Source organism: uncultured Salinibacterium sp., from assembly GCF_963974405.1.
Classification (GTDB): Bacteria; Actinomycetota; Actinomycetes; order Actinomycetales; family Microbacteriaceae; genus Rhodoglobus.
In genome coordinates, this window is the sequence record NZ_CAXBBH010000001.1 from 172,023 (window position 1) to 229,693 (window position 57,671).

General features: G+C 60.4%; 43 protein-coding genes (2 of these 43 cut by a window edge). 21 read left to right on the forward strand and 22 right to left on the reverse strand.

The genetic code is table 11. The annotated features are described in order from the left end of the window. The 3 genes from AACZ26_RS00805 to AACZ26_RS00815 form a co-directional block, all read right to left on the reverse strand. Nucleotides 1-627 carry the 5' portion of a carbohydrate ABC transporter permease gene (locus AACZ26_RS00805; protein ID WP_339618396.1) on the reverse strand. Its footprint begins 285 nt before the window's first position, so 627 of the gene's 912 nt are visible here — the first part of the coding sequence; it begins with the start codon at nt 625-627; the stop codon falls past the left edge of the window. Next, nucleotides 624-1,721 (reverse strand): sugar ABC transporter permease, encoded by a 1,098-nt coding sequence (locus AACZ26_RS00810; RefSeq protein WP_339618398.1) that lies wholly within the window; start codon nt 1,719-1,721, stop codon nt 624-626. Before AACZ26_RS00810 ends, AACZ26_RS00805 begins: the two co-directional genes overlap by 4 nt. 73 nt (nt 1,722-1,794) lie before the next feature. Next, nucleotides 1,795-3,108 (reverse strand): extracellular solute-binding protein, encoded by a 1,314-nt coding sequence (locus AACZ26_RS00815; protein ID WP_339618399.1) that lies wholly within the window; start codon nt 3,106-3,108, stop codon nt 1,795-1,797. Between the two features lie 255 nt (nt 3,109-3,363). Here AACZ26_RS00815 and AACZ26_RS00820 point away from each other — a divergent pair, with 255 nt between their 5' ends. Beyond that, nucleotides 3,364-3,744: a nuclear transport factor 2 family protein gene (locus AACZ26_RS00820; protein WP_339618400.1), complete on the forward strand. Its 381-nt coding sequence runs from the start codon at nt 3,364-3,366 to the stop codon at nt 3,742-3,744. A 54-nt stretch (nt 3,745-3,798) separates the two neighbouring features. On the opposite strand, the gene AACZ26_RS00825 is transcribed toward AACZ26_RS00820, so the two are convergent. Further along, nucleotides 3,799-4,347 carry a thioesterase family protein gene (locus tag AACZ26_RS00825; protein ID WP_339618402.1) on the reverse strand — a complete coding sequence of 183 codons (549 nt, stop codon included), beginning with the start codon at nt 4,345-4,347 and terminating at the stop codon, nt 3,799-3,801. A 67-nt stretch (nt 4,348-4,414) separates the two neighbouring features. Beyond that, nucleotides 4,415-5,323: an endonuclease/exonuclease/phosphatase family protein gene (locus tag AACZ26_RS00830; RefSeq protein WP_339618403.1), complete on the reverse strand. Its 909-nt coding sequence runs from the start codon at nt 5,321-5,323 to the stop codon at nt 4,415-4,417. Nucleotides 5,324-5,461: 138 nt separating this feature from the next. On the opposite strand from AACZ26_RS00830, the gene AACZ26_RS00835 reads away from it, so the two are divergent. After that, entirely contained in the window at nt 5,462-8,968 is a 3,507-nt protein-coding gene (locus AACZ26_RS00835; RefSeq protein ID WP_339618404.1) for a TM0106 family RecB-like putative nuclease, read from the forward strand. A 22-nt stretch (nt 8,969-8,990) separates the two neighbouring features. Here the strand turns inward: AACZ26_RS00835 and AACZ26_RS00840 are convergent, their stop codons facing one another. Genes AACZ26_RS00840 through AACZ26_RS00855 form a run of 4 tightly spaced genes read right to left on the reverse strand, consistent with a single transcriptional unit; the run spans nt 8,991 to nt 19,570 of the window. Then, on the reverse strand, nt 8,991-9,431 hold the full coding sequence (locus tag AACZ26_RS00840; RefSeq protein WP_339618405.1) for a hypothetical protein: 441 nt from the start codon (nt 9,429-9,431) through the stop codon (nt 8,991-8,993). 3 nt (nt 9,432-9,434) lie between these two features. Then, the gene (locus AACZ26_RS00845) at nt 9,435-11,255 is read right to left on the reverse strand and encodes a hypothetical protein (RefSeq protein ID WP_339618406.1); all 1,821 of its coding nucleotides are present in this window, start codon (nt 11,253-11,255) and stop codon (nt 9,435-9,437) included. 12 nt (nt 11,256-11,267) lie between these two features. After that, complete coding sequence (locus AACZ26_RS00850) at nt 11,268-16,271, reverse strand: DEAD/DEAH box helicase (protein ID WP_339618407.1); 5,004 nt, start codon at nt 16,269-16,271, stop codon at nt 11,268-11,270. Continuing rightward, nucleotides 16,259-19,570 (reverse strand): hypothetical protein, encoded by a 3,312-nt coding sequence (locus tag AACZ26_RS00855; protein ID WP_339618408.1) that lies wholly within the window; start codon nt 19,568-19,570, stop codon nt 16,259-16,261. The genes AACZ26_RS00850 and AACZ26_RS00855 overlap by 13 nt, the downstream gene beginning before the upstream one ends. Nucleotides 19,571-19,814: 244 nt before the next feature. Here AACZ26_RS00855 and AACZ26_RS00860 point away from each other — a divergent pair, with 244 nt between their 5' ends. The 7 genes from AACZ26_RS00860 to AACZ26_RS00890 all read left to right on the forward strand — a co-directional run bounded on the left by AACZ26_RS00860 (nt 19,815) and on the right by AACZ26_RS00890 (nt 30,292). Further along, the gene (locus AACZ26_RS00860; protein ID WP_339618410.1) at nt 19,815-20,297 is read left to right on the forward strand and encodes a hypothetical protein; all 483 of its coding nucleotides are present in this window, start codon (nt 19,815-19,817) and stop codon (nt 20,295-20,297) included. Continuing rightward, on the forward strand, nt 20,294-22,504 hold the full coding sequence (locus AACZ26_RS00865; RefSeq protein ID WP_339618411.1) for a UvrD-helicase domain-containing protein: 2,211 nt from the start codon (nt 20,294-20,296) through the stop codon (nt 22,502-22,504). Before AACZ26_RS00860 ends, AACZ26_RS00865 begins: the two co-directional genes overlap by 4 nt. Nucleotides 22,505-22,977: 473 nt before the next feature. Then, entirely contained in the window at nt 22,978-24,888 is a 1,911-nt protein-coding gene (locus AACZ26_RS00870; protein ID WP_339618412.1) for a DNA methyltransferase, read from the forward strand. Further along, nucleotides 24,885-27,494, forward strand: a complete 2,610-nt coding sequence (locus tag AACZ26_RS00875; RefSeq protein ID WP_339618413.1) for a DEAD/DEAH box helicase family protein — start codon at nt 24,885-24,887, stop codon at nt 27,492-27,494. Before AACZ26_RS00870 ends, AACZ26_RS00875 begins: the two co-directional genes overlap by 4 nt. Further along, nucleotides 27,491-27,865, forward strand: coding sequence for a UvrD-helicase domain-containing protein (locus AACZ26_RS00880; protein WP_339618415.1), 375 nt, complete (start codon nt 27,491-27,493; stop codon nt 27,863-27,865). Before AACZ26_RS00875 ends, AACZ26_RS00880 begins: the two co-directional genes overlap by 4 nt. A 187-nt stretch (nt 27,866-28,052) precedes the next feature. Next, a complete protein-coding gene (locus AACZ26_RS00885) occupies nt 28,053-29,876 on the forward strand; it encodes an ATP-dependent helicase (protein ID WP_339618416.1) in 1,824 nt (607 codons plus the stop codon). Continuing rightward, the gene (locus AACZ26_RS00890; RefSeq protein WP_339618417.1) at nt 29,873-30,292 is read left to right on the forward strand and encodes a PD-(D/E)XK nuclease family protein; all 420 of its coding nucleotides are present in this window, start codon (nt 29,873-29,875) and stop codon (nt 30,290-30,292) included. Before AACZ26_RS00885 ends, AACZ26_RS00890 begins: the two co-directional genes overlap by 4 nt. 34 nt (nt 30,293-30,326) lie before the next feature. On the opposite strand, the gene AACZ26_RS00895 is transcribed toward AACZ26_RS00890, so the two are convergent. Further along, entirely contained in the window at nt 30,327-30,821 is a 495-nt protein-coding gene (locus AACZ26_RS00895) for a DUF1643 domain-containing protein (protein ID WP_339618418.1), read from the reverse strand. A gap of 41 nt (nt 30,822-30,862) precedes the next feature. Continuing rightward, complete coding sequence (locus tag AACZ26_RS00900; RefSeq protein WP_339618420.1) at nt 30,863-31,525, reverse strand: NrtR DNA-binding winged helix domain-containing protein; 663 nt, start codon at nt 31,523-31,525, stop codon at nt 30,863-30,865. 87 nt (nt 31,526-31,612) lie between these two features. On the opposite strand from AACZ26_RS00900, the gene AACZ26_RS00905 reads away from it, so the two are divergent. The 5 genes from AACZ26_RS00905 (at nt 31,613) to AACZ26_RS00925 (ending at nt 36,023) form a co-directional block, all read left to right on the forward strand. Beyond that, nucleotides 31,613-32,521 (forward strand): ARPP-1 family domain-containing protein, encoded by a 909-nt coding sequence (locus AACZ26_RS00905; RefSeq protein ID WP_339618422.1) that lies wholly within the window; start codon nt 31,613-31,615, stop codon nt 32,519-32,521. Continuing rightward, nucleotides 32,518-33,351 (forward strand): hypothetical protein, encoded by an 834-nt coding sequence (locus AACZ26_RS00910; protein ID WP_339618423.1) that lies wholly within the window; start codon nt 32,518-32,520, stop codon nt 33,349-33,351. The genes AACZ26_RS00905 and AACZ26_RS00910 overlap by 4 nt, the downstream gene beginning before the upstream one ends. Beyond that, nucleotides 33,348-34,763: an ADP-ribosylglycohydrolase family protein gene (locus AACZ26_RS00915; RefSeq protein WP_339618425.1), complete on the forward strand. Its 1,416-nt coding sequence runs from the start codon at nt 33,348-33,350 to the stop codon at nt 34,761-34,763. Before AACZ26_RS00910 ends, AACZ26_RS00915 begins: the two co-directional genes overlap by 4 nt. A gap of 91 nt (nt 34,764-34,854) precedes the next feature. Beyond that, nucleotides 34,855-35,454: a helix-turn-helix transcriptional regulator gene (locus tag AACZ26_RS00920; protein WP_339618426.1), complete on the forward strand. Its 600-nt coding sequence runs from the start codon at nt 34,855-34,857 to the stop codon at nt 35,452-35,454. Further along, nucleotides 35,451-36,023, forward strand: a complete 573-nt coding sequence (locus AACZ26_RS00925; RefSeq protein ID WP_339618428.1) for a nucleotidyltransferase — start codon at nt 35,451-35,453, stop codon at nt 36,021-36,023. The genes AACZ26_RS00920 and AACZ26_RS00925 overlap by 4 nt, the downstream gene beginning before the upstream one ends. 52 nt (nt 36,024-36,075) lie before the next feature. Here AACZ26_RS00925 and AACZ26_RS00930 read toward each other — a convergent pair whose 3' ends face one another. Then, on the reverse strand, nt 36,076-36,678 hold the full coding sequence (locus AACZ26_RS00930; RefSeq protein ID WP_339618430.1) for a TetR/AcrR family transcriptional regulator: 603 nt from the start codon (nt 36,676-36,678) through the stop codon (nt 36,076-36,078). A gap of 91 nt (nt 36,679-36,769) precedes the next feature. On the opposite strand from AACZ26_RS00930, the gene AACZ26_RS00935 reads away from it, so the two are divergent. Then, a complete protein-coding gene (locus tag AACZ26_RS00935; RefSeq protein WP_339618432.1) occupies nt 36,770-37,399 on the forward strand; it encodes an NAD(P)H-dependent oxidoreductase in 630 nt (209 codons plus the stop codon). 14 nt (nt 37,400-37,413) lie between these two features. Here AACZ26_RS00935 and AACZ26_RS00940 read toward each other — a convergent pair whose 3' ends face one another. Next, nucleotides 37,414-38,349 carry a DNA-3-methyladenine glycosylase 2 family protein gene (locus tag AACZ26_RS00940; RefSeq protein ID WP_339618433.1) on the reverse strand — a complete coding sequence of 312 codons (936 nt, stop codon included), beginning with the start codon at nt 38,347-38,349 and terminating at the stop codon, nt 37,414-37,416. Nucleotides 38,350-38,453: 104 nt separating this feature from the next. Between AACZ26_RS00940 and AACZ26_RS00945 the strand changes: the two genes are divergently transcribed. From AACZ26_RS00945 to AACZ26_RS00960, 4 genes are all read left to right on the forward strand, one after another. Beyond that, nucleotides 38,454-39,341, forward strand: a complete 888-nt coding sequence (locus tag AACZ26_RS00945) for a rhodanese-related sulfurtransferase (protein WP_339618434.1) — start codon at nt 38,454-38,456, stop codon at nt 39,339-39,341. A 67-nt stretch (nt 39,342-39,408) separates the two neighbouring features. Continuing rightward, nucleotides 39,409-40,434, forward strand: a complete 1,026-nt coding sequence (locus AACZ26_RS00950) for a 6-phosphofructokinase (protein WP_339618435.1) — start codon at nt 39,409-39,411, stop codon at nt 40,432-40,434. An 83-nt stretch (nt 40,435-40,517) separates the two neighbouring features. Further along, a complete protein-coding gene (locus AACZ26_RS00955; RefSeq protein ID WP_339618436.1) occupies nt 40,518-41,507 on the forward strand; it encodes an MDR family oxidoreductase in 990 nt (329 codons plus the stop codon). Between the two features lie 28 nt (nt 41,508-41,535). Continuing rightward, complete coding sequence (locus tag AACZ26_RS00960; protein WP_339618437.1) at nt 41,536-41,943, forward strand: DUF1304 domain-containing protein; 408 nt, start codon at nt 41,536-41,538, stop codon at nt 41,941-41,943. On the opposite strand, the gene AACZ26_RS00965 is transcribed toward AACZ26_RS00960, so the two are convergent. Genes AACZ26_RS00965 through AACZ26_RS00980 form a run of 4 tightly spaced genes read right to left on the reverse strand, consistent with a single transcriptional unit; the run spans nt 41,930 to nt 46,963 of the window. Continuing rightward, nucleotides 41,930-43,552, reverse strand: coding sequence for an ABC transporter ATP-binding protein (locus AACZ26_RS00965; RefSeq protein ID WP_339618438.1), 1,623 nt, complete (start codon nt 43,550-43,552; stop codon nt 41,930-41,932). The two genes, AACZ26_RS00960 and AACZ26_RS00965, sit on opposite strands and share 14 nt — an antisense overlap. Then, entirely contained in the window at nt 43,549-44,463 is a 915-nt protein-coding gene (locus tag AACZ26_RS00970) for an ABC transporter permease (RefSeq protein WP_339618439.1), read from the reverse strand. Before AACZ26_RS00970 ends, AACZ26_RS00965 begins: the two co-directional genes overlap by 4 nt. Further along, the gene (locus AACZ26_RS00975; RefSeq protein WP_339618440.1) at nt 44,460-45,443 is read right to left on the reverse strand and encodes an ABC transporter permease; all 984 of its coding nucleotides are present in this window, start codon (nt 45,441-45,443) and stop codon (nt 44,460-44,462) included. Before AACZ26_RS00975 ends, AACZ26_RS00970 begins: the two co-directional genes overlap by 4 nt. Continuing rightward, entirely contained in the window at nt 45,440-46,963 is a 1,524-nt protein-coding gene (locus AACZ26_RS00980; protein WP_339618441.1) for an ABC transporter substrate-binding protein, read from the reverse strand. Before AACZ26_RS00980 ends, AACZ26_RS00975 begins: the two co-directional genes overlap by 4 nt. A gap of 117 nt (nt 46,964-47,080) precedes the next feature. Here AACZ26_RS00980 and AACZ26_RS00985 point away from each other — a divergent pair, with 117 nt between their 5' ends. Further along, nucleotides 47,081-47,749, forward strand: a complete 669-nt coding sequence (locus tag AACZ26_RS00985; RefSeq protein WP_339618443.1) for a DUF1028 domain-containing protein — start codon at nt 47,081-47,083, stop codon at nt 47,747-47,749. 29 nt (nt 47,750-47,778) lie between these two features. Here the strand turns inward: AACZ26_RS00985 and AACZ26_RS00990 are convergent, their stop codons facing one another. Then, the gene (locus AACZ26_RS00990; RefSeq protein WP_339618444.1) at nt 47,779-48,372 is read right to left on the reverse strand and encodes a cupin domain-containing protein; all 594 of its coding nucleotides are present in this window, start codon (nt 48,370-48,372) and stop codon (nt 47,779-47,781) included. Nucleotides 48,373-48,440: 68 nt separating this feature from the next. Between AACZ26_RS00990 and AACZ26_RS00995 the strand changes: the two genes are divergently transcribed. Beyond that, nucleotides 48,441-50,108, forward strand: coding sequence for a DUF885 domain-containing protein (locus AACZ26_RS00995; protein ID WP_339618445.1), 1,668 nt, complete (start codon nt 48,441-48,443; stop codon nt 50,106-50,108). Between the two features lie 57 nt (nt 50,109-50,165). Here AACZ26_RS00995 and AACZ26_RS01000 read toward each other — a convergent pair whose 3' ends face one another. The 4 genes from AACZ26_RS01000 to AACZ26_RS01015 form a co-directional block, all read right to left on the reverse strand. After that, nucleotides 50,166-56,345 (reverse strand): DUF5979 domain-containing protein, encoded by a 6,180-nt coding sequence (locus AACZ26_RS01000; RefSeq protein WP_339618446.1) that lies wholly within the window; start codon nt 56,343-56,345, stop codon nt 50,166-50,168. Nucleotides 56,346-56,616: 271 nt separating this feature from the next. Further along, entirely contained in the window at nt 56,617-57,369 is a 753-nt protein-coding gene (locus AACZ26_RS01005; RefSeq protein ID WP_339618447.1) for a uroporphyrinogen-III synthase, read from the reverse strand. 42 nt (nt 57,370-57,411) lie between these two features. Continuing rightward, complete coding sequence (locus AACZ26_RS01010; RefSeq protein WP_339618448.1) at nt 57,412-57,651, reverse strand: DUF3618 domain-containing protein; 240 nt, start codon at nt 57,649-57,651, stop codon at nt 57,412-57,414. Next, nucleotides 57,651-57,671: the 3' end of a phage holin family protein gene (locus AACZ26_RS01015; RefSeq protein ID WP_339618449.1), read on the reverse strand. 408 nt of this gene lie beyond the right edge of the window; 21 of the gene's 429 nt are visible here — the last part of the coding sequence; its start codon lies beyond the right edge, outside the window; its stop codon occupies nt 57,651-57,653. Before AACZ26_RS01015 ends, AACZ26_RS01010 begins: the two co-directional genes overlap by 1 nt.

A 57,671-nucleotide genomic window follows, 5' to 3' on the forward strand; every position in this document is an offset into this window, starting at 1 on the left:
GAACATGTTGGCGCCGTCGACACGGGCCGCTTCGATCAGCTCGTCGGGGATGACATCCACCAAGTATTGACGCATGAAGAACACGCCGAAGGCGGTCACGAGGGTGGGCACGACGACGGCACCGAGCGTGCCCGTCCAGCCGAGTTCTTTCATGAGCATGAACTGCGGGATGATGCCGAGCTGGGTCGGCACTGCGAGGGTCGCGATCACAAAGATCATGAGCCCCTCGCGACCTTTGAAACGAAGCTTCGCGAAGGCGTAGCCGGCGAGTGTGGAGAAGAACACGACCGATGTCGTGATGATGCTCGACACGATGATGCTGTTCAGCAGCGACTGCCAGAACGGCACGGTCGATAGCACTTCGCCGACGTTGATCCAGAAGCGGCCGCCGGGAAGCAACGGTGGCCACGTTTCGGTGATGGCAGTGTTATCGCTTGAGCCGACAACGTATGACCACCACAGCGGGTATGAGCCGCCGAGGAACAGAGCGAGAAGGATCCCGTAGACAAGGAACCCGGGGCGCTCGGCAAGCCCGCGGGCGCGACCACGACCGCGGCGGGGTGCCTCTGCCGTTGGCTTCTGTGAGGCAGCACTTTCCGGTGGGCGTGTGGGGCTCGTGGTGCTCATGAGCGCTTCTCCTCATCTACAGCGGTGACCCCGGGAACGCCAGTGGGGTTGGCCGCGGTGGTGGCGCGATATCGCGCAAGTTTCTTGGCTCGACGCTTGGAGATGACTTTCACTTCGGTGGAGGCGATCTTGCGCGAGATCGCGAAGTTGAGCAGTCCGAAAGCCACGATAATGATGAAGAGCAGCCAGGCGATCGCAGAAGCTTTGCCGAAGTCTCCGCGGTTGAAGGCCATGTCCCACAGGTAGAGCACGGTTGTTTGGTACTCCCGATGAGCACCGCCGAGGTTGGCGCTGGTGGGGTTGAAGAGCTTCGGTTCGGTGAAGATCTGCAGCCCTCCGATCGTGGCGGTGATGATCACGAAAATCATGGTGGGGCGGATGCTCGGCAACGTCATCGAGAAAAAGCGACGCACGGCGCCCGCTCCATCCAGGGCTGCCGATTCGTAGATGTCGCGAGGCACCGCCTGCATGGCGGCGAGGAGGATGAGCGCGTTGTAGCCGGTCCAGCGCCAGTTGACCATCGAGGCGATCGCGAAGTGGCTCGCGAAGACTTCGCTCTTCCACATCACGGGCTCGATGTTGAACGAGGTCAGGATGTTGTTGATGAGCCCATACTTCTCGCCGAAGGCGCTCGAGAAGATGATCGCAACCGCGACCGGGGTAACGATGTACGGGATGAGGATGCTCATGCGCCAGAACGTTTTGGCACGCAGGTTTTGGTCGAGCACTGCCGCGATGAAGACGGCGGCAACGAGCTGCGGGATGGCGCTCAGCAGGAAGATGCTCATGGTGTTGAAGAGCGAGTTCCAGAAGTATGGGTCGTTGAGCTCGGCGACGTAGTTCTCGAAGCCGATCCATTCGCCGGCTCCGCTCAGGATGTCCCAGTCGTTGAGAGACACGACGAAGGTATAGACGAGCGGGAAGAGGCCGATGAGTGCAAAGAGCACGAAGAACGGCGCTATATAGAGGTAGGGAGATGCTTTCACATCGAGACGACTGAGTCGCTGCCGTCGAGTGAGCTTGGTTTTGCTGGCCTCGGAGCGTGTCGGCGCCTGACCGGTTTCTGGTCGGGGCGGGCTCGTCATGGTCGTCATGTGGGGAGTCGCTTTCAAGAGATGAGGCCCCCGGGCTACGGGTGCACCGGGGGCCTCAGGTACCGCTAGGTGGTTAGTTGAGGTCGAGGTTCTTCAGAACCTCAATCGCGTTGTTCCACGCGGTGTTGCCGTCAACACCCGAGTCGAGTTCCTTGGTGGCGGGACCGAAGACCTGCTCCTGGATGACTGCGTCGTTCGGGCCCTTGAACTGAGCCTTCACGCCTTCTGCACGCGATCCGAGGATCGTGCCGATGGGGGCATCGTTGAAGAAGGTGCTGAGTTCGCTGCTGCCGGTTACACCGTCATCCGTCTGAGCGGCGATGACACTGGGGAACGCGCCTGCAGCCTGGAAGGCAGCAACTTCGGACTCAGCGGAGGTGAGGTAGGCGGCAAGCTTTGCTGCCTCAGCGGGGTGTTCTGACTGGGTCGGAACGGTCAGGAATGCGCCGCCCCAGTTTGCCGGCCCGCCGGGGAAGACATCTGCGAAGTCCCAGCCACTGGTGGCGTCTCCGCCTGCTGCTTCAACCTGTCCCTTGACGACACCGAGCATCCAGCCGGGGCACATGAACGTAGCGAAGGAGCCATCAACGAAGGCCTTTCCCCCGCCCCAATCCCAAGCGCTCTGCTGTGCCGAGAGGCCAGCCGATGCGCCATCGGCGAGCTTCTCCCACTGCGACTGGAGATCGGCGTTACCTTCAACGTTGAGCTCTCCACCTGCGGTGTAGTAGCCCTCGTCGAGCTGGTTGACCATGGCGTTCCAGACAAAGCCGGAGTGATCATAGAAGGCCTTGCCCGTTGCTGCGTTGTAGTCCTTGCCGACCTGGAAGAAGTCATCCCACGTTGCGCTATCTCCGCCGAAGAGTTCGGCAACAGCCTCGCGGTCGGAGGGCATTCCGGCGGCCTCGAGAAGGTCACCGTTGTAGCAGAGGCCCTCGGGCCCGATGTCTGTTCCGTAGCCGATGATGCGGCCGTCAGCGTCGGTGCCCTGAGCGAGCTTCCAGTCGACCCAGCGGTCCTTGATGTCGTCTGCGCCGTATTCGCTGAGGTCAACGAAGGTGTCGGAGACCTGCATGACTTGGCCGAGCCAGCCTTCTTCAACTGCCTGCACGTCGGGGAGACCGGCGCCTGCCGCTTGCTTGGTCTTCCAGTCGGTGAGGGCGTTTCCACCGGTGTCGATGTTGGTGGCCTTGATGGTGATGTTGGGGTTTTCGGCTTCGTACGCTGCGTACAGGTCGTCGAGTCCCATGGTGCCAAAGGTGGTCACGGTGAGGGTGATGGGCCCGTCACTTGATCCGCCGTCAGTTGCTGAACAACCGGTGGCGAGGAGGGCAATGGATGCTGCGCCTGCGACGGCTGCAACCATCTTGGTGCGTCGTAGAGATTTCACGGTCACTTCCTTGTGAATGAGGGTTATTGGTGTCCGAAAGAGACCCTCATCAGGAATGAGAGCGCTCTCACGATTGCAGGTTTGATCTTATGAGAGCGCTCTCTCGAATGTCAAGAGAGCGCTCTCACAAAGTTGAAAGTATGACAACTTCCGCAAGCGCTTGCTGTGGTGCGCCCTACGGCTACGACAGTTGCTCAGCGACACATCCGTTGCCTGGCCTGTTGCCCGCCAGAGTGCGCCCCTATGCTCGGCACTATGGAATTCGTCAACACCTATCTAGACGCGTTAGCAGCCGCCGACACTGAGAAGATTCTGTCACTGTTCGCCGACGATGCCGTTGTGGTCTCACCGCTGTACGGAGAGTTGCCCGCAGCCGAGTTCTATCCGGCACTTTTTGCCGATTCTGCGAGCGCCAAACTCACACTACGTTCGGTGATGCGTGGCGAAACAGCGACAGGAACGCCCACCGTCGCGTTTTGGTTTGATTTCGACTGGGTGTTGCGTGACGGGGCAGCAGCGCCGTTTGAGGTGGTCGACATCGCGGAGCTTGATGCGAGCGGACGCATTTCGCGGCTGCACATCATTTATGACACGGTCACCGTCAGGCCAGCTTTCGACAAAGCTACCGTCCGCTAGCCAAGCCGGGGCCTCCCGACGATACCGAAAGCGGCACGAAAACGTGCGCCGCGCTTACTTCCAGATGCTGGGCGCTTCGGCACGACTGACGGGCAGCGCAACATGATCGGCCCACTCCTGAACCCAGTCGGGAAGCACGGGCTGTTCGCCATCCCATCCGATCGTTTCGAGGAGTTCAGCGACAGTAACGGTGCCACCGGAACGCTTGAGGAAGCGGGCGCGGGTCATGGCCTGGGCGTAGATTTCGCCACCGACAACGAAACGCTGTTCGACGTAAACCGCTTTCGCGTCATACCCGACAACGCGGGTTTCAAGGTCGAACTTTTTCCACAGGTTGAGTGATTTGCGAAAGCTGATGGTTTCGTTGGCCATGACCGGGTAGTAGCCCTTGGCGCTGAGCTTCTGCCAGCCACCGGAACGGATCAGGAGATCCATGCGGCCAATGTCCATGATTGAGAAGTACACGCCATTGTTCATGTGGCGCAGTACATCGATGTCGGTCGGCAGCACCCGCAGCGACATGGTGCCAACGTCCCGCACTCCGAGCGGCGATCGACGCGTGCTGAGAATGCGGTGCAAGATCGTACGAAAGATCAGATTCACTCGCCCAGATTAGGTGAATCGTGATCGGGCTCGTAAATCGTTTGTAGGGATGCTCTAGCGGGTTGGTCTATTTTGCCGCGGCGAAACGCACAACGGCTTGCACTGGCGTGTGATCCGACGGCCAGCCGCCGTCATACCGCGTGACATTGATGCCGACGCTCTCGACGGTGACCCCGGGCGTTGCGAGAATCCAGTCAATTCGTTTGCGGTTGCGCTTCGGCGGTCCGTAGTTCGGGAATGTTCCCCACGCCTGAGTGAGACGCTGCTCGGCGGTGTGCCAGGTGTCGACGAGCAGACCGTTACCGGTGAGTTGACTATAGGGGTGAGTGTCAGCATCCGTATTGAAATCGCCGGTCATGATGGTTGGATGCGGCGTCGCCTGCACAATGTTTCTCAACGCTTCGGCCGAGCGAAGGCGCGAGGTGCGGGAACGGTGGTCGAGGTGAGTGTTCACTGCCTGAAAGTGGATGCCGGTGGCGAGGTCGCGGAAGATGGCTTCCACCACAACGCGAGGGGTGCGATTGCCCCACGAAACCGATCCCGCAACGTTCGGGGTATCGGAGAGCGCGGACTGCCGCCATTCGACCACCTGAAGTCGGCGGGAATCATAAAAGATGGGGCAGCCTTCGCCGCCGGTGTTCTTTTCACGACCGTGGCCGAGCGAACGATAGTGCTCGCCCAGCGCCCTGAGCACGAACTCTTTCTGCGTGAAGAGTGCTTCTTGCACGCCAATCAGTGCCGGTTGTTCGGCGGCGAGTAGGCGCTTCATCAACGGCTGGCGGTGGCGCCACAGATCAGGATTGCGCGGCATAAGTTTGGGTAGGCGCCGACGGATGTTGTAGCTCATCACATGCAGGCCGGGAGCGTCGACGGGCCCGATCAGCGAGCTACCGCGCGAAGGGAACGCCAATTGCGGCTCACGCTCCGGGCCGAGCGCAGAAAAATGCTTCGACCGTGGGGCGGTGATTCCCGTCATGGTTCAAGCCTAGGGCGTGGGGTGGTGTTTCGGCGGGGTCGGGCGCGTGAAACGCCTCGCCGCGATGACTCGTCGATCTGCGCGGTACCGGCACGGGTCAACAACGATGTCCCTCCCGGGCCATATTCTGATCGAGCCATGTACCTGCTCACCGATACCGCTCTCGTGACGAGCGCCAGCGATCTGACCCAAGCCTCGAACTGCGAGTTCGGGTTTCTGCGCGTGCTCGATAAGCGGTTGGGGTTCTCAACCGATCCGCTGCCCGCTGATGATGCGATGCTGGTGCGGGCGGCCGAGCTCGGAAACGTGCATGAGGCTCGGCTGTGCGATCGCTATCGCGCCGAGTTCGGTGATGCGATGGTCGAATTCGACAAGCCTCCGGGCCGCGACGCCGCTGTTCTCCGCGACTACGCCGCGCGCACGCGTGACGCTCTGCTCGCCGGTGCCCCGGTCATTTTCCAAGGTGTCTTCTTTGATGAAGCCGACCCCGAACTGCCCTTCATCGGCTACGCCGACTTTCTCGTCAAGCAGCCCGACGGCGGCTACCGCGTAGTCGACACGAAGCTGTCGCGTCATGTGCGCGTCACCGCTCTGCTTCAGTTGGCGGCGTATCACGAGCAACTTCAGAAGCTCGGTGTTCCGGCAGACGGCACCGTAGAACTCATTCTCGGCAATGACGAATCGGAGACCGCCGAGGTCAGCGATATCGCCCCCGTCTTTCGGCGCCGTCGGGCCCGCCTGCACGCGATCATCGCCGAACATCGAGCCGAAGGTACGCCGGTCGACTGGCACGATGAGCGGTACGCGCGGGATGGCCGGTGCAAGTTCTGCACGGAGCCCGCCATGCTAGCCGACGACCTGTTTACGGTGGCGGGGTTGCGTGTCGGGCAACGTACGAAATTGATGGCGGCGGGCATCCGCACCCTGACAGCCTTGGCCGAAACGCCCGAGCGGCCCGACGACTTAGCCATTCCGAAAGCCAGCTTTGCCAAGCGCCACCTGCAGGCCAAGCTGCAGCACACCGTCGATCCGGCCGACAGCCACGCCATCCCGCCTGTTGTCGTCGTTGACCCGCGGCCGATCGCGAGCCTGCCCGCGCCCAATCCTGGCGACCTCTTCTTCGACTTCGAGGGCGACCCGATGTACTCCGAGCCGGGGATCGGCGGCACGCCGCGCTGGGGCCTCGACTACCTCTTCGGCTGGGTCGATGCCGCGGGCGAGTTCGATTGCCTGTGGGCGCATTCCCATGCCGAGGAGCGGATCGCGCTGCGGTCGTTCCTGGACTTCGTCACGAAGCGGCGGCAGCAGCATCCGGGGCTCCACATTTATCACTACGCCGCCTATGAGAAGACGCATCTGCTGAGCATCGCCGCGCGGCACGGCGAGGGTGAGGATGTCGTCGACCAGTTGTTGCGCGATGGCGTGCTCGTTGACCTGTATCCGATCGTGCGGGGCGTGCTGCGCATCGGAACGCCGTCGTATTCGATCAAAAAGCTAGAGCCGCTCTACATGGGTGACGAGGAGCGCGCCGGGGTGACGAACGCCGCAGACTCCATCGGTGAGTACGTGGAGTCGAGTGTGGCGGCCGCGAACGGCAACGTGCAGCGCGCAACCGAAATTCGCGATGCGATCGCCCGCTACAACGAGTACGACTGCGTTTCGACGCTCAAGCTGCGCGATTGGCTGCGGGCGCTGCCCGAGGTGCAGGGCGTAACGGTCGAGCCGGTGGATGAGGAATTCGAGGGCAAGACCTTCGAGCCGAGCGCGCTCGATCTCCAGTTGCAGGCGCTGGGCGACACTGCCGAAGAGTCGGGCGATGACACCGCTGCGAGCGCCTATCGCATGGCCGCAGCCGCCATCGATTATCACCGACGCGAGGTCAAGAGCTTTTGGTGGGAGCACTACGACCGCCTCGAGCAACCGTCGGAGTTGTGGGAAGACACCCGCGGTATCGTCGTCGTTGACAGCGGCTCGCTGGATCGCGATTGGCACAAGGAGGGGCGGCAGCGCACCGAGCGTCGGCACCTTTATCTCCGCGGTCAATGGGCGCCGGGCAGCAGTGCCCCACGCCCCGGCGGCGATGTTTTTCTCGTCTACGGCGATCCTCTTCCTTACCTACCACCGGGCCACCGTGCCGGCGCGCGCCTCGCCCGCGGGGTTCGTTTCGCTGACCCCGCCGAGGATGAAGACGGTATCTTCGTCATCGAATCGCGACCCGATGAGATCCCCGCCTGGGACGAAATGCCCACGCACATCACCCCGGGGCCGCCGCCGCGCGCAGACAGTATCGTTGCCGCGATTGAGGCGTGGGGCGAGACCGTCGTGGCCGCCGCACCGGAGTGGCCCGCTGACGCGATGTCTGACCTGCTGCTGCGCACAGCGCCCGCCGAAGTCAGCGCCCTTGAGCCCATGACGAGCGCGGATGATGGTGTGCGCGCCGTGATCTCCTCGCTGCTGTCGCGGGAGAGTGGCTACCTCGCGGTGCAGGGTCCTCCCGGCACGGGCAAGACCTATCTCGCGGCGCACGTTATTCAGCGACTGGTCGAGAAGCATCACTGGAAGGTCGGCATCACGGCGCAGTCCCACAAGGTGGTCGAGAACGTTCTCGATGCTGTGGTTCTCGATGCGGGCCTTGACCGAGACCTTGTCGCGAAGGCGGTGCCGGGAGAGTTCGGCGTTGGCTATTACGCCGATGGCCCGTTCAGCGAGTTGCCGGCGAATGGTCACGCGGGCTTCGCACGCGAGCACGACTCGTCGGGCTACGTGATCGGTGGCACCGCGTGGGACATGACCAATCGCAAGCGGGTGCAGGCCGGCCAACTCGACCTGTTGGTGATCGACGAGGCTGGCCAGTTCTCTCTCGCGAACACGATCGGTGTCGCGGCGAGCGCGAAACGCATTCTGCTGCTGGGTGACCCGCAGCAACTCCCCCAGGTGAGCCAGGGCATCCACCCGGCGCCGGTTGATGGTTCGGCGCTCGGTCATGTGATCGGCGAGCTGGCGGTGCTTCCGGATGACTTCGGCTACTTCCTCGAAGAGAGTCGCCGCATGGATGAGGCCGTCACGCGCCCTGTCTCGCTGCTCTCCTACGACGGCCTGCTGCGGTCGCACGCGTCAACGGCGGGTCGGATGCTCGAGGGCTTCGCCCCCGGCCTGCACTCGGTTCCGACCGCTCACGTCGACAACTCCACGTTCTCCGCCGAAGAGGCCGACCGGGTGGTTGAGCTGGTACGCGAGCACCTGGGCGCACTGTGGACTCCAGAAGCCGGAGGCAAGGCAAAGCCGCTAGACGAGGACGGCATCATCGTGGTGACGCCGTACAACGCTCAGGTTGAGTTGATCCGGGGCCGTCTCGATGCTGCCGGCTATACCCGTGTCGTCGTTGGCACGGTGGACAAGTTCCAGGGCCGAGAAGCGGTCATCTCGATCGTCAGCCTCGCCGCCTCCAGCGCCGACGATGTTCCCCGCGGCCTCGACTTCCTGCTCTCCCGCAACCGTCTCAACGTCTCCATCTCCCGCGCCCAGTGGGCCGCGTATCTCGTGTACTCCCCTGCGCTGCTCGACTCGCTGCCGCAGTCGGCGGAGGGGGTGGCGACGCTGAGTCGGTTCATCTCGTTGGTTGAGGGTGTGGGAAACGCCTCATGACCGGCGTCGGAGCGCGAAAACTTCACAGACCGTGAGTTTTGCGCCACCACCAGTTCCTCCGAAGTGGGTCAGCGCCCTCGGTGCGCATAAGTTCACGCAACAGTCGGTAGTCATCGTGACGGAGCGTGGCTAGCTCCTTCGAATAAGCAGGTGCTGCAACTTGATCCAAGGTCGCTCCTGCCCAGAATCCCCAAGTGTTATCGGTCACTCTACCGAGCCGGCGAAGATCGATTTCGTCTTCGCACAGTTGAAGATAGCCACGTACGACCGGGCGGTCACGTTTACGAGTATGCCCTGTAATCGCGAAGTGAGCGGAACGTTGATCCATGAGCACCCAATACCGCGAGACATATAACTGCTCAAATTCCCGGTGCATTTGCCGACCGTGAAAAAGTAATTGCCATGCCGCAAAGATGATGGCTAGTGCCGTCACGCCCTGCACAACGAAAGTGAATATGACCAACTGTTAGGTGTCCTTTGATTGTGTTGTGGGCGGGTCCTCGAGGAAGTGCGTTGTTGTCGACTCCGTTGGGCGCAAGCTCAACAGGGGCGATGGGGGGCCATCAACACCACGCGGATACCTGTCGAGTGAGATGTCTGAGCAGATTTCCTTGCGTTGCTCTTGCTCGCGACGAAGACGATTCAGGACAGCCGCGCTTGTGACTTTGAGCTCATCAATTGGGAAATTGGCCGGTTCCGGTTCCGGCTCGGGCTCGGGCTCGGGCTCGGGCTCGGGCTCGGGCTCGGGCTCGGGCTCGGGCTTCAGTTTCGGTCGTGAGTTCGGAATTCCGAACACCGGACCCTCTATATGCTCGAGCGTGCCGAGGTTCACGATCGACTCTTGGAGGCCTTCACCGAAGTTGAAGATATCTGCCGCGGATACCTCGTAGACGATTGTCAGCGCTTCGAGGATGATCTCTGCGACGCCGCGGCCGTTCCACCCGGGTTCGAGCAACCGCGATGGGTTGGGAAGGCTCCCTCCCTCGCCGAATCCTAGGGGCGTAGGTGCGGTCCATCCGAGGAATTCCAGCGCCGCGTATTGCTCGCCTGTAATGGGGTTGTTCGAGTCGTTTCGGCCGCTGACTTCGATGTGGAGTGATCCGTCATGCTCGAGAATAGCTTGCGCGAATGGTGACGCGTAGGCGTTGTAGTTGTGGGCACGCGAGTAACAGTCGAGGGTCCAGAATGCGCCGGGGCGTAGGTAGCCAGTAGCGACGTCGATAGCATCGACGAGTGGCACCCAGAGTGCGCCGAGAAAGGGATTTTCAAGGACCCTCTCGGTCGCTGCGGCACTGGTTTCGTGCGCTTCGAGTTCTCGATTGTCGAAGAGCAAGTATTCACGGTGGCCCGCAGCGCGCACGAGCTTCTCTGCTTCGTCTTCGGTTTCAGCCCGGCAACCAAAGATCCCGTGCTCACCACCGTCGTTCGTGTAATACGTATACACCCGTTGAGAGCTGGCCTCTTCTGGGCCCTCTGCAGGAAACAGGGCGGCGCGGATGAGGTTAGCGGCGTCTTCGAGGTCGTAGCTTGTCGCAAGTTTCGCGTGATCTTGTGACACTCGAATTAGCCACCCGTTGTCGGCGATGGTGCTGTTTGGCCGAGCTATCGGAAAGTACGAGGGAAACACTGTGGTGAGGTAGTCGACCATTTGCTCTTCAACAAACACGTCCACCAACAGTCGCGCTGGTTCTCCCGACTTCGTCACCACATCAAGGATCCCGAGGGCGAAGGAGCCGTCGTCCTCTGCAATGCACTCGTGAATGTACGGGTCGGCGCTCGCTAGCCACGCGGCGTCATCGAGAGGCCGTCGGTTAAAGCCGAATTCCCGGCCTTCGAGCACAGAAAGCAGGTCCCCGGTGTTTGCGAATGGCGAGGTGAACCACTCAGCTTCGGGAATTTGGCGACTCCACACAATTTCGCCTTCACCAAGCGCCTCGAGCACGAGGTCCGCGATGTTCCCGGGGATGTCTGCGTCCACATCCCCACGGGTAAGAATCGCGCACCACGATTCTGCAGCAAACGCGACGAGCACACTCTCGTCGTCCGCTCGCGCTTGGTGCATCTGTTGGGTGTTCGTTTGAAAGCTCTGGCCCTTGAGGTAGAAGATCTCGATGTAATACGAGGCCACGCTCATATCGGAAAAGAGCGACGTCGAATAGAGAACGCCCTGCACCGACTCAGCGCCCGGAGTCAGGTCTTTCGGGAACACTTGATGTCCTTGCGAGGCAAGAAGTCCCTCGGCTTCCAAAGTGTCATAGACGTCTTGTGCTCCCGCGTATTTGGTCATCAGCTTCCGCCTTTAGACGTTGAGAGCATCAGCAATGGACAGTGAGAGCCGTTCGAGGTCGTCTTCGGCTAGAGCACTAAATGTTTTCCATCCCTGTTCAACCAACCACGCATCCCGTTCTGAGTCCATGTCAGTAACTACGCAGACCTTTTCCTCGGGCCACGAAAGCTCCAAAACCCACTCATTGTTCGGCCCGAGATCAGTGCCGACGATCGGAGCCGACACTTCTCGGTTTCGAAGATGAACCGCGAGATCACCGATGCCATCGATGCCCCACATGATCGCCTCGTCCCACGCGTCCAGCTTCTCGGCCGTTACCGGAGCAGCCCCCGCGCCGGGGTTCTGGGTGGATGAGGCACCAGGCGAACTCAGCAGAACGCGTTCCAAGAAGTCCTGCGCGAGACCTCGCGACAGGTCGTCGTGGAAGCGTTGATTCGAGTAGCTTCGCAGACACATGTAACAACTCGTCTCGCGCCCACACTCGCAGCGAGAAACGATATCGAGTGCCGACGTCAGCACTGCAACGATCGACTTGGCGATGAGCTTCGCGTAGCCGGCGCCTCCGGGAACAGTATCGACAATGTTGATTGTCGCTTTCTTCGACGACAGTTGCGTGATCGTCGCGTCGATGTTATTGGGCGAGATCTGAAGCGAATTTGCCGCTCCGTTCAACACCGCGTACATGACTGAGCGCGCAATGTTCTGCACATCCTTCTGATCTCCCCACGAAAAGGGGAACTCGAAGCGGGCAACGTCTGTTTGGAACTTGTGAGCCAGTGCTTGCACTGAGTATCCCCCCGTGCAGGGACGGCTATTCATCGGGTTCGTATGACCTGTCGGCCAGGGGGTCTTGGAGTCCATTCCGAAACCACAGAAGTTGCAGATGCGAAAACCGCTGTCGGTGGACCCGTTGTTGAGTCTGACCATGAACGCCCGCTCGAGCGTTGTCGAGGCGACTTCACCTCCGGGGAATTTGCCTGTTAACGTGTCCGCCACTACGCCGTCCGACGCAAGGCGAGTTTGTCCACGCCAGCTCACTCTCGGGGGGCTGTCGCCCGGTCGCTGTTTTCCTCCCTCACCGATAAAGCCAAAGCGCGGTTCTACATACTTATGGGGCATGCCCGCGTCAGAATCGCCACACTCCGCACATGGAGCTTCGTCTCTTTCTAACGACTCTGAATAGCGGTCGCAGTTTTTGCAGATGCGGAAGAACTTGCTCTCGTTCTCTTTTCCCGCCTTCCTTGCTACCCCGACTGATTGCCAAAGGTAGCCTCCGGCGACAAGCTTCGCGCCCGGAGCGTACTCGAAGATCGCTTGAGAGAGGTCGCGTGAGAGGTCGAGCTGCGTCGCAACGTCGGTGCCGCTCGCGCTAGTTCTCATGTCTACTGTGTCAACGGGAAAACCGTACTTGGGCAGCAGGTTTCGATTCGCGAGGAACCCCAAGAGGTCCTTTTTCTGGAGAGTCTTTTTCGTTCGATCTAGCCTGTCGCCATAGCCTCCCTGCTTAGCTGCGTAAGCTGCTTCTGCAGCCGCATCGTAGACGGCCATTTCATCTGTGTGGTCAGTGCTGACTGAGTCGAGAAGGTCGAATAGCTCTTTAGTCCAGTTCTCCCATTTCAGCTCTGGAGCGTGGGCGATCGAAGCATCCAACACTTGGCTAACAGCGTCAATTACTGCGGAGGGTCGTGCACTAAGCCAGGGCTTAACCCGTGATGCTGCGGTCTTTCCTAAGTCGTCCGGACCAAAAAAGTGCTCGACTTGAGGGTAGGTCTCTCCTCGTGACTGGAATTGTTCGCGGAAGAAGGCGGCAAACGCGATGGAGAAAAGATGGCGCTGTGCGATTCGCGGGTTATCGATAGGCACCACCGGAGGACGAACTGTGCCCGCGATAATCATCGCCGGGTTGGCATAGCTTGTGAGGTCGTGAGAACGGCGCTGCGCATAGGTGACCACTAGCGCGGCGTTGTCCAACCGGCGCCCTGCGCGACCAGCTCGCTGGATATAGTTCGAGACCGTCGGCGGAACGTTTTTCAAGAGAACTGACTGCAGGTCTCCGACGTCGACGCCGAGCTCAAAGGTCGTGGAACACGACAGCACGTTCGTTCTTCCAGCGATGAAATCTTGCTGAATGATGGCGGCTTTGTCGCTCGACCACTGAGCGGTGTGTTCCATCGCTGTAAGCGGGATCGGCTTGAGCCCTCTATAAAGTGCACGGTAGTGGCTGTCGTCGTGCTTCTCGGGCGGGAGTTCCCACTCCACAAGTTTTCCTCCGCACCGGTACGCCAAACACACTCCGCTCACCGAGCGATGTGCCAGCCGCGTGCAGACGCTGCATTTGAAGAGTTTCGATTCCTGCGTCAGCGTTTCACCTTGCACCGCATTTACATCGAGCTGATAGATCATGCCGAGTGCACCAGTAGGACCGACGGTGAGCCAGTGCGATAGCGGGCCGTCGCGTCGCTCGAGCATGCGCCAGATCCCTCTCAGAATCTCATCGACTCGGCGCAGGTCGAGTCCGCGTGCTTCGAAGACCTTTCGCAGGTAGTCTGACCGCCTGTTTCGATTGGATGTTGGCTCCCAGCTGAGCACCTTTCTTTTGCTGTCTGAGCCTGTCCCGCGTACGTAAATTGGACCGAGACGTGGCTCGAACGCCTCATCTTTCAAGTTCACTTGTGGCAGTGCACTCAACGCGCCTTGTGTGCGCAGGGTCCGAACTAGCTCCTGAAGGAGGTCCAGCGCCTCGATATCAGAGAAACCTAGGTTTCTCAGCGGGGCAAGGACTGCCATGTCGGTTGGCGGACGCATCGCCCAAGCGACTAAACCAACTCCTTCCAAGGAAATGCGTTCATCCAGTCCGTTGAGTTCGGTTTGGAGCCAGGTTTCCGTTGCGGTCTGCTTGGCCAGTGGAGTGTCGGTAGCTTCAAAGAATGCGGCATCATCGGCCAGCTTTCGCGTAACCGACGCGATGTCGGACGCGGCCGCTGGTATCCCCTCGAAGAACGCCCGCCCGACGGCCGCGTGGAGTACGCGACGTTGAGCAAAGCGGCCATAAGTTCGTTCTAGGTATGGTGCAAAATACGCTGCTTGCTGCCGGCTGTCGCTGAAAACTAGAAGCTTGCGGCCGCCGCCGGGGCGGTCGCCTTGCTCCTCGATCGACGCTGCGGGCATCGCTTGGTAAAGGCTTGTTGTCAGTACGCTTACTGATGCATCGTTACCGCTCTCGAAGCGGCGGATGGTTCGCTCGCCCTGTGCTCCGCACTGCAAACACTTTTTAACTACCGAACCGGGGTTGTTCACCCTCAACACTCGAGTCATGGCCGTATTGCCGCACTCCGGGTTCGTGCACGCTGAGGCGCCGGCGGGATCGATGAGTCCGCATTGTCCGCACAGTGTGACTCGGTCTGACTGCACATTGCCGACCGCATCGTTGTCGAGCACAACGTCGTCTTCATCTTCCAAATCGCTTTGCTCCGACGAATCGGTTGAGACGTCGATCGACAGCCACGTGACCGCCTCTGAAACAGAAATCTTCGGCACGAAATAACGGCGGCCTCCCTCACCGGCTTGAATAGTTCCCGCGAAGTAGGTGCCACCACACTTTTGACATGCCGCAATCTCGAATACCGACCACGCGCACTCGCTGCACCGTTCCTGTCGCGCGAGGCCTACATGGGGGCCCGACGGAGAGAGGCACGTGAAGGCGCCCTCTGTGGCTCGGGCAAAGAGGTGGTATTTGGCGGAGAGGAGCGGGACTCCGTTAGCATCGATGGTCCGGGCCGCCATCGATACGAGATCTCTCAAGTCGGCAGCGGTAATGTCCGAATCGGGCCCAATACGATTGAGCACTTCTTTGAGCGTCCTCGGCTTCTCGGATGCCAGTTGCACTGTCTCCGCGAGTGTCGCTTCTCCTGCGAGCGCATCGTGCAGTGAGGTTGCGCTTGAACCTCTCCGCTTGGCCGCATTGATGAGGTCGGTGTCACTGAAACGGTCGGCGAGGTCGGCTGTCGTGAGTCTGCCCCACACCTCGTTTGTTCCCCAGGGCAACCGCGTGGCGGTGACGACGTCGGTGTTACCCGCGAACGGTGCTCCGAACAACGATTTCGCGAAGTCTGCGGCACGATCAAGGTCGTTGCCCACGGTGGCACTCGTCGCGATGTACTGCAACGAATCCACGGCTTTAACGCGTTCACGCAGGCGACGGATGAGGAACGCCACTTCGGCGCCCGTTGCTCCGTCGTAGACGTGTGCTTCGTCGACCACGAGAAACTTCCACGTGTTGGATTCGCTCTCAAACAGGTCCATGTCCTTTGGCCGGAGCAAAAGGTATTCCAACATCGCATAGTTGGTCAGCAAAATGTGGGGCGGGTTAGCGCGCATCTCTTCACGGCTGAGTAATTCGTTGGGGAGTCGGCGCTCGCCTGGATGTTGCGCCCTAAACTTTTTCTCGGCTTGGCTGGCTTCCTCCAGCGTTTCCCCCGTGTACCGCCCGAAGGTGATTTCAGGCGTATCGGCCAGCATCTGACGCAGGCGTTTGAGCTGGTCATTTGCCAACGCGTTCATCGGGTAGAGCAACAACGCTCTAACTCCCGACGTGAGGGCATCGTCGCTGGCTTCTTTTTGGAGGTGGTTGAGGATGGGGATGAGAAAGCTCTCGGTTTTACCCGAGCCGGTGCCTGTGGCCACGATCGCGTTTCGTCCGGCTGTGATCTGCCGAATGGCCGTTTCTTGGTGTTTGTAGACAGGCCGATCCAACGGGAAGGAATCAGAGGCGAATCGTGCGAACCGCTCGGTCAACGTGCCTTCCTCGATGAGTTCGCGGACGGTCGCGCCAGTCGCGTAAGGCGGTGTGACTTCGAGGTAAGGGCCTTTGGTCAAGCCTTCGGTTGCTGCGGCCGCGATCGCTTTCTTTAGCCCCTCGGCAAGTTGAGGGTCTTGAGGGGAGATGAGCGACGACAGGTATCGCCGATAGTCCTCCGCGATGTTCGCGCTGACGGCGATCGGGTCTATCGAGTCCATTCGTTTCTCCAATTCATGATCCAGAGTTCGGCAATAACCAAATCCTGTTCAACAAAAGCGGGGGCAGCTTCGGCCAGTTGTGCGTAGTAATCGCGCAGAACTGCGTAGAGCCCGCGGGTGTTTCCGAGGTCTCGTGCTGCAAGTCGCGCGACAATCGCGAGAGCCATCGAGAGCGCCGGGAGATTTCTCCATCCGTCGGCACCGATGCGGGCCTCGATAGGATCCGTCCCTCCAGACCCGAGCACTTCAAAGATGGCATTCTTTGTCCGTTTGAGGATCACTTGCGAACCGCTAGTCAGGTCGCGGAGTGTCCTCGAACTGCGTGCGTCAAAGAGTTGCCGAGCCGCGATCATTCTCGTGTCCTGCTGCAGAAGTCGGCCGGGAATGGGACTAGCAGCCGCCCAAATCTGCTCTAGGCGTTCGAGAGGGAACTGGCTGAGCATCGGAGTGTTGTCATCAAAGCGCCCAATTTTTGCGTGTGGGTCAGTTCCGGTGTCCAACAGGGTTAAGGCGTCACGGCCCGCGAAATTCTCCAAGTTGCTGATGAACTCGGGATCGGAAGCCTCTTGCGTCCCTTCGTAGTCGCCGACGAGCCCAAGGAACGAATTGAGCGGCCAGCTTCCGGGCACCGGCGGCGGAATCTCACTTCCGGTAGCGGCGAGATCGCTATCGACAACGAGTCGCATCAGCACCGACGGCTCCAAGGACGTCTGCATTGCTGTGTCGAGAAAGAGGGCCGGGTGCGAAGCAAACAACCCCGAAATCTGGGACCGGATCGATGAGTACGTGCGCGTGGTTTCGAACTTCCCGAGAAGCGACAAAATCTGCGCCGCTAGCGGCAACGCACTGACGCCCGAGGGCATCTCACGGCTGCCCTCAAGCCACCTCGAGAACTTACCTTCGACGCTCTCGTCAGATTCTTCGAGCGGCAGCATTGTGAGGTCGAAAACGTTCGGGTCAGTGCGATCTGGCATCTCTGGCCACGGCGATGGCGACCAGGGATCGTCGACCCTCAGCAGCACCTTCGCTCGCCCCATCTGGCTGACAGCACGGTCGATTGCTGCCGAAGCGGCGCCATCGGCAAATGAGATCACGGTCGGGAGTTTCCACGGCGAATACTTCGGGTAAATGGCCGCGGTGAGCCCCTGCGGAGCGCCAGGTGAGATCACCAGAGCACTCCTCTCCGCATCAAACCTGACATCGTCAGCAAGCTTGCGGGGGCGAAGGTTGCCCACCGGTACTGATTTCTCGCCAATTCTTAGCTGCAGGCGTCCCGATCGTGCCGATCTCGCGGTGTCTGCGAGTTGGCCAAGGTTGAAGTTCACGTACGAACGCTGACTGGTAACGCCCGCATCGATGGTTTGCTCTACACCTCTCGCCGAGACCAACCCCAGAGTGGCCCACAGGCCCGCAGGAACGGTTACTCGGAGATGCGTGTCTTCGAGACTTTCGCTGTCGAGCGATTGCGGAAGCAGCGTGACCACAGGAAAAGCAGAACCGCGCGTGACCGCGATGTTCATATGGGGAATACGAACAACGATTGCAAGCTCACTGGCTTCGGATGAGAGAGTCGCGGTCGCCGACGGGGTGCTTCGGTCTAGTTGCAAGCTCTGGTTATTTTTGTCCGCGCAAGACAGCGTGACAGTCGCCGGCTCCATCCCGTTACCCTCTGCCGCTAGATACCGGAAGGGCGGCTGATGGCGTGCTGCCCAGCCCTCTGCGACCACGACGCGACGAGTGAGCCCGCGCCCGAGAGCACCCCGCACAGTGATGACGTATTTACCCAGCAGTGGAGCGGGTCGCTCCGGCCATAATTCGACTTCCAGCGGGTCGCTGGCCGACCTCACTTCGGAGCTCCACAGCGTTCGGCCAGAGGATTCTTCGGTCAGCGAAATGGTCCACGGCAGGGAACCAGCGCTGCTTCCACCCGATGCCGGAAGCGTCACGCTGGGCACATCACTGTAGACGATCGAGTCGTCGCTCGTCGTCGCGCCGAGAACGGGTTCGGGGTAAGCGATTTGAGGTCGAGTAGATGTGGAAACGAACCGGGCGCGGTCTTCACCGCGGCGGAGTTTTTTCACGCCATTGAGGTCGACCGTGGCGAAGATCCACGACTCCCAACCGAAGGGTGACTGGTGTTCTGAGATCACCGGGCAGGGGCCATCGAATTCAATGAGTTCGTTGAAGGGTTTGTCGCCAGATTGTGGCGTTCCGATCACGACGAGATCGCGCGGCAGCGAGTTACGAGCCGGTATGAGGACACCCGTTGCTGCGTCAAAGATAAGGAGCGGATCATCCGGGTCGACTACCGTCATGTCCCACTCTTGCTCACCGGGGCGAGCCCGCACCGAGACTGCTTTTGTCGGCTGGCGAAGTGAATGGATGATCGTCTTTGCGGGCAATCCCGGCCACGGGGGCTCCGCGGTATACGACGCTGATCGCCCTTCTGAAGCCAGCGTCCAGTGCACGGTTTCTTCGAGAGGCACTTCCAGTGAAGGCAGCGTAATCGCGACCCCATGCCGGGCGTCGTCCCAGTTGAGAGTGGGAACGTAGACCACTTCTCTGCTGCGGGTGGCGCGACCAGGTCGTGAGACCAAAGCGCCGGTCTCAACAAGTCTGCCAATCTCATCCACGATGTGGCGGGCAAGCCCCGAGTCGGGGGATATCCCTCCAGTTATGGCGGCGTCGAATGCAACGAGGCAGCGATCAACGAAGTCTTCGGCGATCTCGCCGCCCTCACGTAGGAATCGCCAGGTGGGCGCATCCAAGCCCAACAACGAAGCAGACTCCCGGTTCTGGGACCGGGCCCACGCAGCGAACAGCGCACCACTGGTTCCGGCGCCGCGTCGATCTTGCTTGACCAACAAACGAAGAAAGCCCTCAACGCTTCCAACGGGAACTCCGGCGTGCATCAGGATCTCGCCCACGTTAGCCATCGGCGTCGTAAAGCGTCGGAGTCCGTAGTAGTCCAGAATTTCTTTATATCTGGTGACGACAAGGTCGGTGTCTCCCTGCGACAGGCGCACACCGAAGGCTTCGTTCACGAAGGGCCAGAATGTGCCCTCGTCGTAGTCTCTGCCGCCGACCGCAGTCAGCCCGATGAGAAAGTTCGCCCTGAACAGCGAGAGAACATGCTTTCGGTCCTCGCGAGTGTCACAGTGGCGGAATCGGTTGCCAAGCCATCGGAATGATTCGGTCGCCTCACCTTGGTCGACATCCGCTTCCATTACTAGCGATGTTCCGACAAGCCGCTGCCGCCATTGAGATTCGCGTTCGCGAAGCTCGAGTAGTTCGTCCATGATGTCCCTCGGGTTTAGGTCAAAGTTGCAAAGCTTTGCAGGCTATGACCCACCTATGACATTGGCGTGAAGAGGTCTCATGTTGCTACCCCCTCATCGAGGGTGAGCGGTCGCACGGCCCCCAGTCTCTGCGGCGATGTGGCTGACGAACACGCTCACAGCCGCTAATTTATCGACTATTCGTTGGATAGAGTGGCAAAGCCCGCATCGACGTAGCCGTCATGTTTGGGCGTAAGGGGATGACGTGACCGATGTACTTGCACACACCGGGGCTGGTGCCGGCGAGTTAGCTGTGGCGCCGGGCTCAATGGTCAAGGTGCAGGGGCTCTCTGACCTCGTGCGCGACACGAAGGCCGGTTTCTACAGCGACATCGACACAATCGTTCCTCTCGACCCAGCTAAAGCCTCGGTCGTCGGCGATGACTCCACCAGGTATCGCAACGCGAAACTGTGGTTGGAAGCGGCTCTCCGCAAGTCGCCTGTTCCGCTCAACCCCCAAGGGCTAACCGTTGACACTCAGATGCTGGCCGCCCCCCTCGATCATCAGCAGGCGGCAGTACGCAAGGCGATTGATCCGCAAAACTTGCGTCCGCGCATTCTGATTGCTGACGCGGTGGGTCCGGGTAAGACTCTTGAGATCGGCATCATCTTGTCGGAGCTGGTGCGGCGGCTGGTGCGGCGGCTGGCGCAGTGTCAGAACTTAGAACGGCAGGAAGTCAGCTTATGACCGCAATTCAGTACACGAAGGTTAAGGGTGAGAACCTCGACAAGATGGTCCGGGCAAAGGTGTATGCCTTTATCGAGAAACTCACCGAGAACGATGAGGCGCCAGGGCTACGCATCAAACCTATGCACGGTGCCGCGGATCCGACAGCGCGAACCGGCAGGGTCGACAAGGGCTGGAGGGCCGTTCTCTATCGCATCGACAGGCCCGGCCAGGAGCTCCTCTATGTGTATGCCGGCACTTGGGAGCATGACGAGGCAATCGAACGCGCAAGAACACGCGTGCTGCGCACCAACCCCATCAACGGCATTGCGGAGTTCATTAGGGCACGAGAAGAACCCAAGATTGCACCGCCGCGCGACCTGAAAGCGGTCGGGGCGCCTGAATCGGCGTCCTTCCTTGCCGAACGTTCCTTCCTCAAAAGCGAGCTCGTCTCGGATCTTGGCTTCAGTGAAGAAGAAGCCGACGAGCTTTTCAACGCCGCAAGCGAAGACGAGATCCTTGCCATCTCCGAACGTTTTGAGAATGTCTGGCAGATGGAAGCTGCCCTCGGGCTAGCGGCCGGTGACAATGTCGCAAAGATCAGGGAGGACCTAGGCGTCACGGCTGCTGACGCCGTGGGCATCGACCAAAGTCAAAACGCAGAAATGCTTGCAGACGCTCTCCAACGGCCGGCGTCGAAGATGCAGTTCACTCTCGTGGAGAACAACGAGGAACTGCGACGCATCCTGGATGGCGGAGATTTTGGTGCTTGGCGAGTATTTTTACACCCGGAACAACGTGCGTATGCTGAACGCGACTACAACGGCGCATTCCGCCTCACGGGAGGTGCAGGGACCGGGAAGACTGTCGTGCTGCTCCATCGAACACGGCGTCTAGCCACCACGGATCCCAATGCACGCATCGTGTTGACCACCTTCACAAAAGCGCTTTCTAGCGCACTCGAAAGAGATCTGAAGCGCTTGGATCCTGAGCTGACGATGGCGGCAGAATTTGGGGCCACAGGGGTTCTCGTCCGCGGGATTGACGCTCTAGCTTCGACCGTGAAGACCCTTGCCGGCCCAAGTTTCTGGACTAGCGCAGCCAAGATTTTTGGCAACGAAATCGATCCACGGTCAAAAACTGTGGGTAGTGATGACTTGTGGGAACGGGCGGTGTCCGAGGCAAACACCGATCTACCTTCGTCACTGACACACAAGTCTTTCCTTGAGGCTGAGTATGTTCAGGTGATTCTTCCCAATCGCTGCGCTACCAGGAATGAGTACTTCGGGGTGCGACGTCCCGGTCGCGGGGTCTCCCTGGACCGTAAGAAACGTGCCGCCATCTGGACAGTTGTCGAGCGGTACCGGCAGATCGCTACCGACCAAAGCACCCTTAGCTATCCAGAGATCGCCGCGATAGCAGCCGCCTATCTAGAGCAGCAGCCCTCCAGGTTTGCCGATCACGTTCTTATCGATGAGGCCCAGGACCTCACACCGTTGCACTGGCAGTTGCTGCGTGCACTCGGCGAGGTTGGCCCCAACGACCTCTTCATCGCTGAAGACACCCACCAACGCATTTATGGTCATCAGGTAATTCTGAGTCGTTACGGTATCGCTATCCGTGGACGGTCCCGACGGCTCACGCTTAACTACCGAACCACACAACAGAACCTCGGATTCGCACTCGATGTGCTCAAAGGGGGCGAGTACGAAAACAGTGAAGAAGGTGTGGAATCAACGCACGGCTATCGCTCTGCACGTAGTGGCCCCGTTCCCGTGGCGGTCGGCACAGAAACCGAGGAAGATGCCTTCGACACAATCACCATGATCATCAACGGCTGGATAGACGAGGGGGTTGTCCCGAGCTCGATAGCGGTGCTCGCCCGGACGAATCCGGCTCGCGATACAGTCAAGGCGCGACTGGCAGACCGTGATCTCAACGTTTATTCGAGTGACTCGGGCGAACCTCACTCGAAGCTTCCGGTCACGCTCACGATGCATAAATCGAAGGGTCAAGAGTTCTCCCACGTCATTCTTTTCGACGTGTCTGAGGGCACGATCCCGGCGCACTGGATGTTGAAGGGATTGCCCGAGGAAGAGGTCGCCGATGCGAAGTTGCGCGAGCGTTCGCTCCTCTATGTCGCAGCAAGCCGCGCACGAGACGGGCTTGTCATCGTGTGGACAGGGAAGCCATCGGAACTGCTCGGCAGCGTAACTGGTGAGAACTAGTGATCGCCAAATCGAGGTTTTCTGCGCACCTGCTGCAACACCGTGATGCAGCCTGCAGCCGGCTCGATTGAAATTGCTCCAGACTGGACAGATAGCCTGGCCTACTCACAGAGCACCCACTCGGATATCCTTCCGAGCCCAACCCCTGACGAATGAGCGGGCCCGACTATGGCGAGTGACCGTCAACGCTCGCCACTACTCTGAGATAAATACAGGTTTAGACCGAAGGAGCACGCGTGGCCCACATTCATGAACTGGTTCGCCAATTGCGCACGACGAACGAGGGGCTCGCAGACGAAATCCAGCGTGAGCTGGACGTGCTCTCGAAACGGCGCGCGTTTGGGCTGAATTTTGAACGGCACACTCCCGAAGCGGTCGAGCTGCCCGGCCGGCCCGTGCGAACGGGCGACAAGGTGCACATTCTTCCGCCGCGCGGCGAGAAACCAAAACTCTCGAATTCAAAATTGTGGCGTGTGGTCAGCACAGAGGGCAAGGGAGACGAGCGCGTCGCGACACTCGAGCCCCATCCGGCGGCGGATGCCCTGGAGCCAACGACAGCCAGAGTCGCGGATCTCGTAGTGGTAGCCGAGTTCCGTGACCCAATCTATCCGGGTCTCGTGTCCACCGGAAAAGTTGAGAGGGGTGGAGACAAGCCGTTCCACACTGTCATCAACAGTGAGAACTATCACGCGCTCCAAACGCTTCTATTCACTCACCGAGGCAAGGTTGACGCGATCTACATCGACCCGCCTTACAACACCGGCGCAAAGGATTGGAAGTACAACAACGATTACGTCGAAGGAGAGGACCTCTACCGGCATTCAAAATGGCTGGCGTTCATGGAACGCCGCCTTGTTCTTGCCAAGGAGCTTCTCAACCCGGACGACTCTGTGCTTGTGGTCACAATTGATGAGAAGGAGTACCTTCGCCTTGGGCTTCTCTTGGAACAGATATTTCCTGCAGCAGATATGCAGATGGTTACAAGCGTTGTAAATCCCATGGGCTCCCGCAGAGCTGATGAGTTCTCACGGGTTGAGGAGTATATTTTCACCGTCCGTCTTGGGGCTGCCTCGGTATCAGACAGCACTCGTACGATGCTTGATCGTGCTGAAACAGCCGAAAGTGAAGCGCCAGAGGTGGAAGTGCGCTGGACGCCGTTGAATCGTGACGGCAATGGTTGGGAACGCGCTGCGCGCCCTAATCTTTTCTATCCTGTCTATATAGACCCGGACACGAAGCGGATTGTTGAGGTCGGCGCCTCCCTGCCGCTAGGCCAAGAGAGATCCGAAGCTCACGAGAAAGCCGGCCTCTTCGCAGCGTGGCCTATGAAAGGTGCGAGGGAGGCGCGATGGCAGGTTGGGCAGGAAACTCTGCAAGGACTAATTCGCGGTGGGTGGGTTACTGTAACCAACTTGGACCCAAGCCGCAGCACAGCGACGATCCGATACCTGACTTCTGGGGCTCAGAAAAAGGTGGCGGAAGGGCATTTTTGGGTCAAAGGTCGGCGAGCGGATGGGTCAGCTATCGTCGCAGGCTCCGGCGCCACGCTTCAACGGCCGCGATCCGTTTGGGCGCTTTCTTCGCACTCGGCTAGAGATTACGGTTCGGCAATGCTCGGACTTTTTCTTCCGGAAAGAAAATTTCCCTTCCCCAAATCGCTCTATGCAGTCGAGGACACTTTGCAGTTCTTTATCCAGAACAAGCCCAACGCTACCGTCCTGGATTTCTTCGCCGGCTCTGGGACGACGGCACACGCCGTGATGAGACTAAACCGGCGAGACAGCGGTCGTCGTATTTCAATTTCAGTGACCAATAACGAGGTCTCCGCCGAGGAACAGAAACAACTCCGCATTGCGTCCGGCAGGCCCGGTGATCCTAGCTGGGAAAAGTGGGGTATCTGCGAATACATAACGAAGCCTCGCATACGAGCCGCAATTACGGGGGAGACATCCGGCGGCGATCTCGTCAGCGGAGCCTACAAATTCACTGATCCTTTCCCGATGTCAGAAGGGTTCGCGGAGAACGTTGAATTTCTCACCCTCACTTATGAATCCCCGCTTCGGCTAAGGGCGAACCGAGACTTTGAAAAGATTGCACCGCTCCTTTGGCTCCGAGCGGGATCGAGTGGGCGCCGTATTGAATCCATACCGAAAGGTTGGGACGTCGCTGAATCGTATGGGGTAATTGCAGACCTCGATACGACCGACGAGTTCTTGAAGGGACTCGAGAGCTGTTCAACCGCGTTGATCGCGTTTGTTATCACCGATGACGACGGGCTATTCGAGGCTGTCGTCGCCGGCCTTCCAGAGGGCGTCGAGCCGGTGCGGCTTTACGACGCATACCTGCGCAACTTTGAGATCGACGCCATGCGAGGTGCCCGTTGAAATTCAAACTCAAGGACTACCAGCACGACGCGGTCATCCAGGTTCTCGACAATCTGACTCGCGCTCGAAAGTCCTACCACGTCGACGACAAAGAGACGTCATTCGCGTTGACGGCGACAACCGGTGCCGGAAAGACGGTTATGGCTGCCGCCGCAATCGAGGCGCTCTTCTATGGCAATGATGAACTCGACTTCGATCCGGATCCCGGCGCTGTGGTCATCTGGTTCTCGGACGACCCGAACCTCAACGACCAGACCCGGATGCGGCTCATGCAAGCATCAGACAAGCTCACCCACGACCGACTTGTCACAATAAAACCGCCGTTCGCTGTTCCGTTGCTTGAGCCTCGCAAGGTGTATTTCTTGAACACCCAGCGACTGTCGAAGACTTCACTCCTGACTCGAGGCGCTGAGCAGACAGCGGAGGATCAGGCCGGCCAAGCCTCGTTCATGACTCCGGACAACCTCGCGTACAACATCTGGCAGACGCTCGAGAATACGATCGAGGAGACCGACCTCACGGTGTACCTCATCCTCGACGAGGCACACCGCGGTTTCAACACGAAAACGTCGAGAGACAAGCCCACCATCATTCGAAGTCTTGTAAACGGCGAACAGACCGGCCTGCCCATGCCCGTCGTCTGGGGCATCTCCGCTACCGTAGAGCGCTTCACCGAAGCGATGACCGAAGCAGAAGCCATCGGCACCCGAACCGCTTTACCGCCGATCACTGTGGATCCGTTGCGGGTACAACGATCCGGTCTGATCAAGGACACGATCCGACTCGACATACCAGCGGAGTCCGGCAATCTAGAGACCAACCTCGCCACCCGAGCTGCCCGCAAACTGAAAGACTCCGCGAAACGGTGGGGAAAGTACCTTGCCCAACAGGAGAAACTGCCTGGCGAATCGACAACAGAACCGGTGCAGCCACTTCTCGTTCTTCAGATTCCCAACACGGAAAGCACAGATGACGTCGGTCTCTGGCTCGACATCGTCGCCCAGGAGCTCGGAGACCTTACGTCCTCCGGCGTACGCCACGTTCTGGGCGACCACACCTCGAAAGTCTTCGGCTCGTGGGAGATCGACTGGATCGAACCACAGCGCGTCCAGGAGACCAGCCAGGTCAGGGTCCTCATCGCGAAGGATGCCATCTCGACTGGCTGGGACTGTCCCCGCGCCGAAGTTCTGCTCTCATTCCGCCCGGCGAAGGATCATACCCACATCACCCAACTGATCGGGCGGATGGTACGTACGCCCCTCGCGCGCCGGATCCCGGGCGACGACATGCTCAACTCGGTCGACTGTATCCTGCCCCACTTCGACCGCACCACCGCCGGGAACGTCACGAAGTTCCTCACCGGAATCATCGACTCGATGCCGGGAGTCGGCCAGAAAGTTCTTCTCGACGGGCGAGAGTTGCAGACGAACCCGACTGTGCCAGAGGGAGTGTGGAAAGCCTGGGACGAGTTGCCGCACCTCACCGTTCCTCAGCGAGGCGCGCGCCCGGTCAAGCAGGTCGTTCAACTCGCCCAGGCTCTCAGCACCGACCATATAAAACCCGGGGCGATCGCGTCCGTGGAAAAGCAGTTCCATGGCATCTTCGACCAGCTGACCGCTCGCTACGACGGTCAATTACGAAGCGCCGAGATCGAAGTGCGCACCGTGCGGGGAATGACGATTGCAGGTTCGTTCGGTGGCAAGAAACTGAAGTACGCGGACTTCATCGAACGCGCTGACGATCGCGCTATCGCCGTGGCCTTCGAAGACGCAAAACGAGCGTTTGGGCCGGATATCGCCCAGTCGTACGTTGATCATCTCGCGGGTCCGGACGAAGACGACGAAGATGGCACGTCGCTCCGCTCTGCGTACGTGAAAGCAGCAGCCCTTGCCGTCGTTCCGACCGTTCGTGACAAGGTCGACCAAGCAGCCAAGGACGTTGTCGACGAATGGTTCGATGACCACCGGGTCACGGTACTCGGCCTAGCTGACGAGCGACGAGATGTCTACGACGAAATCCGAGCGCTGGCAGTATCTCCCCAGCTTACGGCCCTGCGACGCCCCCGGAACCGTCTTGAAGACTTCGCCGACGCGGATGGCAACCAGATCGTGTCAGCCGACCTTATTGACAAGCACCTCATGTCCGACGAAGAAGGATGGTTCCCTCTCACCTCCCTGAACGATTGGGAAAAGAAGGTGATTCGAAAAGAGACAGCCAGAGTCAATTGCGTGGCGTGGTATCGCAACCCATCCGTCTCTGCAGCCGACTCTCTCGGTGTGACGTATCGTGACGCGGTCGGCAACTGGCGTGCGTTGCATCCCGACTTCATCGTTTTCAACGAAATCGGTGGAGCGATTCGGCCATCAATCATCGACCCGCATGGCCACCACCTTGAGGACGCTCTCGTGAAGCTCGTGGGACTCGCTGACTACGCCAAAACTCACGGATCACACTTCCTGCGAATCGAAGCATTGGCCGACGCCGGTGGAGAGATGCGAGTTCTCGACCTGCAGGACGAGGCCGTACGAGACGCAGTCCACGCAGCGCGCAAGTCGGGTGACAGCGCCGTTCAGCTGTACCAGACAGTCGGAAAGAAGTACGCGTGAGCACGACAGGACTGTCCTACACCGACGCGCAACGCGACGCGATCGAAGCGATCGATGACACCTTGCAGCTCATCGCGTGTGCCGGTTCGGGCAAGACTCAAGTCCTCGCCCAACGGATCGCGCACATCCTTGGGCAGCCGGGAGTACAACCTGCCAACCTGATCGCTTTCACCTTCACGGAGAAAGCAGCTTCCGAGCTCAAAGAGCGAATACATACAGTTGTGCGCAAGGAGCTCGGTGACGTCGTGGGGCTCGCCGAGATGTACGTGGGGACGATGCACGGCTACTGCCTTAATCTCCTGCAAACATTCGTTCCCGAGACATTCAAATACGGCGTGCTTACCGCACGTAACACAGCAGCTACTTATTGACCGCGAGAGCAGCCGATCTGGCCTGACTTCGTGCAAGAAAACGGTAGGCGGTGTTACGAGCACACTTTCTCGATGGAAAGACACCCGCTACTACAAGGGCGCCCTTTCCGTTCTGCAGGAGGATCACGTCACTTTCTCAGAGGTGCCGGCAGCTGTGCAGGCGAGCCTCGCTTCCTATAGAGAATTGTTGGCGCAGAAAAAGTACTTCGACTACACATCGATGATGGCCGATGCCGTGTCCTTCCTGAAGCGCGCCGAAACCGGTGACGACCTGGACACTGCAGAACGCACCCCTCGAAACCACATTCAAGAAACTGTAAAGTTCGTGATCGTTGACGAGTATCAAGACGTCAACCCGATCCAAGAGGAACTCGTGAAACGCCTCACCTACTTCGGCGCTAACCTTTGCGTCGTAGGTGACGATGATCAGACGATCTACCAATGGCGTGGAAGCGAAGTCAGCAACATACTCACGTTCGCCGACCGCTACACGAAAGTCCAAACCATAGAGCTCGCCGACAACTTCCGCTCTAGCAAAGGAATAGTCGAACTTGGTAGATCCATCGCCGAGCGGCTCGACTCGATCGAACGATTGCCAAAGAAGATGCAGTTCGCGTCACACCACGTCTGGGAGCGCGGCGACATGCTCGCACTCCAGTTTAGCGATGCAGCCGAGGAAGCCGAGTGGACCGCGGAGCGCATTATTGAACTTCGAGGCATGCCGTTCGTCGACGCGCCAGGGGCTGAGGCTCGAGGTCTTTCGTGGGCAGATTGCGCGGTTCTATTCCGAAGCGTCAAGGACGCGGATGCCCTTGTCGCTGAGTTCAAGCGAAGAAATATTCCATTCATTGTCAAGGGGCTTGCCCGTTTGTTCGACGCGCCCGAGATTCAGGCGTGTGCGGGTCTCTTCCGCTACATGCAAAGAGAAATTTCCGGAGAGGACTTACGCAACCTTTGGGAGTCCGCAGCTCTAATACCGGACCCGTCGCGGTGGGCTTCCATGGTCAAGCTGCTGGACGACGGCGCCGACTTTGAGGCAAGCGACCGCTGGGGCACTTACAACATCCAGCGTCTCTTTCTTAAAGTTCTCGAGACACTCGATCTACACGAAGCATCGATCCCGGGCGACCCCGCTCGAGCGGAGCTCGTGATGTATCAACTGGGTAAGCTTTCCCAGGTGATCTCAGACTTCGAGACGATCTACTTCTCCTCGAAACCGGAATCAAAATACCAAAGCTTCGTCGGCTTCCTCACGTTCCAAGCCCCGAACGTCTACGAAGATTCGGACGAAGATGCCGGCTATGTGGCCCCGGATGCTGTCGTCATCTCGACGGTGCATCGGTCGAAGGGTCTGCAGTGGCCCGCTGTGTTTGTTCCGTATTTGCGGAGGAACCGGTTCCCGATGAAAGTGCCAGGGGGTACTCAGACTATCCCCCACATCGTGCCTATCGAAGCTGTGCCGAATGGGGCGCGCTACCGAGGAGGCGTTTCAGACGAAACTCGCCTCTTCTATGTCGCTGTGACCCGCGCACAAAAGTACCTGTTTGCGACGTACGCGCCCGGTGACTCAGCAATGTACCGAAACGCCTCCGACTTCTACCTTCATTGCACGGCGTCGGCCTGGATATCGACTTCCGACGAAGGCTTACCGGACGTGCCTCGACTCCCTCCGACACCGAAGTCTGAAACGCCGAATGTTTCAATTTCGTTCTCGGAACTCAAGTACCTGATCGAGTGCCCCTACCAGTTCAAATTGCGCTTCATGTATGGTTTCAACCCGCCCATCCACGAAGCTCTGGGTTACGGGAAAGGCCTTCACGACGCCCTCGCCGAGATGCACAAGCGCGCTCTAGCCGGCGATGTCCCGACCAAGTCGGAAACCGCGGAGCTAGTCGACCGACACCTCCACACCTCCACACGCCCTATGCCTACCCGACACTGCGCGAGAATTTACGCGCGGCAGCGGTCAAAGCGATTGATCGGTACTTCGACCGACACGGCAGCGACTTGACGCGCACTATCCATTCAGAAAAGCAAGTAGAGGTGCAGGTCGCGCCAGGAGTCACCGTAAACGGACGCATCGACCTCATCAAATCCCTTGAGACTGGCGAGACCGCAATTGTCGATTTCAAATCGACGGAAGACTCCCAAGCAGAATACGTAACTAAGGATCAACTCTCCATTTATGCGCTCGGTTATCAGGAGTTAACGGGCTCCCCTGCCGACCGAATCCAGATTCTCAACCTCGATGACCACGGCAAAAGCTCAAATGACCCCGTGAATGCAGAACTAATGGACAGCATCAAAGAAAAGGTCGAATCGGTCGCGGCGGAAATCCGAACCAATCACTTCGCGTGCGGACACGATCACTCGACAGAGACTGCTACAAATGACCTCGCCTGGCTCACCAAGGGCGCATTCGCATAAACACGGGCTCACGAGCAGGCTTCATATTCGCGCCTCAAGCCTCTTTGGCTCCTCCAACAGGCAAGAGCACTTGAACGAGGGCCTCTGCAAAGGGAAGATCTGGATAGGCAGCATGGGTATGGCGGTGCCAACGTGACGGGTGACGAGGTCGACCGGCGACCATCCAAGTGCTGATGCCATGATTCTCGATTTCTTCTGCCAGCCACGAGAGTTGGTCACGGAAGTGCTGGCGAGCTGTGCCCGACGGCTCCTGGCAGCCATACGCCAGAACCACAGCATCGGCTACAGAAAGCGCGTCGGAGAGGCCCGGTCGAGCCGCTAACCAACCGGCCTCATTAGCGCCCACCGCCGAGACTCCATCTGTGCGGTAGGTAGGGATCGAGAAAATGTTGGCTGTCGCTACCGAGGCACAACCCAGAGTCTTTCTAGCTAGCTCCACACGTTGCAGCGTGCGAAGCCCGCTCGTCGTTGGCGGGTTCGACAAAATTACAAGCAGGCTGGTCGTTTGGTCCGCAGCTCGGTGTTTCATCGTTAAGCCAACTTACCTGTTCTATACGTTCAAGCCGAGCCTCACAATCCGCGAGCCTGAGGTGCCGCTCCTACGGGACCGAAGAGACGCGCAGGCTTCCCCACCGTGCCGGCGGCGAGCTCGCCCGTCGCCGCGAGCTGCGGCTCCATCGCGCGCCGGAACGTGTCGCGCATGAGCGGCTCCCCAGCGACCGCCTCGTGCAGTTCCTGAAGCTGGCGGAGGGTGAAGGCGCCGTCCAAGAGGTGGAGCGGATCGGGCGCCGACGCATAGCTCGAGCGCAGCGTCGCCACCGCGCGGTCGAGGATCTCGTTGTGCCCATAGGGCAGGGTGCCAACATCCGTCACCGGCACCACTCGCGCCAGGGCCGCGTCGATGCTGAGACGGGACCACGGCACAGCGTCCAGGTGGGCGACCGAGAGCACCCAGCCGCGATTGTCGCGGGCGGGGTCGTCGAAGACGTGGAGCTGGCGAGGCGACAACCCGGATACGCCGGCCTTGGTCTGCAGCGAACGCAGCACGGCATCCGCGAGCCTCTCCCCCTCGTGCAGGAAGGTGCCGGGGAGGCGCCATTCGTCGCCGGTGCGCACGAGCAGCACGCTGAGGGGAGCGCCCGGCGGCACGGTGAGCACGGCGGTATCGACGGCGACGGAGGGCCGCGGGTAGTCGGTGAGGGCTCGGTCGTGCGAGTCGCGGTAGATCTCCATCATGCAATTGTCGCAGATCCGCGCTAAATGTCAGTGGGGTGTCATACTCTGACTTTGCGCAACAATGCGCTAACTATCGGAGGCAACATGAACGGACACACGAACCGCCACCCCAACAGACAAATCCCCCAACTCCACGTGGGGCACGGCAGCCACCACGGCAGCCTCAGCATCTTCCCCGTCTGGGTCGACTCGCCCAGAGTCACCGGCCTCGGCTGGAAGGCCGCCAGCATCCGCACCGCCGAACGCGAAGGCTCCCCCGTCGTCGGCGAACTCGTGCTGCACAACAGCACCGCCCGCCCGGTCGTCGCCCTCGAAGGCGATCTCCTGAAAGGCGGTTGGCAGGATCGGATGCTCGCCGCCAGCCTTCTCCTTGAACCGGTCGAGGCGCGGGTCGTCGCAGCGCTCTGCGTCGAGCACGGTCGCTGGGGCTCACGCACGTCGGAGACCCAAGGCACCCACGAGACCAGCGGGCGCCGCAGCGCCCTCAGCGTGCGCCACGGCAACCTGCGCGGCATCGACCAGCAGGGCGAGGTGTGGCGGCGCATCGGCCGCTTCGAGAACACCCTCGGCGCTACCACCAGTTCGTCGATGCTCGACCACCTCGACCGCTCCGCGCCTATCGACGCCCACCAGCTCGAAGGGCAGCGCGGCGTGATCATCGGCATCGGTGGCCGCGTCGTTGGCGCAGAAATCTTCGGCAGCAGCACCGGCCTGAAAACCCGGTGGCGCGGTATCCTCGAGGCAGCAGCGCTCGATGGCCGACTCGCCCCAAAGCGCCGCACCAGCGCCCACGATGCCCGGGTCTTCGCCCGCCACCTGCAGGCCGTGACCCTCGAAGACGGAGGGGACGCCGGGATGGCCCGAGCGGTACGTTCACAAGAGGGCCGACTGCGGGCATCCGGAATCGTGCACACAAACGCACGCACAGCACCCCCGAGCATCATCCACCTGACGGCGTTTGACGACGCGCACCCGCTATTGGAGAACGCATGAACGAGCTGAACACCACCCCAGAACGCCCCACCATCGAGCCGCAACGTTTCTACACCCGGTTCACCGACACCGGCTTTCTGCACGTCGGAACCTTCACCGGCATCACCCTCAACGGCGAGCGCCGCTACTTCATGTGGCAGGCGGATGCGTGGGGTGAGATCGACCTCGACCTCTTTGAGCACTATCGGGATGATGACGATACCCACTTCGCCGAAAGCACCCGCAGCGACATCGAGCAGCTTCACCCTGGCGCCGTCGACAGCATCCCGCGACACCTCCACGTCGCTAAAGACGCACAAGACGGAGAGACTGACGAAGGCGAAGAAGAGGACGACGGCGAAGACGACGACATGCTCATGACCGAGGTCGACGCGATGGTGCAGCACGGCATCGCAGTCGGCATTGCGACGATCGCCCACCGCGGGCAGCTCGACAAGCTCGGCTATGACTACATCGATCACCCCGCGCGGGTTGCCGAGAGCTTCGATTGGCTGAACGAGCCGGTCGAGCATTGCACCGCGTGGCTGCACGACGTGATCGAAGACACGGACGTGAGCGCCGCCGACCTGCTGAAGGCGGGGATGCTTCCCGAGATCGTGACGGCAGTCGAACTGATGACCCGACGGGCGGATGTCGCTGACGCTGACTACTACGACCGCATCCGCCAGAACCCTGCTGCTCTCGCGGTGAAGCTCGCAGATATCACCGACAACCTCGCCGATTGGCGCTTTCGCAAACTCGACTACGACACCCAGGTGCGGTTGTCGAACAAGTATTTTCACGCGCGGCAGCTTCTGCAGCCCGCGACGGACGAAACGGAGAACTCATGAAACTCACCTCTGCACAGAACGACCGCGCGAGCGGCGTCATGCTCGCGATGGCCTGTGGCGATGCGCTCGGCGCCGGCTACGAATTCGGCCCACCCTTCGAGGGCGAGGTGCTCATGAAGGGCGGCAACGGCTTCAACTGGGCTCCCGGCGAATGGACGGATGACACCTCCATGGCCATCCCGATCCTGCGGGCAGCCGCGTCCGGTCGTGACCTGCGCGACGAAACGGTGCTCGACGAGATCGTCACCGCGTGGATCGACTGGGCGAAGACAGCCCCGGATGTCGGGGTGCAGACCAGCGGGGTGCTCCGCGGTATCGAGCCCACGGCATCCGCAGCTCGCGCATCAGCCAAACGTATCCACGAAGCGCGCGGACGCAGCGGCGGCAACGGCTCCCTCATGCGCACCGCCCCGGTCGCGCTCGCCTACCTCAACGACCCGGCCGGGCTGACCGAAGGCGCTCGTGCGATCAGCGATCTCACCCACTTCGACGAGGATGCCGGCGACGCCTGCGTGCTCTGGTGCCTCGCCATCCGTCACACGATCCTCACCGGCGAAGCGGATGTTCGGGTCGGGCTCTCGGCCCTTGCCCCCGAACGCGCCGCACTCTGGTCCGTCCGCATCGACGACGCCGAGACCAAGCAGCCGCGCGACTTCACCAAGAACGGCTGGGTTGTCGAAGCGCTGCAAGCGGCCTGGTCGGCGATCGTGAATGGCGAGGGTCTCGTCGACACCCTCGAGCGCGCGGTGCGCGGCGGTCGCGATGCGGACACCGTCGCCGCCATTGCGGGCGGACTCGTCGGTGCCCAGTGGGGACTCTCCGCGATTCCCGCCGCCTGGCAGCGCATCGCGCACGGCTGGCCCGGGCTGCGCAGCCTCGACCTCGTGCGCCTCTCCACCGAGGTGCTGCGGGGCAAGCCGACGGACGAACGCATCGACTACGCCGGGTATGGCGACATCTCGACGCTGGTGCAGCATCCGCACGATCCCGGCGTCTGGCTCGGCGCAGTCGGAGCTCTCGACAACCTTCCGCCCGAAGTGGATGCCGTGGTGTCGCTGTGCCGCATCGGCTCGAAGCAGGTGCCGGCCCGCATCCGCGAGCGCATCGAGATCCGTCTGATCGACAGAGTCGAACCCGACGAGAACCCCAACCTCAGCTTCGTTCTTTCGGATGCTGCAGATGCCGTCGCCACTCTCCGCTCCGAAGGCCACACGGTGCTGCTCCACTGCGTGCAGGCGCAGAGCCGCACCCCTACCGTCGCGGCACTCTATGCGGCCCGGCACCTCGACATCCCGATCGAACGGGCCCTGTCAGAAGTCTCGGCAGCACTGCCGCACGCACGCCCCAATCGCACGTTTCGTGCAGCGCTCCAATCCCCGGAGCTCACAAACTTGCGCTCTGGGCACAGTTAGCTAGCGCTCGAGTTTTCGCGTTCTATGCGTATACGCATAACTGCTGGAGTACACTGGATCTCAGCACTCGTAACTCGAGAAGGGAGAACCGATGCCTCTTGCAGCCGAAACGATCCGGATCGCTCGCACCCGCGCGGGGATCAGCCAGGCCGCTCTCGCGCGCCGCGCCGGTATCGCACAGTCGACCGTCAGCCGGATCGAGCACGAAGAAATCGACCCGACCTGGGCGACGATGCAAAGCCTGCTCGCCGCCACTGGCTGGGCGATCAACCCACAGCCAACAGCCACAGCCCAATTGCTGTCGCCGGAGACGGTATCCCGGGCGATGGCGCGAAGTCTGCGAAAAGGCGACTCGGAGTCAGCCATTCGAGATCTTACCGAGGGCGTAGGGCGTCTGATTCGAGCCAGTGAAGCCGATGAGAACATTCCCGAGTGGGCCATAGCGCAACCCTCGAAGCCGATCGGGATTCCGCTCTGGGACACCTTCCTCGCGACCGCATTTGCGTACGGGCTCGAACGCGCGGGCCAAACACCACCCCAGTGGATGCTCGATGCACCGTCATTGCCGCACGAGACCTCACCCGGCGACGACCCCGGTCCAGAATTTAGGGACTGGCTGCGAGCGCGAACACCGCCGCTGTTTCTCAAAAAGAACATTCTCTCGCGGGCTGAAGACTGGGCGATCGCATGAGCGGCGGCTACCGTCAGCTCAGCGCGAGCGAGATCACGGACTTAGTTGGCGAGCTCCTCGAACGCGCCAATGCAGAGGGCGTCAAGGTTGATGCGTACATCATCGGTGGCGCCGCGATGGCAATTCACTTGGGCCGCGACCAGCTCACCCCCGACGTCGATGGCCTCTTCTTTCCGTTCGAGCGCGTCAAACTCATCGGAAGACAGATGGCCGAAGAGCACGGCCTGGATCCCGACTGGGTCAACGAGAATGCCCGCCCTTTCATCACGTTTGACACAACAGATCCGCGACATTTTGTGGAGATCGAACTCCGCGGGCACAAGCTTCGGCTTGCTTCGCATCGCGCCCTTCTCGCCATGAAGATGGCAAGGTATGCGCGCAAAGACTATGCAGACATCACGGCGCTGATCCACTCATTGGGCCTCACACTCGCTGAACAGATTGTCGATCTAACGTACGACGTACTCGGCGAAGAGTCGCTATCGCTCACCGCAGGCCGAGATGACCTAACGACTTTGGCAGCAGAAGCACTGGCGCGCGCTAAACGAGAAATGAAACCGCCACGCTGACTGCTACAAGAGCCCAGACACGCCACAGAGGCAGACGTGATTTCTCGATTAGTTATTTCCCGCGAACGCCCAGGAGCGCTTCCAAGGCAGGCGGGACTTCGGCACGAGAAATGTGCCCCGCAACGACAAGCTCCGCCAGACCGTGCACGGCGCCCCAGACTCCGGTGGCGAGGGTGGCTACCGCGGCCGGCTCCCCGCCAGGGATCAGCGCAGCCGTCGCTGCTGCCAGAATTTCTTCCACGCTGTGGAGGAGCGGTTCCATTGCCGCACTCGGCGCTCCCGGGATGCAGACCTTCGGATCGTAGATCAACCGGAATCGTTCCGGGTGGTCGGCTGCATACCCCACATACGCGGCACCAATCGCGGTGGCATAAGCATGCTCTGAACCGGCGCCAATCCCGGATTCTTCGGCCTGCTGTTCTGCTGCCTGAAGCGCACCTAGCAGTTCATCCATAGAGCGCTCGCTGAGACGTTTGAGCAGTGCGCCTCGGTCGCCGAAGTGATGGTAGGGAGCGTTGTGGCTTACCCCCGCCTGTCGAGCAACCTCGCGCAGGCTCAAAGAGGCATGCCCCTGGCTGCGCATGAGCTCAAGAGCCGCTCTCTCAATCGCGGGCACCAAGTTTCCATGGTGGTAAGCAGCCTCGGATCTTGACACGAGCAACATTCTATCCGTACAGTCGAATCACGATATCTAGACACTGTCCAGATATGCGTCCACTCTACCCACGACCTGCTGCTGGAGCCCCATGAACACCGTGATCATCGACGGCCACCCCAACTCTCACTCGCTTTGCGCGGCCATCGCCGCCCACTACGCCGAGGCCCACGGTGATGCAAGTGTTGTCGCGCTGCGCGACCTGCAGTTCGATCCGAGCCTTCACCTCGGCTACACCCGTCGCCAAGAGCTTGAGCCTGACCTCGAGCGCGCATGGCAGCTTCTACTCGATGCACAACACGTTGTGGTGATCACCCCAATCTGGTGGGGGTCCACTCCGGCTCTACTTAAGGGATTCTTCGATCGGCTCCTCTTGCCAAGGCGCGCCTATCGAGTGCGCGCTAGCGGGCTTCCTGAAGGTCTCCTCGCTGGGCGCACGGGGCGCGTGATTGTCACCTCTGACTCACCCTGGTGGTATCTCCGTCTTGTCGGCGACACCACGGTGCGCCATGTTCGTGACACGACGCTCCGCTTCTGCGGTATCAAACCTGTACGAGCGACGCGCTTGGGGCCGGTGAAGGGCTCGACGGTTGAGCGACGGGAACGGTGGCTGGCACACGTCGCGCGTCTTGGCCGCGCGGATGCAGCACGTCTCAGTGCTCGGGACTCCCGGCAGCAGGGCTCCCGTTCCGCAACCGAGGAGCGCGTCGGCACGAGCTAACAGTTGATTGCGGTCTAATGCCCCCGGTGATCCTGAATCGTCATCCGCGGCCCGAAAGCCGGCTTGCGAAATCCGGATGCCGTGATGAGTCGCACGACGCGTTGGCGGTGGCCACGCCAGGGCTCGAGCAGTTCGAGCATCCGCTCATCGTCGACAGGTTCGCCAATCAGGGCCCAGCCCACAACTGCAGCAAGGTGATAGTCGCCAACACTCGGGCTGTCGGGATCGGCGTGGGAGCGCTGCATGGTTTCGGCGGCCGTCCAGACACCAACGCCGACGACTGATCGCAGCGCGGCCTCAATGCGCGGCCCGCCTCGACCCCAGTCGGCGGTGCGCTCGAGGGATGCCGCCACTTGCGTTGCGCGCATCACGGTCCCCGAACGCTGGGGCCCGACCCCGGCACGGTGCCACTCCCACGACGGAATCCGCGCCCAACCCTGCGGGTTTGGCACGACGCGCATCCCGGCCGGGGCTGGCCCGGGCGCCGGTGAACCATGCTTGGTGACGAGGATGCGCCACCCCCGCTTCGCTTCAATACCCGTGACCTTCTGCTCGAGAATCGCCATTACGAGCGCCTCAAACACGAGCTTCGTGCGAGTGAGCCTAAGCCCAGGGTTCTGGCGCTGAGCCTCGGCAGCAAACGGAAGCGCCGAAATATCGAAATCGCTCCAGTCGTCGCCCTCCCCCAACAGCTCGGGAACACTGGCGATCGCCCACTCCGCTCCAGCGCCCCACGCGGTGCAGTCCACATGCGACTGGTGCTGCACGAGACACAGAGTCGCAGGGCCGTGCGGCGTGAGCATCGTGCGCCAGGTGCCCGCGGCATCCACTCTCATCGTCGGGTCGCCGGCGCCGCGCTTCAACGGCCGCAAAGTCGCGCGCACATCGACGGGCCGCCCGGGCGCAAAACGAGTGCGAACGGGCTCGTCGGCGGCGAGCGCTAAAGTCATGAAACCCAGATTACGCGGCACCCCTGACGGCAAAGCCCGACGTCGGACTGAGCACGACCGAGCATTAGCGAGCCACCCCCAGCTAACCGCCGTAAACTTGCGGTGTGGCTGTTCCCAAGATCCTTCTCTTCTACGTGTTCACGCCGCTGGCCGATCCGGAGGCTGTGCGGCTGTGGCAGCGCGACCTCTGTGAGTCCCTCGGGCTCGGCGGTCGCATCATCCTCTCCAAAGACGGCATGAATGGCACTGTCGGCGGTGAGCTGAAAGATGTAAAGCGCTATGTGCGCAAGACGCGTGAGTACCCCGCGTTCAAAAACATCGACTTCAAGTGGAGCGAGGGCGAAGGCAACGACTTTCCCCGTCTGAGCGTGAAGGTGCGCGATGAGATCGTCAGCTTCGGTGCCCCCGGTGAGCTGCAGGTCGATGAGAACGGTGTCGTCGGCGGCGGCACCAAGCTCAGCCCCGAAGAGCTCCACGAGCTTGTTGCCCGCAAAGATGTCACCTTCTTCGACGGCCGCAATCCCATCGAAGCGGCGATTGGCAAGTTCACCGATGCGATAGTTCCGGATGTTGACACCACCCGCGACTTCGTCGCCGAACTCGACAGTGGCAAGTACGACCACCTCAAGGACACGCCCGTTGTCACGTACTGCACGGGCGGGATCCGCTGTGAAGTGCTCTCCTCCCTCATGCGCAGTCGCGGATTCGGCGAGGTCTACCAACTCGACGGCGGCATCGTTCGCTACGGTGAAAAGTATGGCGACTCGGGGCTGTGGAACGGATCGCTCTACGTCTTCGATAAGCGCATGGCGATCGACTTCACCGCCGACACGAAAGCAATCGGCACCTGCTACCAGTGCGGTGCCGCCACCAAGCGCATCGAGAACTGCCACAACAAGGCGTGCCGCCAGCAGTTCGTGGTGTGCGATGAGCATGCAGCAACCACGGCGTGCTCCGAGCATCCAATCGCCAGCCTCACCGTTGGTAAATAACGCACGAAGTTAACATTTTCTGGTTTTCGTGGCTTTCTGGCCGAAAAGTATGCGCCATGATGGGTTCATGAAGATTGGAATCCTGACCAGCGGTGGCGACTGCCCCGGCCTCAACGCCGTAATTCGCGGTGTAGTACTCAAAGGCACTCAGGTATACAACAAAGAGTTCGTCGGCTTCCGTGACGGTTGGCGCGGAGTCGTCGACGGCGACACCATGCCCCTCGAACGCCGAGACATTCAGGGCATCTCGAAGCAGGGTGGCACCATTCTGGGCACCTCGCGCACAAACCCCTTCGAGGGCACCAACGGCGCTGAGACGGTTCGCGAAAACATGGAACGCCTCGGTGTTGACTCCCTCATCGCCATCGGCGGAGAAGGCACCCTCGCCGCCGCCAAGCGGTTGACGGATGCCGGCATCAAGATCGTCGGTGTTCCCAAGACAGTAGACAACGACCTTTCCGCTACCGACTACACGTTCGGCTTCGACACCGCCACCCAGATCGCAACCGACGCCATGGACCGCCTCCGCACTACCGGCGACTCCCACGGCCGCTGCATGGTTGCCGAAGTCATGGGTCGTCACGTTGGCTGGATCGCCCTGCACTCAGGGATGGCCGCCGGCGCTCACGCGATCCTCATTCCCGAACAGAAGACGAGCATGGACCAGATCGTCGAGTGGGTTACCTCGACTCGCGACCGTGGCCGCGCTCCCCTCGTCGTCGTCGCTGAAGGATTCACCCTCGACACGATGGATGACGCCCACTCCGAGCGCGGACTCGACGCATTCGGGCGCCCCCGCCTCGGTGGCATCGGCGACATCCTCGCTCCCGAGATCGAAGCTCGCACCGGACTCGAAACCCGCTCGACCACCCTGGGTCACATCCAGCGCGGTGGAACGCCAAGCGCCTACGACCGCGTTCTCGCGACCCGGTACGGCATGGCCGCGATCGACTCCGTCATTCACGGTCGCTGGGGCCGCATGGTGTCGCTGCGCGGAACCGAGATCACCCACGTTGCGTTCGAAGACGCCCTCGGCAAGCTCAACACGGTACCTCAGTCGCGCTACGACGAAGCTGCGATCCTCTTCGGCTAAAGCGAGATGCCCGGCGAACTGCGCCACGAGCAGCTCAGCCAACTGCTGAGCCAGATTCCAGCCTGCGGTTCTAGGCTGGCGGTATGTGGCGTGGAATCGAAGTAATCAAGAACGAGTCCGATCGACATGCTCCGGCGCACGTCGTGCTTTCTGAGCAACTGGATGACAGCATCCTGATGCCGGGAGATGTCACGATCGATGTCGAGTTCTCGAGCCTTAATTACAAAGACGGCATCGCACTCACGGGCAAGCCGGGCATCGTTCGCGAGCCTCGACTGATCGCCGGTATCGACCTTGTCGGGATTGTTGCTGAGTCGAGCGATAACCGCTTTTCTGCTGGTCAGCGCGTGCTCGTGAACGGTTGCGGGCTGAGCGAAACCCACCATGGTGGTTTCGCCGAGCGGGCCCGAGTTCCAGCCGATTGGGTCGTTCCTGTGCCCACCGGAATCAGCACTCATCAGGCTGCCGCGATCGGCACGGCCGGGTTCACCGCCATGCTCTCGGTGCTCGCGATTGAGCGCGGCGGAGTCTCCGGCGAGGTGCTCGTGACCGGGGCGGCCGGCGGGGTCGGATCGGTGGCAATCGCCCTCTTGAACAAACTCGGCTACGACGTCACGGCTTCCACTGGTCGCGAAAACGAACACGACTATCTGCGTGAGCTCGGCGCCACCACGATCATTGACCGCGCCGAATTGAGCGCCGAGCCGAAAGCCCTTATGAAGCAACGCTGGGCAGGCGCTATCGATGCTGTCGGGGGCTCAACTCTCGCTTCCGCTATCGCGGCAACGCAGTATGGCGGCACCGTAACCGCGTGCGGCAATGCACAATCCAACGACCTGCACACGAGCGTGATGCCCTTCATCTTGCGCGGTGTGAGCCTTGTCGGCATCAATTCGGTGTTCACGCCGCGAGAGTTGCGCCTCGAAGCCTGGAGCCGCCTCGCCCGTGACCTCGACCTCGGCCTTCTCGAGTCGACGACATCGACGATCGGGCTCAGCGACACGATTGCTGCTGGTGTGGACATCATGGCGGGCCGCATCCGCGGTCGCACCGTTGTTGAGGTCCACGGCTGACAATCGCGACTGTGCAAGACTTTCGACCATGAACAGCCTTTTCGCGATTCTCGGATCAGTTTTTATCCTTCTTGCTGCACTCGTGCACCTCATGATTTTCTTCATGGAGAGCGTGCTCTTTCACAAGCCGCGCGTGCAAAAGATCTTTGGTGTTCGACCTGACGATGTGGATGTCGTGAAGTCGTGGGCCTACAACCAGGGCTTCTACAACGTCTTTCTTGCGCTCGGTGCCGGAACCGGCCTTGTGCTTATGGGCACCGTCGAAATGTGGCCAGCAGGAATCGCCCTCGCGATGTTCGCCGCCCTAAGCATGGTGCTGGCGGCGCTCGTGCTGATTACCTCTCAGCCCAAGAAGATGGCTCGACCCGCGATCATCCAGGGTGCTCCTCCGCTGATCGGCATCATCTTCTTGGTGCTCGCCCTCAACGTCGGCTAACGGGCTGCGGAGGACGTGCAGGAGGAATAGCCGCCAGCAGCGTCTTCGTGTACTCGTGGTTGGGTGAACTGTAGAGCTCGTCGCTGGTGCGGGATTCCACAATTTCGCCCGAACGCATCACCATGACGTGGTGACTCATCTCGTGAACTACGGCCAGATCGTGGGCGATGAAGAGAAACGCGAGCCCCAAGTCCCGTTGCAACTCTTTGAGCAGGGTCATGACTTCGGCTTGGATGGAGACATCAAGCGAGGCCGTCGATTCGTCCAGAATGAGCAACTCAGGTTCGCACGCAAGCGCCCGAGCAATGCACACTCGTTGCCGTTGCCCACCGCTGAGTTCGTGAGGGTAGCGGTCAGCAAATTCTTCCGGAAGCTTCACTTGCGAGAGCAGTTCCCGCACTCGCACTTCTCTGGCGTCTCGGTCGGCCGCAAGCCGGTGCACGATGAGTGGCTCAGAGATAGTGTCTCGCACCGTCATGCGGGGATTTATGGCCGAGAAAGGATCTTGAAAGACCATGGCCATGCGTCGACGCAACTGCCGAAGCTCCGGTCCGGATGAGGTGAGAACATTGACGCCATCGAGCGTCACTGTTCCGCGCTGAGCAGGTACTTGACCGGTGAGGGCATTGGCAATTGTCGATTTGCCCGAGCCCGATTCTCCTACGAGGCCGAGAGTTTCGCCGCGGTTGATCTGGAAGCTTGCCCCAGCAACCGCCTGCACCCAGGACTTTCCAGACTTAGACGCGACCGAGAAACCGATCGCGAGGTCGCTGACATCAAGCAGAGGTCCCTCGCTGGGGGCTGCCGGCAGCGGAGCGGGGCTGTCGAGCGACGGGCGTGAGGCCAGAAGGCGCCGGGTGTAGTCCTGATGAGGGTCATCAAAAATGTCCAGAACCGGACGTTGCTCGATGCCCTCCCCTCGATACATCACGGTCACGTTATCGGCGACTTGCCCAATAACACCCAGATCATGGCTGATCCACACCACGGCCATTCCGCGTTCGTGTTGCATGTGCTTCACGAGCGCGATGATTTGGGCCTGTGTCGTGACGTCTAGGGCTGTGGTCGGTTCGTCGGCGATGAGCAGACCCGGATCACAGGCGAGCGCCATGGCAATCATCACGCGCTGACGTTGACCCCCCGACAGCTGATGTGGGTACTGGGCGAGTCGAAGTTCCGGGTTCGGGATGCCTACCGAGTCCAGCAACTCAAGAGCCTTGAGGCGCGCTGCTCTGCGGGTCATCCCCAGATGAGCGCTCGGCGCCTCGGTGAGTTGCCGTTCTATCGTCAGCAGCGGGTTGAGGGACGTCATCGGATCTTGGAAGACGAATCCAACTTCTCTGCCGTGCACGCGTCGAAGTGCGGATCGACGCGCGGAGATAAGATCCTGACCGTTCAGAAGTGACTGTCCCGAAATCGTCATGTGCGGCATATGGAGGAGCCGGGTTGCCGACAGCACGCTGAGTGATTTTCCCGACCCAGATTCACCAACGATTCCGACCGTTTCACCGGAAGCAACGTCAAAGGATATTCCGCGAACAATCTCTTTCGATCCGATGCTGACGCGCAGATCGCGAACAGAAAGGATGGGGTCAGTGCCGTGGCTCATCTGCGGCTGCTCCTTGATTCGATGACGCTGCGTTGCTGGGGGTCAAGAACGTCTCGAAGACCGTCGCCCACTAGGTTGAAGGCCAACACCGTGATGAAGATGGCAACTCCCGGGAAGACACCAAGCCACCACGCTGTGCCCATCAGTCCTTGAGCTTCAAAGAGCATCCGCCCCCAGGAAGGTTGTGGCGGCTGAACTCCGAGACCCAAGAAGGAAAGCGCGGCTTCTGAAAGGATCGCGAAGGCCAATGACAATGAGGTCTGAACAATGATCGGTCCGGAAACGTTCGGCAAAATGTGGGTGCGCAGGATACGCAGATTTCCCGTTCCCATCGTTTGAGATGCCCGCACGAAAGGCTCCGAGCGAATACCGAGAGTGCTCGCCCGAGTGACGCGAGCGAAAATAGGAATGTACACGACACCGATCGCAATGGTCGCCGTCGTCACGCCAGGCCCGAGCACCGCAACAATCGCAAGCGCAAGAATCAGCATGGGAAACGCGAACATCACGTCGACGATTCGCATGAAGACGCTGTCAACCCACCCACCGACGTAACCCGACACCATGCCGACAATGACGCCAACGAGCAGAGCGATCGTGACGCTCACGAGAGCTACTTGAAGCGAGACTTGCGCCGCAATAATCACTCGAGAGAAGACATCTCGTCCGAGATCGTCAGTGCCGAACCAGTGAGAGGAGCTCGGTGGCTTCAGTGCGTTCGCGACGTCGGTGTCATTGATGCCGAACGGCGCCAACACCGGCCCCAACAGTGCCGAAAGCACCATGATCAGAAGCACAACCGCGCCCGTGACGCTGACCTTGTTGTGGAGAAAGAGTGAAAAAGCGGTCGATCGCTTTCCGGATGAATCCCGAGGCATTGTCGCCATCGCAACGGTGTCTGGTGAGGTCATGACAGTCTGATCCTTGGGTCAACCAGCGCGTACAGGGCATCCACAATCAGGTTGACTGCGAGGAAGGCGATCGCGATGAGCAGCACAGCACCCTGCACAACGGGGTAGTCGCGTGACGAAACCGCGTCGTAGACGAGACGTCCCAGCCCCGGCCAAGCGAACACGACTTCGACAACGAGAACCCCACCCAGCATGGTCGCCATCTGAATTCCTGCGATCGTCAGCACGGGAATGAAGGCGTTACGAGCAATGTGAACCCCGGTCACAACGCGAGGCGCAAGACCCTTGGAGCGCGCTGTCCGCACATAGCTCATTCCGGCAACTTCAAGAACCGCCCCACGGATATAGCGAGTCATGATCGACCCCGCGACTAGCCCAACGGTCAGCCCCGGTGTCAGTACTCGGCGAAACCACTCCCCGGGGTCATCACCAAAGGCTACGTACCCGGACGAAGGAAGCCACCCGAGAATTGAGGAGAAGAGCGTGATCAGCATCATCCCCATCCAAAAGTCAGGAATCGAGACTCCAAACTGGCTGAAGACGCGAACTACACCATCGCCGAACGTTCCCTCGCGGAGCGCCGAGAAGGTGCCCGCTGGAATCGAGATAAGCAGCGCGATGATGAGTCCGACGGCAGCAAGTGAGACGGTGGCCGGGATGCGACCCAGCAAGACCTCAGTAACGGGAGCTCCGTTGCGGAAGCTCACCCCCAGATCGCCCGTGAGCGCGTGTCCGATGTAGCTAAAGAACTGTTCCAGTAGTGGCCGATCCAACCCGGATGCCGCGCGAAGCGCATCGTAGGCTTCCTGGGTATATCGGGTTCCCAGCGCAATGCGCACAGGGTCACCAGGAACGAGGTGGATGAGGGTGAACACCAACACCAACACTCCGAAGAGCACCACGACGGTATGGAGCAGCCGTCGCACCAAGAACTTGAGCGTTGCGGATTCGCGCACGCGGCCGATCAAGGGTTGACTCATTCGCTGAAGCTGACGTCCTTGAAGCGGACTGCACGGTCGCCGCGAGCCTCGTAGCCGTCCAGCTCAGGACTCCAGGCCTGAATCACTGAAGGGTTGTAGAGGTAGAGGTAACTCGCTTCATCGGCGATGATGGTCGCCGCTTGAGCATAAAGTTCCTGACGTTTGTCAGTGTCAGTCTCTGCTCGACCGGCATCAAGTAGGTCATCGACCTCAGGGTTGCTGTATCCCTGGGCATTGCTGGAACCGTTGGAGTGATGCTGCGCATAGTAGAAGTCGTCAGGATCAATGTTGCCCAACCACCCCATCATGAGCATGTCGAAATTGCCGGTGTTCTGCTCATCGAGCCAAGTCGCGAAGTCGGGCTGTCTAATCGACACCGTGATTCCGAGCGGCTCAAGATTGTCGGCGATAACTTGAGCCGCAGTGACTGTTTCGGGATAGTCCGAAGTAGCGAGCAGGTCGAGCTCCAATGGGCCCACCCCGGCGTCATCAAGAAGGCTCTGAGCTTTATCGAGGTCAGTCGAATACTTGTTGTACTCGGTGTACCACGCACTCTGTTTGGGGATCGCGAGTTGGTTTACTTCAGCGGTTCCATAGCTCGTTACTTGCGCAATCGCGTCCCGATCAATCGCGTAGCCGATCGCTTGGCGTACCCGAACGTCGTCGTAGGGAGAGCTGTTCTCATTGAGAGCGAGGTACCAGTAGTCAGTGCTCGGCACGATTCCGAGGTCTACCTCAGCAGTCCCTTCAAGGCCGGCGACCTGTTGAGCCGGAATTGAGTCGGTCCAGTGCACCTCGCCGCTCTTGAGAGCAGCTATTGCCGTGTTGCCTTCGGAAAGGAACGAGAAGGTCACTCCGCCGATCTCGGGGGCACCGCCCCAATAGTCCTCATTGGCGGCGAGTTCGATGGAGTCACCGGTGGTGTAGTCGATCAAGGAGAAGGGACCGGTGCCGATTGGCTTGGTGGTGATGTCACCGCTCTCGGCGTTGTCTTCTTCCACGATCGCCATACCCTTGAAACCGCCAAGGCTCGAAAGCAAGTTCGGAGTCGGGCGCGTGACAGTGATCTCGACAGTGAAGTCATCCGGCGCGGTAATCGATTCAACGGCGCTCAGCCGCCATGCATTGGCGAGTTCCTGATCGATGATGCGGTTGAGAGAGTAGAGCACATCCTCTGAGGTGAACGCCGAACCATCGTGAAATGTGACGCCTTCACGAAGTTGGAATGTCCAGGTCAACTGATCGTCGCTGACCTCCCACGATTCGGCGAGCGCAGGCTGCATCTCTAGGTTCTCATTAGGCTGAACGAGAGTGTCAAAGACGTTCTCGAGAACTTCGAAGGCAAAGTACGAGCTGGTTTTTTGCGGGTCGAGCTGGTCCGGTTCCCCCGCAATCGCCGCGTAGAGAATTTTCCCGTCGGGGCCCGCACCCTCGAGCGAGACTCCGGTGCCCGTGGAACAGGCGGTCAACGTTAGTGCGCCTGCGAGGGCGACACTCGACAACAGTGTGCGTGACTTCATCAGCATTTCCTCAAGTTCAACAAGCAATCGCGGTGAATCATTTATATGATGATGGCATCATTATGCACCATATAGAACCCTGAAATGGGTTCAGAGTCAACCTGCGGAAGAGTTTTTATGACCTTTACCATCCTCGCTAGCGACCCCGAGCGACGGCTTTTGGGGGCAGCGACGGCGAGCTATTCACTCGCAGTTGGCGCCGGAGTTCCGCTGCTCCGCCCCGGAGTCGGCGCGGTCGCCAGCCAGGCCTATACCAACCGTTCACTGCGGCAAAGCTCGCTAGATGCCTTGGCCAACGGGGCCACTCCTGACCAGGTCATTGCCGAACTCCCGTCACGAGACCCCGGTTACTCCCAACGTCAACTCGCCCTGATTGCCGCCGACGGGTCCACCGCCGTGCACACCGGAACAGACTGCTCACAGTGGGCGGGCAGTGTGCTCGGAACCAATCTGGTTGCAGCAGGCAACCTTCTTGCAGGCCCAGACGTGTTGGCAGCGATGAGAGCGGCGTTTGACCGTGCTCGTTCCACTTACGCCCGCACCCACGACGCCCTGCCTGACGACGTTCACACCGCCGCTTTCGCTCGTGCGCTTGTGGAAGCCCTCGCTGCCGGAGAAGCAGCTGGCGGCGATAGCCGAGGAAAGCAAAGTGCCGCCCTCCTTGTGGCCTCAGGAGCCGGCATCCCCCAAGAAACACACCACATTGCAATAGACCTTCGTGCGGACGATCATCCAGAGCCGGTTACTGAGCTATCCAGACTTCTGGAACGCGCGCTAGGAAAGTGACCATGCTGGCGCGGGTGAGGACCGACCGCCTATTGCTCAAATGGGGTCACTGCGCCGATGACCGTGCATTCGTCGTCCGACGTATTTGCCCACCAGTGGGGCACCGAACAGGTGTACGTCATAGCGTCGCCCTGAGCCAACTCGACCCGCCGACTTCCGTGAACCACCGTCAGCGAACCGGACTCGACAATGACGCACTCCGTTCCAAGGTGGCGAAAAGCCTGACCCTCGTTGGAGAAACCAGCAGGAACCACGCTCCGGATCACCTGGAGCGACGAATGAAGCCCAGGTGTAAGCAGCTCTCGAACAACCCGCTGGTGTGCGGGTTCGTCAACCAGCACAGGAAGCATCAAACGCTCCCCCGCACGAACGACCGCATCATCGCGCTTGGGACCACCCGCGACCAATCGAGAAAGTGGAATTCCGAGCGCGTCAGACAACTTGTGCAGCGACAGGAACGAGGGGTTCCCGAGACCACGTTCGAGCTGGCTAATCAATCCAAAACTGACACCGGAGCGTTTGCTCAAGGTGCTCACGCTCAAACCCTGCCGTGCCCGCTCTGTGTGGATCTCGAGTCCAAGAGCGGAAACCTCGGAGTTTGCGTCAGGTCTTGTGGTGGTCACGTGACCACCCTAACCAACGAGTCATCTCCCTCCCCTACACATGTTCAAATTATTCAGAAACTCAGGTGATGCACGTGTCTCCACGACAGCCCTCCCCCATCGATGACATCGCCGAACAGTGGGCCGACACGGTAGTGCAATTGAACCCCAGCGTGGGCACCACTCTCGGCCGCGCCGAGTCGAACAGCCTTGTGGGTGACTATTCGCCTGCAGGGCTTGAGGCGCAGCGATCCGCCGCTCGCGCGACCCTCCTCTCGTTGGAGAATCAGCGGCCCAGAGATGCCGTCGATGACGTTACGCAACGAGACCTTTCAGCCCAACTGCAGCTTCACCTAGAGTCAGCGGATGCCCAGCTCCCGCTGCGCAACCTGAACGTCATTGCGTCCCCCGCACAGGAAGTTCGCTCGACCTTCGATCTGCTGCCCAAGACCACGGAGGCGGACTGGGCAACGATAGCGACCCGCCTCAACGGAGTCCCCGCTGCCCTCGCGGGCTACACCGAAACACTGCGTACCGGCATCCGCTCGAAGACGACGCCAGCTCTTCGCCAGGTACGAGCGGTGGCTGCTCAGGCCGCCAGCCACAGCGGCACCAAGGGGTTCTTCGCTACGCTCGCGGCTGAAGCCACCACAGCATCGCCCTCACTGCGCGCCGACCTCACTGCTGCAGCGGAACGAGCCGCCGGAGCCTACTCCGAGTTGAGCACATTCCTCACCGGTGAGCTTGCCCCGGTGTCTTCTGTTGACGATGCGGTCGGTCGCGAGCACTACGAATTGTCGGCACGGGGATTCCTGGGTGCAGTCGTCGATCTCGATGAGAGCTACGAGTGGGGCAGAGAAGAACTTGCGCTCATGACCGAGGAGCAGGAACGCGTCGCTCAGGAAATAGTGCCCGGGGGCTCCGTCTCTGATGCGATAGCCGTGCTCGATGCTGACCCAGAACGGGTACTCCACGGCACAGACGCACTCCAACGGTGGATGCAAGATATCAGCGATCGAGCAGTGGCCGAACTAGCCGGAACCCACTTCACGATTCCGCCGAAGCTTCAGCGGCTGGAGTGCAGGATCGCGCCGACGCACGAGGGAAAGATCTACTACACCGGCCCGAGCGACGACTTTTCTCGTCCCGGTCAGATGTGGTGGTCCGTTCCCCCCGGAGTCACCACCTTCAACACGTGGCGAGAACTCACGACCGTTTACCATGAGGGCGTTCCTGGCCATCACCTCCAGATGGGTACGGGAGCTTTAAGAAGTGATTCGCTCAATACGTGGCGTCGTCAACTGGCGTTCACTTCTGGCCACGCGGAAGGATGGGCCTTGTACGCCGAGCGGCTCATGGAGCAGCTCGGTTACCTAGACGATCCTGCCAGCCGACTCGGGATGCTCGATGCACAAAGGATGCGCGCAGCCCGGGTGGTCGTCGACCTGGGTGTGCACCTCGGCAAACAACGCCCCGACGGCACGGGAATCTGGGATGCCAGCTACGCACTCTCCTTCATGAAAAAGAATGTGCACATGAATGACGCTGCTGTTCGATTCGAGGTGGATCGCTACCTTGGCTGGCCCGGACAGGCTCCCTCCTACAAGCTTGGCCAGCGCTTATGGGAACAGCTTCGCGACGACGCTGCGCTTCGAGAGGGACCGAACTTTGACATCCGCAATTTTCATCGCGAAGCTCTCGATCTAGGATCACTTGGATTGGGCACTCTCGGCTGGGCGCTGCGCCGCCGCTCATAACGTGAGCCAGAGAATCAGAGGAGAGGGAGAGGCATGGGCCGTCCCCCTCCCGACGACTTAGGCCCTGCGTCGCCTGACCAGCACTAGTGCCCCGCCGATCAACAGGATCGCCAGCCCAACGAGCAGCAAGATCATTGTGGACTGCTGTCCGGTAAAGGCCAACAGCGGCGGTAGGAGCGAGCTGTCGAACACGTTAGTGATTGTCACTGACGCTGCAGCAACGAACAGTCCGGGCTGAACAATCGCGATGCTGCCGTCGGCAGGGTCCATAGTCGTCGCAGTCGCGTTTCCGGCGTCTGTCTCTTCCACGATGCAGGTCGTTCCTACCGGCATGATTGGCAACTGCGCACGGTAGTTGTTGTCAGCGTCCAGGATCAACGTTCCGTCACCGGGAAGGGTGATGGGAGTAAGAATGCCGTTCGGCTCCCACTCACACACGACCTGAACCGTGAACGGTCCGGCTCCGTGGCTCAGGGCGGCGATGCCAACACGCTTCTTGATGATGTCTAGCGGACCACCTTCAAAGGTATTCGTGACGGTAATTTCGCCGGCCACCTCAGTGCTGGTCAACGTTGCTGACGCACCCAGATCGGTACGGGTCGCTCCACCGTCAGCGGTTTCGCTGTCGACGATGCAGGTCGCACCGAGAGGAATGCCATCGACCGCAATGGAATCATTCGCTGGAACGCTCACTGTGCGGAACGAACCCATGTCCACCGCAGCAACGCTGCCTTCACCGTCGGGAACGGTGCAGGCGAGAGTCACATCGAAGGTTGCAGGAGCGAAGCTAGCAGCATCACCCTCGACGGCCTTGGCCACCTCTAGCGCTGCAGCCTGGGCTACAACTCCTGTTTGCACGGGAGCGCGTCTGATCAACGCGCCGGATGTCGGAGTAGCGACGACGCCGAACTGGTTCCAGGCGATCTGATCCCCGACCGGCACCGCGACGCTGATGGCATCGGAGCTGACGAGTGGGACGTTGACGGTGTCGAATCGAAGTTCGACGGTGCCACCGGGAGCGAGAATTCCTCCGGCGCTTCCCGAGAAGTCCACCGTCCACCGCACCGCAGTGATGTCCTCGCGCGCTCCGGTGTAGCTTGCGCCGCTTACCCACGTGGTGGTGGAACACGTCGGGTTGGTTCCCCAGTCAGAGCCTGCACTTGAACCGATGCAAGCTTGAGCGTCGGTAGACACTTCCCATACCGTGGTGGCTCCTGTGGGAACGCTCTCTGTTCCGGGAGCCGCAGCCTCTTTCAGAACCGGCCTGAAATCCGACCCGCGTGCAGCGCCGGTCGCCAACAACTTGTCGCCAGCGCTGGGCAAAACGTCCACGACAGTGACCGCGGTGTAACCGACAGTGCCGGAGTTGGTCGCGACGAGGCGCCAGGTGTCGGTCGCGCCGACGGCCGTGCGAGCGACGCACTTCGAGCGGAAGAATCCTTCGCTGTCAGCCGAACACGGCAGTCCCGGATCTTGGATGTTGATGGCTCCACTGACGAGCGAGCCATCGACTTCGCCCTGAACACTCTTCTGGGCGAACAGGAGAGCACCAGCGAGTGGCTGCACGAAGTTACTTGTACCGCACTCGGTGTCGCTGAGGCCAGCCAAGGTTCCTTGACGGTTGCCTGAAACGTTGGTGCACGCCGTGAGAGTTTGCGTCGTGCTCACCGTGAACTCATTCGTGGCGGTTTCGAGCGCGGTGAGTCCGGGGAGCAGGCTGAACTTCAGCGTGATCACAAATTTCTCGCCCGGCTGCATTTGTGCTGCCCCTGGCCAGTTGAACTCGAGTTCTCCCGCTGTAGGCTGTGTTACCTCAATTCCTGTGGCCGGCAGCGTGCCACCGGCAGAGGTCTCATAGGTGGGGGCTGAGCCGTCCCATTGCAACATGGCGTCGAAGCTGTCGCTCACGCTCGTGACATCGAGGTAGCCGGTTCCCGTGTTCGTGAACTCGAGGGTCCAGGGGATGTCGACGCCGGGTTCGACGATGTTGGTCGAATTACCCGTCACGGCTTCTTTACGGACATCGATCTGCGCTGTTCCTGCCGACAGAACGACATCGTCACTGGCTGCGGCATCCTGGACGGGATAGTCGTCATGCTCAGCAAATGCGGTAATCGCGTTATCGACCGCACCCGGGAAAGTTACGGAGTCGCGCAGCACAGCGGTGAAGTTTGCCTCCGCACTCCAGTCTGCGGAGGGAACCGTGTTCGAGAACGGTTCGCCATCCGCGCGATCGAACACGAACTGGATTCCCGTAATTTCGCTCAGGTCGGTGACGGTGGCCGGAAGCGCGGGGGTTGCGCTGGGGGTTCCAAGAATCCATGCGGGATCCTCATTCACCTGTACATCTACCCGCACCTGAGTTGCTCCGGTGGGAAGGGTTGCTGACCCCAGCGCGCTCAGTTGGAACGCATTCCAGAACTCCGAATCGATGTCGCGAATCGTCGCCGTTTGTGCGCCAAGAGTGGAGGAACCGCTTGTCGAACCCAGCTTCACGGTTACCGGTGCGCCGGGATTCGCCTCGAGAATCGTTCCCGGTGCAATTGATTTACTCGCGCTCACATCGAGGCGGGCTTCCCAAAGTTCAACGCTGGCCTGGCTAGAGGCATTCGGTGTGCTCGCAGCGCCGTCCGGGGTGAGTACCGGATCAAAGCTCTGCGCCTGGCTGCTGTTGACCACAGTGATACCGCTCGTAACGAGGGCTACTGGAGTGCTTCGCAAGGTCGCGCGGAGTTGTGTGCTCAACGTCATTGAGGGGTGTGCTGCTGTTGAGTTCTGTTGCGGAATGAGCCCACCGGTGGTCTCGGGATCCGTTGATTGGTACACAACGCTCACACCGACGACGTCTTCCAGTTGCGTCGCGGTCAGAGCGGCGGCGGCGGCGATCGTGGTCTGTTCAACGCTCAACACTCCGGAGGAGTCTCGCTTCCACAAAGCGACTTGAGAAACAGTGGGATCGATGTTCGTCCCTGTCGGCGTTGCAAACGACAAGTCGGTTAGCGTGAACCGTTCGAACGGGTTAGTCAGCGGATCGTAGGTGGCTCCCGCGTAGACATTCGCAGAGTGATCCGTTGCGGGCGTGACGCAGGGTCCAACGAGTGGACAAGGGAAGGGATCGGCAGAACGCAGGTATGAGGCACGAGCGCTTGCTGTGTTCCACGCGTCTACCGTGAAGTCAACGGTGGGATAGTCCTCGAGGGCAACGTCACCGAAGTAGGGCACAGTGACGAATGACTCTGAGGCTGTTTTTCGAGTGTCAACATTCGGTGTCGTGTCGATCAACGCGATGTCGTCGAAAGCCGTGCGCGATGTTGTCGTGCCGCTGGCGGTCGCTTGTAGACCGAACGTGTTTCGAACTACTCCCTCACCCGCCAGGTTGTAGGCAACATCCTGAGTGGTCCACTTCAACTCGGGAGAAAGCGGAACCCTCAGAGTGTTGCGCAGGGCCCACTCCAGACGCAGCTGGCGTTCGTTGGCGCTGGAGGCAACTCCGCTACCGGGGGCTGGACGTGTCGGCGACGTGCTCGCGGTGCGTGCAGCGGTGTTTTCTTCGACAGTGATCCGCACTCCTGTGCTTTGCGCTGACTCCGCAGTCGTGAGAACGTGTCCTCGGAATCCGGTGGAGTCCATCCAACCACCGGCAGGTGGGGTCACTGCCTGCCACGTTCCTGCACGGAAGAGTTCGACGTTCGTTACAACATCCCAGCGCAGCAGTGGGTCAACCTGAAAGCTGATGGGTGACACACGCGTCAGGTCGAACGCCTGGTAAACGGTGGTTGCGGGAGCGGTCTCGCTGCCCGCTGCAGCATCGCTGACGACGACGGCTTCATATCCTGGAGTGGTTACTCCCCAGCCCAACACAGTGCGAGCCGCGGCTCCGCTTTGCGTGTTCAACCGATTGAGGTCTGAGCTCCAGTTCGTGCCAGTCCAACGCTTGCTGCTCAGCAATGTGCCGGGCCCGGCGGCGTCATCAAAGACAATCACGTCGATCTGGTCAGAGTCTGTCACCACGTCGCTAGCGACAGGAAGCGAGTCCGCCATACCGAAACCTTGCGCCGAAGCTTCGTTGAAGTAGCGAGTGGCAGATTCCCCTGCAACTGAGGTGGGCGTTACGCCGTCTCGCAGGGTGGCCGCTGCCTCAAACACGATGTTGGGGCTCACGGTCGTGCCTTGCCCGAAGCCAGCAGAGTTCTCGTAGGTAAATCGGATTCCAACAGCATTCGCCGGCACCGCGAGAGACTCTATGAGAGAGGTCACTCCGCCTGGCACGGTTAGTTCCTGCCACGCCAGAGCACCGGGAGGAGTGCCTGTCGCATACTCGACAGTCAGTGTCGCCCCGGCTGGAACGTCAGTAAAAACGATCTCTTGAGCGCGGTACGCGTTCCAGAATGTGCTCGCCGGCGTGCCGTCCCACACGTCTTCAACCACGATTTCGGTGGGACGCACAAACTGGGAATCTGCGCTCGTCACAGTTTCTAGGCTGACGACCGCGGTTCCCCCCGGAGTGTTGCGCTCAGGGTTCAGCGTTTTGTTCAGCGCGATATCGATGTCAGGAAAAAATACGTCAACAGGAGCTGTGGCCGTCGCGGTGTCGGTACCGGCGGCGTTTGTTCCAGAGACCCCGACGACATTGGTGTATCGGTCCGAAACCGTGCCGCTGTCGACCATATCCGCTGCGGTGTCGACCGTGAACGACCAGCCCGCGGTGGTTCCGGCGATGATCTCACCCCGATACGTGACGGTGAATCCCGCAACGAATTCGCCGGCGCCCAGTGCCGGAATCGCAGGAGCTGCACTCGCATTAGTGAGAGGAATGGATGCCTGGGCACCTGTGTTCAGAATCCAGACGAAATCGGCCTCGATAGCACCCACTGGCCAGGTCGATGTAGTGAATCCGTCGAAGATGAGTTCATCAGAAAGAAAGGCGTCACCGCCCGGCTCGGTGATCGTGAGCGACTCGAGAGTGCCGTTGGAATCGTTCTTCGCCGACAGTGATACGGAGAATTCACCACTCGCGGGCACTCGCGCCGGCGTTATCTGTTTGCCAGCGCTTACCTCAACACTCAACCCAGTCACAGTGAGTTCGGCTTCAGCATTGCGAGTAACCGAATCGCGATCGGTTACGAATACAGTTCCAGCCGCAATATTAGAAATTTCGCCGCCGCCAACAAGCTCAGCAGCAGTGGTGCGATCAGTGGCGCGCTGTTCGACGGTGAAACACAAGCTTCCCGCAGCGCCATTCGCCGTAATCGTGTCACCTGTGGTGCTGGTGTACGTCGCTCGGAGGCCACCGATGCTGCTGAGATCGGTAACGCTTGCGGGAAGTGCCGCGATTGCGTCGGGCGTTCCCGCTACCCAATTCCATTCGCCCACCGAAGCCTCGTAGTAGGCGTCGATTTGAACAAGATCTGCGCCGGCCGGCAGCGTCACGCCGCACAGACCGGTGAAGTCCACGCGCGTGAAGGGGTTGGTCGTAGGAAGTTCTGTTGCTCCATCGACAGCGATCGAGGGATCTTGAAGCACAAGCGCGTTAGCGACGACGTTGGAAGTGTTGCGTACGCCAGTGGTCACAGTAGAGGGGCGGCCAGGTCCGTACTGCTGGCTGGAGGGAGTCCACTGCTTCGTGACCGCCGCGTTCACGACGATGGGGACCTCGACAGTAACTCGAGCTTCGCTGGTTACGGGGGCCGCGTTTACTGCAGTGAGGTCAGCACGGTTAGGCACGGCGACTCCGTTGAATGCCCAATCAGGCTCCAGCGAGAGTGGTGCGGTCAGGCTATAGGAGACACGAAAGGTCGTTCCGGCGACAATGCCGAATTGATCGACACCGGCAAGGGCTCCCAGCGGCTGAAGAAAGTCGAGCTCGATTCCGCAGCCAGCGCTGAGAGCCGAGTTGACCGCACAGCCTCCCGTGAGTTCGAGGTCGAAGTTGCTCGCATTTCCCGGTGAAACGGCGATCTCGCCGAGGGTGAATCCAGCGAATTCGTCAGGCAATGCGTCGACGAGCGCAGCGTCAATGCAGTCGTTATCGTCGCAACCAATAACGATGTCGTAGGTGAACGTCTCACCCGGCTCAACCCCGACGATCTCCGACTCAGTGTCTACCAGCTTCGAGAGCGTCAGCCCAGCTTGATCTCCCAGCGCGGCAAACGCCGGTGCCGTGGGGACTGCCACAACGGCGAAGCTGGAGAGAAGAATGAGCGCAAGAGACGCGCTCACGGCACGCACCCGCCGCACAGCACGATTTTGCTTGCCAAAGAACCGCGAAGATGGACGCGCTGATACTGCTGAAAACACTGAAATGCCCCCGGGTCGTTAGATCCGGGAAATTTCAGCGCCCACTAAGGAAGGCGCGAACGAACTGCTAGTACGGAGTTTCGCGCCCCGGTATCTCATGAGAACAAGCGTGGCGAACTTTCTGAGCAATCCTGCTGTTCAGACGCAGAGTTAACCCTCATTTTAACCCTTTGGAGGGCTTAGGCGGCCTTATACGTGACTCGACTGGGGGTCACCGTGAGAGGTACTCAGCGAGCGTTTCTACGAGGGATTGGCTCGAACGGTCCTCAGCAATCACGTGCACCGTGAGTCCGGCATCCCGGGCATCAAAAGCGGTGCGGGGCCCAATGCAGGCGACGATCGTCGTCTCGGGCAAGGGCGCAAGTTGTTCCGCGACTTGACGGGCGACCGAGCCTGAACTGACCAGAATGGCGGCAATGCGACCGGATGCGACATCCTCACGCACCTTGTCGGCTACGGGAATGCCGACCGTGCTGTAGGCGGATACGCTGACAACTTCGTGGCCAAGCGCACCCAAGCCATCAACAAGAGTAGTGTCGGCGAGGTTGGACTGCGGAGCGAGCACGCGCAAACCAGAAGTCGAGTCTGGCCACTCCTTCACGAGTCCGCGACCGGAATTGTCGAGCTCTGGCACGAAATCGACGCGGTACCCGGCAAGATTGAGAGCACTCGCAGTCGTCTCCCCGACGGCGGCGATCTTGGTGTTGTCGGGAATCTTCACGCCACTCACCGTCAACACATCTACCGTTGTGGCGCTCGTGACAGCGATCCAGTCGAACTGACCATCATTGAGTTCGTGGAACGCATTGGCGAGCGCAGGAACGTTTTCAGAGGGTGCAAAATTAATGAGGGGCGCGATCACAGGAACTGCTGAGTGTCCCCTCAGCAACGCTGCGACGCTGTCGCCCCAATTGCCTCCGCGTGGAACGAGCACGCGCACACCATCGAGTGCTTTGCTTGACATGCTCCTATACTCCACCTGTTGGGGAGTAAGACGCTAATCGAGCTAGTCGTCGTCGCTCAGAATTGCCCACGCAACGACGGCAACAACCGAGACGGCTGCTGCCGCAGCGCCAATAATCCATGGCACAGGATTGGTCTCATACGAGCTGCGAACCCGAGTGGCAACTTCATCGACACGCTTGCCGACGTTGAACTTGTCTTCAATCGCGTCGAGAGTGGCTTCCAGCTCTGCACGAGCCTGCTCGAGCTTGTCGCTTGAGTTCGGGATGATGCTGTCAGACATTATGACCTCCGCTTACGGGT

Excerpts from the sequence above, each read along its gene's own strand:
- AACZ26_RS00950 (WP_339618435.1), top strand. The coding sequence starts at position 39,409 with ATGAAGATTGGAATCCTGACCAGCGGTGGCGACTGCCCCGGCCTCAAC.
- AACZ26_RS00935 (WP_339618432.1), top strand. The coding sequence starts at position 36,770 with ATGAACACCGTGATCATCGACGGCCACCCCAACTCTCACTCGCTTTGC.
- AACZ26_RS00925 (WP_339618428.1), top strand. The coding sequence starts at position 35,451 with ATGAGCGGCGGCTACCGTCAGCTCAGCGCGAGCGAGATCACGGACTTA.
- AACZ26_RS00980 (WP_339618441.1), bottom strand. The coding sequence starts at position 46,963 with ATGAAGTCACGCACACTGTTGTCGAGTGTCGCCCTCGCAGGCGCACTA.
- AACZ26_RS00835 (WP_339618404.1), top strand. The coding sequence starts at position 5,462 with ATGTACCTGCTCACCGATACCGCTCTCGTGACGAGCGCCAGCGATCTG.
- AACZ26_RS00865 (WP_339618411.1), top strand. The coding sequence starts at position 20,294 with ATGACCGCAATTCAGTACACGAAGGTTAAGGGTGAGAACCTCGACAAG.
- AACZ26_RS00845 (WP_339618406.1), bottom strand. The coding sequence starts at position 11,255 with ATGACCAAATACGCGGGAGCACAAGACGTCTATGACACTTTGGAAGCC.
- AACZ26_RS00900 (WP_339618420.1), bottom strand. The coding sequence starts at position 31,525 with ATGGAGATCTACCGCGACTCGCACGACCGAGCCCTCACCGACTACCCG.
- AACZ26_RS00855 (WP_339618408.1), bottom strand. The coding sequence starts at position 19,570 with ATGGACGAACTACTCGAGCTTCGCGAACGCGAATCTCAATGGCGGCAG.
- AACZ26_RS01005 (WP_339618447.1), bottom strand. The coding sequence starts at position 57,369 with ATGTCAAGCAAAGCACTCGATGGTGTGCGCGTGCTCGTTCCACGCGGA.
- AACZ26_RS00995 (WP_339618445.1), top strand. The coding sequence starts at position 48,441 with ATGCACGTGTCTCCACGACAGCCCTCCCCCATCGATGACATCGCCGAA.
- AACZ26_RS00905 (WP_339618422.1), top strand. The coding sequence starts at position 31,613 with ATGAACGGACACACGAACCGCCACCCCAACAGACAAATCCCCCAACTC.
- AACZ26_RS00910 (WP_339618423.1), top strand. The coding sequence starts at position 32,518 with ATGAACGAGCTGAACACCACCCCAGAACGCCCCACCATCGAGCCGCAA.
- AACZ26_RS00965 (WP_339618438.1), bottom strand. The coding sequence starts at position 43,552 with ATGAGCCACGGCACTGACCCCATCCTTTCTGTTCGCGATCTGCGCGTC.
- AACZ26_RS00915 (WP_339618425.1), top strand. The coding sequence starts at position 33,348 with ATGAAACTCACCTCTGCACAGAACGACCGCGCGAGCGGCGTCATGCTC.
- AACZ26_RS00820 (WP_339618400.1), top strand. The coding sequence starts at position 3,364 with ATGGAATTCGTCAACACCTATCTAGACGCGTTAGCAGCCGCCGACACT.
- AACZ26_RS00830 (WP_339618403.1), bottom strand. The coding sequence starts at position 5,323 with ATGACGGGAATCACCGCCCCACGGTCGAAGCATTTTTCTGCGCTCGGC.
- AACZ26_RS00920 (WP_339618426.1), top strand. The coding sequence starts at position 34,855 with ATGCCTCTTGCAGCCGAAACGATCCGGATCGCTCGCACCCGCGCGGGG.
- AACZ26_RS00955 (WP_339618436.1), top strand. The coding sequence starts at position 40,518 with ATGTGGCGTGGAATCGAAGTAATCAAGAACGAGTCCGATCGACATGCT.
- AACZ26_RS00960 (WP_339618437.1), top strand. The coding sequence starts at position 41,536 with ATGAACAGCCTTTTCGCGATTCTCGGATCAGTTTTTATCCTTCTTGCT.
- AACZ26_RS00970 (WP_339618439.1), bottom strand. The coding sequence starts at position 44,463 with ATGACCTCACCAGACACCGTTGCGATGGCGACAATGCCTCGGGATTCA.
- AACZ26_RS00985 (WP_339618443.1), top strand. The coding sequence starts at position 47,081 with ATGACCTTTACCATCCTCGCTAGCGACCCCGAGCGACGGCTTTTGGGG.
- AACZ26_RS00895 (WP_339618418.1), bottom strand. The coding sequence starts at position 30,821 with ATGAAACACCGAGCTGCGGACCAAACGACCAGCCTGCTTGTAATTTTG.
- AACZ26_RS00940 (WP_339618433.1), bottom strand. The coding sequence starts at position 38,349 with ATGACTTTAGCGCTCGCCGCCGACGAGCCCGTTCGCACTCGTTTTGCG.
- AACZ26_RS00810 (WP_339618398.1), bottom strand. The coding sequence starts at position 1,721 with ATGACGACCATGACGAGCCCGCCCCGACCAGAAACCGGTCAGGCGCCG.
- AACZ26_RS00975 (WP_339618440.1), bottom strand. The coding sequence starts at position 45,443 with ATGAGTCAACCCTTGATCGGCCGCGTGCGCGAATCCGCAACGCTCAAG.
- AACZ26_RS01010 (WP_339618448.1), bottom strand. The coding sequence starts at position 57,651 with ATGTCTGACAGCATCATCCCGAACTCAAGCGACAAGCTCGAGCAGGCT.
- AACZ26_RS00850 (WP_339618407.1), bottom strand. The coding sequence starts at position 16,271 with ATGGACTCGATAGACCCGATCGCCGTCAGCGCGAACATCGCGGAGGAC.